General features: G+C 65.6%; 55 protein-coding genes, 1 tRNA gene and 1 rRNA gene (1 of these 57 running past the window's edge). 33 read left to right on the plus strand and 24 right to left on the minus strand.

What is annotated here, in order from left to right; genetic code table 11:
• Positions 1–95, minus strand: a 23S ribosomal RNA gene (locus NZ849_RS06745); the annotation flags it as partial.
• A 371-nt stretch (positions 96–466) separates the two neighbouring features.
• Here NZ849_RS06745 and NZ849_RS06750 point away from each other — a divergent pair.
• From NZ849_RS06750 to hisD, 3 genes are read left to right on the plus strand one after another with little or no spacing between them, the layout of a single operon-like run.
• Positions 467–2,614 (plus strand): EAL domain-containing protein, encoded by a 2,148-nt coding sequence (locus tag NZ849_RS06750; RefSeq protein ID WP_295405568.1) that lies wholly within the window; start codon positions 467–469, stop codon positions 2,612–2,614.
• A gap of 43 nt (positions 2,615–2,657) precedes the next feature.
• Complete coding sequence (locus NZ849_RS06755; RefSeq protein WP_295405569.1) at positions 2,658–3,347, plus strand: DUF3108 domain-containing protein; 690 nt, start codon at positions 2,658–2,660, stop codon at positions 3,345–3,347.
• 26 nt (positions 3,348–3,373) lie between these two features.
• A complete protein-coding gene (hisD, locus tag NZ849_RS06760; protein WP_295405571.1) occupies positions 3,374–4,621 on the plus strand; it encodes a histidinol dehydrogenase in 1,248 nt (415 codons plus the stop codon).
• A gap of 11 nt (positions 4,622–4,632) precedes the next feature.
• Here hisD and NZ849_RS06765 read toward each other — a convergent pair whose 3' ends face one another.
• Both NZ849_RS06765 and NZ849_RS06770 read right to left on the minus strand, forming a co-directional pair.
• On the minus strand, positions 4,633–5,118 hold the full coding sequence (locus tag NZ849_RS06765) for a DUF4384 domain-containing protein (RefSeq protein ID WP_295405573.1): 486 nt from the start codon (positions 5,116–5,118) through the stop codon (positions 4,633–4,635).
• A 45-nt stretch (positions 5,119–5,163) separates the two neighbouring features.
• Positions 5,164–5,772 carry a ribonuclease HII gene (locus NZ849_RS06770; protein ID WP_295405575.1) on the minus strand — a complete coding sequence of 203 codons (609 nt, stop codon included), beginning with the start codon at positions 5,770–5,772 and terminating at the stop codon, positions 5,164–5,166.
• A 107-nt stretch (positions 5,773–5,879) separates the two neighbouring features.
• On the opposite strand from NZ849_RS06770, the gene NZ849_RS06775 reads away from it, so the two are divergent.
• The 3 genes from NZ849_RS06775 to NZ849_RS06785 are packed head-to-tail and all read left to right on the plus strand — an operon-like array spanning position 5,880 to position 9,507.
• The gene (locus NZ849_RS06775; RefSeq protein WP_295405577.1) at positions 5,880–6,989 is read left to right on the plus strand and encodes a GGDEF domain-containing protein; all 1,110 of its coding nucleotides are present in this window, start codon (positions 5,880–5,882) and stop codon (positions 6,987–6,989) included.
• Positions 6,990–6,998: 9 nt separating this feature from the next.
• The gene (locus tag NZ849_RS06780; protein ID WP_295405580.1) at positions 6,999–8,150 is read left to right on the plus strand and encodes a MalY/PatB family protein; all 1,152 of its coding nucleotides are present in this window, start codon (positions 6,999–7,001) and stop codon (positions 8,148–8,150) included.
• 16 nt (positions 8,151–8,166) lie between these two features.
• Entirely contained in the window at positions 8,167–9,507 is a 1,341-nt protein-coding gene (locus NZ849_RS06785; RefSeq protein WP_295405582.1) for a glycogen synthase, read from the plus strand.
• Here the strand turns inward: NZ849_RS06785 and NZ849_RS06790 are convergent.
• Positions 9,504–10,472: a D-alanine--D-alanine ligase family protein gene (locus tag NZ849_RS06790; protein WP_295405616.1), complete on the minus strand. Its 969-nt coding sequence runs from the start codon at positions 10,470–10,472 to the stop codon at positions 9,504–9,506. The genes NZ849_RS06785 and NZ849_RS06790 overlap by 4 nt on opposite strands.
• Before the next feature lie 55 nt (positions 10,473–10,527).
• On the opposite strand from NZ849_RS06790, the gene NZ849_RS06795 reads away from it, so the two are divergent.
• Positions 10,528–10,845, plus strand: a complete 318-nt coding sequence (locus tag NZ849_RS06795; RefSeq protein WP_295405584.1) for a hypothetical protein — start codon at positions 10,528–10,530, stop codon at positions 10,843–10,845.
• Here NZ849_RS06795 and NZ849_RS06800 read toward each other — a convergent pair.
• From NZ849_RS06800 to NZ849_RS06820, 5 genes are all read right to left on the minus strand, one after another.
• Positions 10,828–11,646 carry a DNA-formamidopyrimidine glycosylase gene (locus tag NZ849_RS06800; RefSeq protein WP_295405586.1) on the minus strand — a complete coding sequence of 273 codons (819 nt, stop codon included), beginning with the start codon at positions 11,644–11,646 and terminating at the stop codon, positions 10,828–10,830. The genes NZ849_RS06795 and NZ849_RS06800 overlap by 18 nt on opposite strands.
• A gap of 32 nt (positions 11,647–11,678) precedes the next feature.
• The gene (locus NZ849_RS06805; RefSeq protein ID WP_295387609.1) at positions 11,679–11,948 is read right to left on the minus strand and encodes a hypothetical protein; all 270 of its coding nucleotides are present in this window, start codon (positions 11,946–11,948) and stop codon (positions 11,679–11,681) included.
• Positions 11,949–11,994: 46 nt separating this feature from the next.
• Positions 11,995–12,894 carry a complex I NDUFA9 subunit family protein gene (locus NZ849_RS06810; RefSeq protein ID WP_295387611.1) on the minus strand — a complete coding sequence of 300 codons (900 nt, stop codon included), beginning with the start codon at positions 12,892–12,894 and terminating at the stop codon, positions 11,995–11,997.
• A 142-nt stretch (positions 12,895–13,036) separates the two neighbouring features.
• Positions 13,037–13,627 (minus strand): cyclic nucleotide-binding domain-containing protein, encoded by a 591-nt coding sequence (locus NZ849_RS06815; RefSeq protein ID WP_295387614.1) that lies wholly within the window; start codon positions 13,625–13,627, stop codon positions 13,037–13,039.
• Positions 13,628–13,651: 24 nt separating this feature from the next.
• Entirely contained in the window at positions 13,652–14,533 is an 882-nt protein-coding gene (locus NZ849_RS06820; protein WP_295387617.1) for a MerR family transcriptional regulator, read from the minus strand.
• Between the two features lie 104 nt (positions 14,534–14,637).
• Between NZ849_RS06820 and NZ849_RS06825 the strand changes: the two genes are divergently transcribed.
• The 4 genes from NZ849_RS06825 to NZ849_RS06840 all read left to right on the plus strand — a co-directional run bounded on the left by NZ849_RS06825 (position 14,638) and on the right by NZ849_RS06840 (position 20,853).
• Positions 14,638–15,309, plus strand: coding sequence for a class I SAM-dependent methyltransferase (locus NZ849_RS06825; RefSeq protein ID WP_295387619.1), 672 nt, complete (start codon positions 14,638–14,640; stop codon positions 15,307–15,309).
• A 21-nt stretch (positions 15,310–15,330) separates the two neighbouring features.
• Complete coding sequence (locus NZ849_RS06830; protein ID WP_295387620.1) at positions 15,331–16,155, plus strand: phytoene/squalene synthase family protein; 825 nt, start codon at positions 15,331–15,333, stop codon at positions 16,153–16,155.
• A gap of 21 nt (positions 16,156–16,176) precedes the next feature.
• A complete protein-coding gene (locus NZ849_RS06835) occupies positions 16,177–17,709 on the plus strand; it encodes an NAD(P)/FAD-dependent oxidoreductase (RefSeq protein ID WP_295387623.1) in 1,533 nt (510 codons plus the stop codon).
• A 135-nt stretch (positions 17,710–17,844) separates the two neighbouring features.
• Positions 17,845–20,853 carry an EAL domain-containing protein gene (locus NZ849_RS06840; RefSeq protein WP_295405588.1) on the plus strand — a complete coding sequence of 1,003 codons (3,009 nt, stop codon included), beginning with the start codon at positions 17,845–17,847 and terminating at the stop codon, positions 20,851–20,853.
• Positions 20,854–20,858: 5 nt separating this feature from the next.
• On the opposite strand, the gene NZ849_RS06845 is transcribed toward NZ849_RS06840, so the two are convergent.
• The 5 genes from NZ849_RS06845 to NZ849_RS06865 all read right to left on the minus strand — a co-directional run bounded on the left by NZ849_RS06845 (position 20,859) and on the right by NZ849_RS06865 (position 26,715).
• Positions 20,859–21,959 carry a DegT/DnrJ/EryC1/StrS aminotransferase family protein gene (locus tag NZ849_RS06845; RefSeq protein WP_295387628.1) on the minus strand — a complete coding sequence of 367 codons (1,101 nt, stop codon included), beginning with the start codon at positions 21,957–21,959 and terminating at the stop codon, positions 20,859–20,861.
• A 42-nt stretch (positions 21,960–22,001) separates the two neighbouring features.
• On the minus strand, positions 22,002–23,135 hold the full coding sequence (locus NZ849_RS06850; protein ID WP_295405591.1) for an LptF/LptG family permease: 1,134 nt from the start codon (positions 23,133–23,135) through the stop codon (positions 22,002–22,004).
• A complete protein-coding gene (locus NZ849_RS06855) occupies positions 23,132–24,715 on the minus strand; it encodes a hypothetical protein (RefSeq protein WP_295405593.1) in 1,584 nt (527 codons plus the stop codon). Before NZ849_RS06855 ends, NZ849_RS06850 begins: the two co-directional genes overlap by 4 nt.
• 3 nt (positions 24,716–24,718) lie before the next feature.
• A complete protein-coding gene (locus NZ849_RS06860; protein WP_295405595.1) occupies positions 24,719–25,342 on the minus strand; it encodes a hypothetical protein in 624 nt (207 codons plus the stop codon).
• Positions 25,343–25,596: 254 nt separating this feature from the next.
• Entirely contained in the window at positions 25,597–26,715 is a 1,119-nt protein-coding gene (locus NZ849_RS06865; protein WP_295387639.1) for a M20 family metallopeptidase, read from the minus strand.
• A gap of 112 nt (positions 26,716–26,827) precedes the next feature.
• Between NZ849_RS06865 and deoD the strand changes: the two genes are divergently transcribed.
• A complete protein-coding gene (gene deoD / locus NZ849_RS06870) occupies positions 26,828–27,541 on the plus strand; it encodes a purine-nucleoside phosphorylase (protein ID WP_295387642.1) in 714 nt (237 codons plus the stop codon).
• A gap of 1 nt (position 27,542) precedes the next feature.
• Here deoD and NZ849_RS06875 read toward each other — a convergent pair whose 3' ends face one another.
• The gene (locus NZ849_RS06875) at positions 27,543–29,060 is read right to left on the minus strand and encodes a CoA-acylating methylmalonate-semialdehyde dehydrogenase (protein ID WP_295387646.1); all 1,518 of its coding nucleotides are present in this window, start codon (positions 29,058–29,060) and stop codon (positions 27,543–27,545) included.
• A gap of 146 nt (positions 29,061–29,206) precedes the next feature.
• On the opposite strand from NZ849_RS06875, the gene NZ849_RS06880 reads away from it, so the two are divergent.
• Complete coding sequence (locus NZ849_RS06880) at positions 29,207–30,151, plus strand: nitroreductase family protein (protein WP_295405597.1); 945 nt, start codon at positions 29,207–29,209, stop codon at positions 30,149–30,151.
• Here NZ849_RS06880 and NZ849_RS06885 read toward each other — a convergent pair.
• A complete protein-coding gene (locus tag NZ849_RS06885) occupies positions 30,148–30,429 on the minus strand; it encodes a hypothetical protein (RefSeq protein WP_295387651.1) in 282 nt (93 codons plus the stop codon). The genes NZ849_RS06880 and NZ849_RS06885 overlap by 4 nt on opposite strands.
• 108 nt (positions 30,430–30,537) lie before the next feature.
• On the opposite strand from NZ849_RS06885, the gene NZ849_RS06890 reads away from it, so the two are divergent.
• The 6 genes from NZ849_RS06890 (at position 30,538) to folE2 (ending at position 34,497) form a co-directional block, all read left to right on the plus strand.
• Entirely contained in the window at positions 30,538–30,930 is a 393-nt protein-coding gene (locus NZ849_RS06890) for a helix-turn-helix domain-containing protein (RefSeq protein WP_295387654.1), read from the plus strand.
• An 18-nt stretch (positions 30,931–30,948) separates the two neighbouring features.
• Complete coding sequence (locus NZ849_RS06895) at positions 30,949–31,416, plus strand: GyrI-like domain-containing protein (RefSeq protein ID WP_295387657.1); 468 nt, start codon at positions 30,949–30,951, stop codon at positions 31,414–31,416.
• A gap of 7 nt (positions 31,417–31,423) precedes the next feature.
• Entirely contained in the window at positions 31,424–32,155 is a 732-nt protein-coding gene (locus NZ849_RS06900) for an ImmA/IrrE family metallo-endopeptidase (protein ID WP_295387661.1), read from the plus strand.
• On the plus strand, positions 32,152–32,559 hold the full coding sequence (locus NZ849_RS06905) for an NUDIX domain-containing protein (protein ID WP_295405599.1): 408 nt from the start codon (positions 32,152–32,154) through the stop codon (positions 32,557–32,559). Before NZ849_RS06900 ends, NZ849_RS06905 begins: the two co-directional genes overlap by 4 nt.
• Positions 32,556–33,269 carry a bifunctional dihydropteridine reductase/dihydrofolate reductase TmpR gene (gene tmpR, locus NZ849_RS06910; RefSeq protein WP_295387667.1) on the plus strand — a complete coding sequence of 238 codons (714 nt, stop codon included), beginning with the start codon at positions 32,556–32,558 and terminating at the stop codon, positions 33,267–33,269. The genes NZ849_RS06905 and tmpR overlap by 4 nt, the downstream gene beginning before the upstream one ends.
• Before the next feature lie 199 nt (positions 33,270–33,468).
• Positions 33,469–34,497, plus strand: a complete 1,029-nt coding sequence (gene folE2 / locus NZ849_RS06915; protein ID WP_295387670.1) for a GTP cyclohydrolase FolE2 — start codon at positions 33,469–33,471, stop codon at positions 34,495–34,497.
• Between the two features lies 1 nt (position 34,498).
• Here folE2 and NZ849_RS06920 read toward each other — a convergent pair whose 3' ends face one another.
• Complete coding sequence (locus tag NZ849_RS06920; protein ID WP_295387673.1) at positions 34,499–36,358, minus strand: phosphoenolpyruvate carboxykinase (GTP); 1,860 nt, start codon at positions 36,356–36,358, stop codon at positions 34,499–34,501.
• 88 nt (positions 36,359–36,446) lie between these two features.
• On the opposite strand from NZ849_RS06920, the gene NZ849_RS06925 reads away from it, so the two are divergent.
• From NZ849_RS06925 to prmC, 7 genes are all read left to right on the plus strand, one after another.
• Positions 36,447–37,451 (plus strand): tagatose 1,6-diphosphate aldolase, encoded by a 1,005-nt coding sequence (locus NZ849_RS06925; RefSeq protein WP_295387676.1) that lies wholly within the window; start codon positions 36,447–36,449, stop codon positions 37,449–37,451.
• Between the two features lie 83 nt (positions 37,452–37,534).
• A complete protein-coding gene (rpmH, locus tag NZ849_RS06930; RefSeq protein ID WP_119358897.1) occupies positions 37,535–37,693 on the plus strand; it encodes a 50S ribosomal protein L34 in 159 nt (52 codons plus the stop codon).
• A gap of 46 nt (positions 37,694–37,739) precedes the next feature.
• Positions 37,740–38,072, plus strand: a complete 333-nt coding sequence (gene rnpA, locus NZ849_RS06935) for a ribonuclease P protein component (protein ID WP_295387682.1) — start codon at positions 37,740–37,742, stop codon at positions 38,070–38,072.
• A gap of 37 nt (positions 38,073–38,109) precedes the next feature.
• Positions 38,110–38,379, plus strand: a complete 270-nt coding sequence (gene yidD / locus NZ849_RS06940) for a membrane protein insertion efficiency factor YidD (RefSeq protein WP_295387813.1) — start codon at positions 38,110–38,112, stop codon at positions 38,377–38,379.
• On the plus strand, positions 38,376–39,752 hold the full coding sequence (locus NZ849_RS06945) for a YidC/Oxa1 family membrane protein insertase (RefSeq protein WP_295405601.1): 1,377 nt from the start codon (positions 38,376–38,378) through the stop codon (positions 39,750–39,752). The genes yidD and NZ849_RS06945 overlap by 4 nt, the downstream gene beginning before the upstream one ends.
• 74 nt (positions 39,753–39,826) lie before the next feature.
• Positions 39,827–40,429, plus strand: a complete 603-nt coding sequence (locus NZ849_RS06950; RefSeq protein ID WP_295387688.1) for a R3H domain-containing nucleic acid-binding protein — start codon at positions 39,827–39,829, stop codon at positions 40,427–40,429.
• Between the two features lie 7 nt (positions 40,430–40,436).
• Positions 40,437–41,273 carry a peptide chain release factor N(5)-glutamine methyltransferase gene (gene prmC / locus NZ849_RS06955; protein WP_295405603.1) on the plus strand — a complete coding sequence of 279 codons (837 nt, stop codon included), beginning with the start codon at positions 40,437–40,439 and terminating at the stop codon, positions 41,271–41,273.
• A 102-nt stretch (positions 41,274–41,375) separates the two neighbouring features.
• Here the strand turns inward: prmC and NZ849_RS06960 are convergent, their stop codons facing one another.
• Together NZ849_RS06960 and NZ849_RS06965 are read right to left on the minus strand one after the other, a co-directional pair.
• A complete protein-coding gene (locus tag NZ849_RS06960) occupies positions 41,376–42,512 on the minus strand; it encodes an acetoin utilization protein AcuC (protein ID WP_295387695.1) in 1,137 nt (378 codons plus the stop codon).
• Positions 42,509–43,144, minus strand: coding sequence for a CBS and ACT domain-containing protein (locus tag NZ849_RS06965; RefSeq protein ID WP_295387698.1), 636 nt, complete (start codon positions 43,142–43,144; stop codon positions 42,509–42,511). The genes NZ849_RS06960 and NZ849_RS06965 overlap by 4 nt, the downstream gene beginning before the upstream one ends.
• A gap of 59 nt (positions 43,145–43,203) precedes the next feature.
• On the opposite strand from NZ849_RS06965, the gene NZ849_RS06970 reads away from it, so the two are divergent.
• Positions 43,204–44,862: a hypothetical protein gene (locus NZ849_RS06970; protein WP_295387700.1), complete on the plus strand. Its 1,659-nt coding sequence runs from the start codon at positions 43,204–43,206 to the stop codon at positions 44,860–44,862.
• Between the two features lie 30 nt (positions 44,863–44,892).
• Positions 44,893–46,416, plus strand: a complete 1,524-nt coding sequence (locus NZ849_RS06975) for an NFACT family protein (RefSeq protein WP_295387703.1) — start codon at positions 44,893–44,895, stop codon at positions 46,414–46,416.
• Positions 46,417–46,441: 25 nt separating this feature from the next.
• Here NZ849_RS06975 and NZ849_RS06980 read toward each other — a convergent pair whose 3' ends face one another.
• On the minus strand, positions 46,442–47,665 hold the full coding sequence (locus NZ849_RS06980) for a potassium/proton antiporter (RefSeq protein ID WP_295387707.1): 1,224 nt from the start codon (positions 47,663–47,665) through the stop codon (positions 46,442–46,444).
• A gap of 117 nt (positions 47,666–47,782) precedes the next feature.
• Between NZ849_RS06980 and NZ849_RS06985 the strand changes: the two genes are divergently transcribed.
• Together NZ849_RS06985 and NZ849_RS06990 are read left to right on the plus strand one after the other, a co-directional pair.
• The gene (locus NZ849_RS06985) at positions 47,783–48,973 is read left to right on the plus strand and encodes an anion transporter (RefSeq protein WP_295387712.1); all 1,191 of its coding nucleotides are present in this window, start codon (positions 47,783–47,785) and stop codon (positions 48,971–48,973) included.
• Positions 48,954–49,628: a class I SAM-dependent methyltransferase gene (locus tag NZ849_RS06990; RefSeq protein ID WP_295387714.1), complete on the plus strand. Its 675-nt coding sequence runs from the start codon at positions 48,954–48,956 to the stop codon at positions 49,626–49,628. The genes NZ849_RS06985 and NZ849_RS06990 overlap by 20 nt, the downstream gene beginning before the upstream one ends.
• Here the strand turns inward: NZ849_RS06990 and NZ849_RS06995 are convergent.
• From NZ849_RS06995 to NZ849_RS07010, 4 genes are all read right to left on the minus strand, one after another.
• Positions 49,625–50,074 (minus strand): DUF6691 family protein, encoded by a 450-nt coding sequence (locus tag NZ849_RS06995; protein ID WP_295405605.1) that lies wholly within the window; start codon positions 50,072–50,074, stop codon positions 49,625–49,627. The genes NZ849_RS06990 and NZ849_RS06995 overlap by 4 nt on opposite strands.
• A gap of 3 nt (positions 50,075–50,077) precedes the next feature.
• Positions 50,078–50,641: a YeeE/YedE thiosulfate transporter family protein gene (locus NZ849_RS07000; protein WP_295387720.1), complete on the minus strand. Its 564-nt coding sequence runs from the start codon at positions 50,639–50,641 to the stop codon at positions 50,078–50,080.
• Positions 50,642–50,739: 98 nt separating this feature from the next.
• A complete protein-coding gene (ndk, locus tag NZ849_RS07005; RefSeq protein ID WP_295387723.1) occupies positions 50,740–51,156 on the minus strand; it encodes a nucleoside-diphosphate kinase in 417 nt (138 codons plus the stop codon).
• 61 nt (positions 51,157–51,217) lie between these two features.
• Positions 51,218–53,041, minus strand: coding sequence for a peptidylprolyl isomerase (locus tag NZ849_RS07010; RefSeq protein WP_295405607.1), 1,824 nt, complete (start codon positions 53,039–53,041; stop codon positions 51,218–51,220).
• A gap of 63 nt (positions 53,042–53,104) precedes the next feature.
• Between NZ849_RS07010 and NZ849_RS07015 the strand changes: the two genes are divergently transcribed.
• The 3 genes from NZ849_RS07015 to NZ849_RS07025 form a co-directional block, all read left to right on the plus strand.
• Positions 53,105–53,180: transfer RNA gene (locus tag NZ849_RS07015), tRNA-Arg, on the plus strand.
• A 113-nt stretch (positions 53,181–53,293) separates the two neighbouring features.
• Positions 53,294–53,977, plus strand: a complete 684-nt coding sequence (locus NZ849_RS07020; protein ID WP_295387728.1) for an endonuclease V — start codon at positions 53,294–53,296, stop codon at positions 53,975–53,977.
• A gap of 143 nt (positions 53,978–54,120) precedes the next feature.
• Positions 54,121–54,569: the 5' portion of an MBL fold metallo-hydrolase gene (locus NZ849_RS07025; protein ID WP_295405609.1), read on the plus strand. The gene runs 403 nt beyond the window's last position; the window shows 449 of its 852 coding nt (coding positions 1–449); the start codon lies at positions 54,121–54,123; its stop codon lies off the right edge, out of view.

Consider the following 54,569-nt stretch of genomic DNA (forward strand, 5'->3'; position numbering starts at 1 on the left):
CTCGCTACCAGCTCCCCCAGGCTTTTCGCAGGTAACCACGTCCTTCATCGGCTCAGGTGCCAGGGCATCCACCGTGTGCCCGTTCTATCTTGACCCCATTCAATCAAGAGCTCGCCTACAAAGGCATCGCTCCCTACCGCCCAGCTTTCATGATCCCCGCGCCATCCTCGCGAAGGCGCAACGAGAAGGATAACAGAGGGAGTAAAAGCTGTCAATACGTGGCCCCGAAAAGGCCCTACGGCTGCCCATTGTGGGCTCACGGGCCTAGCCCCACTGCTAGACCTGCCCGGGGCCAGGCGACCCTCTGCAGCCGCTCTTCAGGGGCTTTCTTCAGGCTTGCGCGTGCCCTCCTGGGCCAGCCGATGAGCGGAGTGCGGGCACAAACGCCTGCGCAAGGCTGGCGGTCAAATGCCAGCTTTTTGGGGGCCGGCAGGGTCTATCCTGGGGCTGGGGTAAGGGTGGCGGTATGGAGAAGAGCGGGCCTGGTTTCAATCCCCTGGAGGCCACCTGTGGCTTGATGGTGGTCTGCACCGACCTGGAAGGCCGCTATACCTACGCCAACCAGGCCTACCTGGCCCATACTGGGTTGAAAGCACCCCCTATAGGCGCCTTGGTACTGGAGCACGTGGCGGCAGAGGACCTTCCCCGGGTGATGGATACCGTGAGGCGGGCCCTGGAGCACCCGGGACAGGCTTTTTGGGTGGAGTTTGGCAGGCCCCTGCGGCGGGCTTGGAACCGCAGCCGCTGGGAGTTGGTGGCGGTCTGTGACGGGTCAGGTAACCCGGTGGGCCTGCAGTGGATGGGCTACGACATCAGCGATGTCTACCGCCGGGAGCGTTTTCAGGAGGCCTCGCTTGGGCTTCTGTCTGCTGGTCTAAGGGAGAGCCTTTGCGCCAAGGAGGTGCTTAGGCGGGCCCTGGACGCTGCGCTGGAGGTGGTGCCGGTAGCCCAGGCTGGCAGCGCCACCCTGCTGTACCCCGACGGGCAATTTCACTTTGTGGCGGCACGAGGCTATGACCTGGCCGCGCTCGAGCGGGTGCACTTACACCCTGGAGAGCCGCTTTCCCTCAGCCGGCACATCCAGGCTAGGGTCTTTACCCAGGCGGATATAGCCGCTTTCAATGCCCGGCTTGACCCCGAGCGGCGGGCGCTGCTTGAGGGGCCGGGCCGTTCCAGGGAGATCCAGGCCATGCTGGCCACCCCGGTGGTGGTGGGAGGGCAGCCGCGGGCCTACCTCTACCTCGACCACTTCCAGCGCCCTGATGCCTTTGACGAACTGGACCTGCGCCACCTAGAGGGGCTGGCTTACCACGTGGCCTGGCTGCTCTACGGAGAGGAGCTGCGTTTTGGCCACTACCACCACCCTGAGACGGGGCTGGCCAACCTGCGCAGCCTGAGGGAGTGGCTCCTGCGGCTACCGCCTGCCCACCGGGCCTTGGTGGCGTTGCGCTGCCGATCGCTGGAGCGGCTGCGGCGGTTGGAAGGGGAGAGGGCCCACCTTGCTGCGCTGCAGGAGGTGGCCCGGACCATCCAGGCCAACCTGCGGTCTTCCGACCGGCTGGCCTGGGAGGAGGGTACCTTTTGGCTGTTGCTGGAAGGGGTGACGGGGGCTGGGGAGGTCTATGCGGTGCTGGGGCGGTTGCGGACCGAGGTGGAGGCTGCGTTGGCTAAGCGCTGGCCTCAGCTTGACTTCAACACGCGGGCTGGGGCGGCCCTGGCTGGGCCCGGCGTGCTCCCCCTCGAGCTGCTCTGTGCCGCCGAGCTAGCCCTGGAGCAGAACCCCCGGCCTGGCCGGGTGTACTTTTTTGACCCCGACCTGGCCCGCCAGACCCGCGAAACCGATGCCCTGCGCGGCGCCCTGGTCCGGTCCCTGCGCCACCTGCCGGACCCACCGGAGGGCTTCACCCTGCACTACCAGCCCGTTTTCCATCTGGTCGAGCGTCGGCTGCGCCACCTCGAGGCCCTGTTGCGCTGGAACCACCCTGGGTTGGGGCAGGTCTCCCCGGGAAGGTTTCTGCCGCTGGTCGAGGAGGAGGGGTGGATGTCCGAGCTGGGCGACTGGGTTCTTGGGGTGGCGGTGGAGCAGGCGGCCCGCTGGGGGGTTGCGGTGGCGGTGAACCTGGCTGGGGGCCAGCTAGAACCAGGTTTCCCCGACCGGGTGGCGGGCCACCTGGCTCGCCACCAGCTCCCCCCAGGGCGGCTGATCTTTGAGGTCACCGAGGGCGTGGCCCTGGAAGAGATGGGTCTGGAGGTGCTTCGGACCCTGGCTGAGCGGGGGCATCCGCTGCACCTGGACGACTTCGGCTCGGGCTTGTCTTCCCTCGAGCGAATCGTGCGCCTGCCCTTTGCGGCAATCAAACTGGGCCAGGGCTTTATGGCCAGCCTGGGCTCCCTTCCCGAACCTCACTCCCCCCAGGCCCGTTTGCTCCACGCGCTGCGGGGTTTGGCCGAGGGCTTGGGTCTGGAGATCATCGTGGAGGGTATTGAGACCCAGGGCCAGCTGGAGTTTCTCCTGGCCGAGGGCTTTGTTCTGGGCCAAGGCTATCTGCTGGGGCGGCCTCGAGCCCACTATGCCGAAGCCGAACTTCGGTGGCTTTGCCGAGGGAGTCCCTAGGGTTGCTACTTGAAGAGCCCCCCGGGGGCTTAGGATGTGAGGTATGAAGTGGGTGCCCCTGCAACTGCGCTACAACCTCAAGTACGCCGGGCGGCCAGCGGGCGAGCAGCGGATTGTGCTTGAGCCCCGACGGGAGGGTATTAAGCTCGTGCTCGAGGCCACCGTGGAACTCCCTCCTCCAAAAACCCGGCAGCGCTGGGAGAGCGAGCTGGATGCCCGTGGTTTGCCTCGGCGTTACCGGGAGCGGGTAGAGGGGAACGGGGCTAGGGTGATGGAGGTGGAGTTTTCCCGTGAGGACGGCCTGGTCACGGTAAGCCAGGGCAAAGAAGACCTGGCCATTCCCTACCTTACCGATATGCACGATCCGCTTTCCCTCATCCTGGCGCTGGGTAGGCTGAGGCTTCAGGTGGGGGAGGTGAAGCGGTTTGACCTGGTGGGGGGGCGGGTGTACGCTGAGCGGCTCCCCGACCAGCGGACGGAAGGGCAGGTTTTGTGGGTCTACCGGCTCCGCCCGGGGTTGAGCTTGCTCTACTTTGATGAGCAGGGCTATCCGGTGAGGCTGACCCAGAAGGTGGGGGAGCACGTGTTTGAGGTTGAGCGGGTGGCGGTGGAGGCCCAGGCTGGACTTCCCAGCCCCCAGCAGGAAACCCCTTCCCGGGTGGTGGCAGGGGAGCCGCCGAAAGAGCGCAGGGCGGCCTTCCGGCACCGTCGCCGCCGCAGGCGTTATGCATAGGGTATCCTGGATGAGGGTTGCTTTGGATGATTAAGAGCCCTGAGCAGGTACGCGAACACTTCAAAAACCGCCGGCTGACCGTGGAGTATGGCGATGCCCTGGAGACGGTTCGGCGCATCCTGCACCAGGTAGAGCGCGAGGGTGATGCTGCGCTCCACCGGATTAGCCAGGAGATTGACGGCTATCCGGTGGAGGAGATTCCCAAACGCGTCTGGCGTGAGGCTTACGAGGCCCTGGATGCCGGGCTTCGGGATGCTCTGGAGACGGCCAAGGAGCGCATAGAGGCCTTTTATCGCCGTGAACCCATGGGTGGTTTTCTGGAGGCCGGGCCAGACGGGGTATTGGGTCAGCTTGTGCGCCCTTTAGACCGGGTGGGGATATATGTGCCCGGAGGGTCGGCCCCGCTGCTCTCCACGGTGCTGATGACCGCAGTGCCAGCCAAGGTGGCGGGGGTGGGGGAGGTGGTGCTTGCCTCACCGCCCAAGGTCCATACGGGCATCCTGGCTGCGGCTTGGGTTGCGGGGGCCGATCGCCTTTTCGCCATGGGTGGGGCCCAGGCCATTGCCGCGCTGGCCTATGGCACCGAGACGGTGCCCCGGGTGGATAAGATAATGGGCCCTGGCAACCGCTATGTGGTGCTGGCCAAGCGCGAGGTCTATGGCCTGGTGGGCGTGGAGGGTCTGCCAGGGCCCACCGAGACCCTGATTATCGCCGATGCCTCTGCCGATCCCAAGCTGCTGGCTGCGGATATCCTGGCCCAGGCCGAGCACGGCCCCGACTCGGAGGCCTGGCTGCTTTCGGCCTACCGCGAGCTTTTGGAACGGGTGGCTGAGGAGCTGGAGCGCCAGCTCTCCGACCTGCCTCGCGCACCCATTGCCCGCGAGGCTTTGGCCCGAAGTGGGCTGGTGCTGGTGAGGGATATGGAGGAGGCGCTCGAGCTGGCCAATCTCTATGCCCCCGAGCACCTTTGCCTCTCCTTGCACGATCCTATGGCGGTGCTGGGCCAGGTGCGGAACGCGGGGGGGGTCTTCCTGGGCGAGCACTCCTGCGAGGCGCTGGGCGACTACATCGCCGGTCCCAGCCACGTGATGCCCACCTCCGGTACCGCTCGCTTCGGCGGGGGGCTTGCCCTGCGGGACTTCCTTAAGGTGATTCCGGTGGTGGGGCTTAGCCAGAAGGCGGTCCAGCACCTCGCTGCTTTGGGGGCCCGTATGGCCCGTGAGGAGGGGTTGGAGGCCCATGCGCGGGCCCTTGACCGTCGGTTGGAAGGCTGAGGCTGCACCGCCTAGCGAATGTAGAAGAAGGTTTCGGCCACGTCGCGCACCCTAGAACCGCTTTGCTCTATGTACAAAACCGTCTGGCGGTCCCAACCCTGGGCGGTGTAGCGACCCCGGAGGACCAGGCTTGGGGGATGGGGGGTATCCGTGTAGATGGCCCGTACCCGCTGGAGGCCCAAGGGAGGGCGCAGCTCATAGCGGTATCCGGGGGGGCCGGAGAGGAGATGGGTGCCCGCGCCTAGGAAAACCCGGTCAAACTCGTAGGCTACCCCGTCGGCGTCCAGGGCGGCCAGGGTTACGTACCCGGCGCGGCTTAGGCTTATGAGGAAGCGCACGCTTTCGCCCACCCGGTAACTGCCGCCTTCCCCCCGGTCGGGCTCGAATCGGGTGATGATGGGGCTAAGCTCGACCCCAAAGCGCAGCCCCACCGTGACCGAGCGGGGCACACAGGCGGTCAGGAGGCCAAGAAGGAGCACCAAGGCTATGGTCCGCATGGCCCCATTTTAGCCTTTGCTAATCCCTATCTGTTTTAGGGGAGCCTAAGCCCGCCTTAGGGGAGCGAAGCTCCGGCGGTGCTCGGGGCAGGGGCCCAGCCTCCGCAACGCGGCCCGGTGCTCGGGGGTGCCGTAGCCCTTATTCCGGTCAAAGCCGTATCCGGGGTAGCGCAGCTCGAGGGCTTGCATGTAGCGGTCGCGGGCCACTTTAGCCAGGATGCTGGCTGCAGCCACGCTGGGACTCCTTTGGTCAGCCTTGGGAGGGCTGCGGAAGTAGGAGGGGGCTTCGGCGTAGTCCCGCCATGCCTTCAGGTGCAGGTAGTCGGTCAGAAGGGCATGGGGCTTGGGATGGAGCTGCGCCAGGGCCCGCAAGGCGGCCCGGTGGGTGGCCTCGAGGATGCCTAGCTGGTCTACCTCGGCGGCTTCCGCCCAGCCTATTCCAAAGGCCAAGGCGGTTCGCCGGGCGAGGACCTCCAGAGCCTCCCGCTGGGCTGGAGAGAGGGCCTTGGAGTCGGCGAAGGGGTAGGGGCCGGGCCCCGGCAGGATGACCGCGGCCGCCACCACCGGTCCGGCCCAGGCGCCTCGCCCGGCCTCGTCTACGCCGGCCACCCGTAGGCCCATTGCCCACCATTCGGCTTCCAGGGGGGGTTCCATGGCACGCCCGTTATTTTTGGGCAAATGGGGTTGTTGAGGGAAGGGGCTCTTTTGGGTTTCCAGAATGCTTTGGGGTGTTAGATTGTTCTGAGGCGATGCTCCGCGGTATGAACCCCTACGCCACGATGGAGGTGGATGACCCCCTCGAGGGCTTGCGCCTTCGCGTTACCCTGTGGCTTCTGCCCATGGGGGCGGTGGCTGCCCTGGCAGCCTGGGGTTTTTCCGTGGTCGCAGGGGTGCTCAACCCCTTGGACCGGGTTTTGCTGTGGCCAATGGCGCTGGGGTTCGTGGCGCTTGAGGTCTACCTGTGGCGCAATCCCCAGCGCATTCGCCAGGTTTGGAAGGCTGCCTTGGCCCTCCTTGCGGTCTATGAGTTGAGCGTGGTGTACTACGAGGCGGCCTTTTTCCTCTACAGGCGCGATGGGATATCCCCGGCCTTGCTCTGGTTCCCCATGGTCTACCTCACGGCCTTTGTGCTCCTGAACCGACGGCAGGCCTTTCGCTTCTCCCTCTCTTACCTGGCCCTGGGGCTTCTGCTGGGGGGGGCAGGGCTTCTGTCCAGCCCGGTGATCAACCCCACCGCCCTCAACACCGCGCTGCAGTTCGTTCTCTCCAACCTGGCCTATCTGATGTTGCTCTATGTCTTCGCCTCCTTGCGCCGCCACTACGCCCAGATGCACCAGATGGCCCACACCGACCCGCTGACCAACCTGACCAACCGGCGGGCCATGCAGGGGCGCCTTGAGGCGGAGTTGGAGCGGGCTCAGCGTTACCGGCGCCCTTTTGCACTGCTCTTGGCCGACATAGATCACTTCAAGCAGATCAACGACACCTACGGCCACCCGGTGGGCGACCAGGTGTTGCGGGAGGTGGCAGCCCGTATGCAGCAGCACCTGCGGGAGAGCGACGCCCTGGCCAGGTGGGGTGGGGAGGAGTTCCTGATCCTAGCCCCGGAGACCGAGCTGGGGCCAGCCCAGGGGCTTGCCCAGCGGCTTCTGGAGGCGGTGCGGCAGGCTCCCCTGGCTGGGGTTCCGGTGAGCCTGAGCATCGGCGTGGCCGCCTACCGCTTAGGGGATACCGTCGCGGCCCTGCTGAGCCGGGTAGACGAGGCCATGTACCGGGCCAAGGCTTTGGGGCGCAACCGGGTGGTCGCAGAGGATGCGCCTGAGGACATAATTCCTGCGCACTGGCCTGGTGAGGGAGGGGCAGGGGGGTAAGCTATGTCCATGTGGCTCGAGCCCGACCCCTCCGAACTGCGCGACCCCCACGGCTACAGCCTCAAGTGGCATTTCCACCCGCCTGATGTCCTGCCCCTTTGGGTAGCCGATATGGACTTTCCCATCGCTGAGGCGATCGCTGAGGCAGTCAGGGAGAGGTTGCGCTGGCGGGTAGGCTACCCCCCGGCTTCTGGGGATAGGGCCTTGTTGGAGCGGATTGTGGAGCACCAGGCCAGCCACGGCCTGCTGGGGCTCAGCCCGGAGAACCTTCTGCTGACCAGCTCGGTGGTACCGGGCATCTACGCCAGCGTGCTGGCCCTGACCAGCCCGGGCGATGAGGTGATTACCCAGGTGCCGGTCTACCCCCCTTTTTTGAACGCCCTGGAGGAGCACCGTCGGCTGGCCCAGTTCAGCCCCCTGGAGCCCACCCCAAAGAGCTGGGCGATAGACTTTGACCACCTGGAGCGCCTGGTAACCCCCCGCACCCGGCTGCTCATGCTGTGCAACCCGCAAAACCCCACCGGCCGGGTATTCCGTCGGGAGGAGCTGGAACGGCTGGCCGAGTTTGCCCTGCGGCACCGGCTTTGGGTGATGTCCGATGAGCTTTGGGCAGATCTGGTCTTTGAGGGAAAGCACATTCCCATTGCCTCCATAGACCGCGAGATTGCCATGCGCACCGTGACCCTGAGCGGTCCCTGCAAGACCTACAACACCGCTGGGCTGGGCGGAGGGGTGGCCATCAGCCACAACCGCCAACTCCTCTCGGCCCTTTCCCAAGCCCTGAGGGGTTTGGGTGGGCACCCCAATGTGCTGGCCATGGCGGCTTGGCGGGCAGCTTTGGAGCGGGCCCAGGACTGGCTCAGGGAGGTGCGGAGCTACTTGGAGGGCAATCGCGACTACCTGACGACCTTTTTGCGCTCCAGGCTGCCTCAGGTGGGCTACCGCCCGCCTGAGGGCACCTACCTGGCCTGGCTGGACTTTCGGGCTGTGCTGGGCGAGCGGGCGCATGCGGTGATGCTCGAGCAGGCCCGCCTGGGCCTGAGCGACGGCAGGGCTTTTGGGGGGTACGCGGGCTGGCTCAGGCTTAACTTCGCTACCGGGCGTACCCTGCTCAAGGAGGCGCTGGAGCGGATGGAGCGGCTGGTTGGCGCCTTGCGCTAGGGGGTGGGGTAGACCTATGCGGGTGGCCTTTGTCGCGTCTGAGGCTTTTCCCTTCGCCAAAGTGGGCGGTCTGGCCGACGTGGTCGGTAGTCTTCCACAGGCCCTGAAGAGGCTGGGGCTCGAGGTCACCATCTTTCTGCCCTGGTACTGGGGCATTGAGGGCTACTACGTGGGGGAGGTCTGGTTCAGCTTTGCGGGCCAACGGGAGAAGGCGGGCCTCGGCCACGTGGAGCACCGGGGAGTGCGGTATGTCCTGGTTGGGCTGGGCGATTTTGCTCGTGAACGGCCCTACGGCTACCCCGACGATTTCCGCCGCTTTGTGCGCTTTGCCCTGGCCACCGCCGAGCTGGTGCGGGGGTTTGAAATCGTCCACGCCCACGACTGGCAGGCTGCCCTCCTGCCCCTCCTGCGCAACCTGGGCTGGTTCCAGGGCCGCACCGTCTACACCATCCACAACCTGGCCTACCAAGGGGTCTGGAATTCTCACGAGTTCTACGCCTGGACGGGCCTGCCGGGTGAGACCTACTACGGGGCTGGCCTCGAGCACCACGGCTCGATCAACCTGATGAAGGCGGGGATTGTGAACGCCGATGCGGTGACCACCGTCTCGCCCCGCTATGCCTGGGAGATCACCACCCCCGAGGGGGGCGAGGGACTGGATGGGGTGCTTCGGGCCCACCAGGGGAAGCTCCGGGGCATCCTCAACGGGCTTGATACGGAATACTGGAACCCTGCCGCTGACCCCTACCTGAAGCACCCCTACGATGCGGATAATTTTGCCGGAAAGGCCCTCAACCGCAAGGAGCTGCTGGCCGAGCTGGGCCTGGAGGACCGGCCGACCCTGGGGCTGGTCTCGCGCTTCGCCTACCAGAAGGGCATTGACCTGGTGGTCGAGGCCGTGGACGGGCTGATGGACCTCGGGGTCAACCTGGCTGTGCTGGGCAGCGGGGACGCGGGCCTCGAGCGCACCTTTAGCTGGCTGGCAGAACGCCTGAAGGGGCGGCTGGCCTACGTTCAGGGCTACCACGAGGCGCTGGCCCACCGCATCTATGCCGGCTCGGATGGCTTTCTGATGCCCTCCCGCTTTGAGCCCTGTGGCCTGGCCCAGCTCATCGCCATGCGCTACGGGACCCCTCCCATCGTGCGGGCGGTGGGGGGGCTTTTGGATACGGTGCAGCATTGGGAGACGGGCTTTATGTTTGATACCCCGGATGTCGGTGGGGTTTTGCACGGGGTGCGGGAGTTCCTGAAGCACCCCGACCGCGAGAGTGTGGCGAAAAAGGCGATGAGAAAGGACTTTTCCTGGGATGGCCCGGCTCGCGCGTACCTGGCGCTCTATCGGGAGCTGGCCGGTTAGGTCTGCAGAGCGAGCCTCACCAGCCGCTCGAGCAACGCGGGGTAGGCCAGGCCTGAGGCTTGCCAGAGCCTGGGGTACATGCTGGTGGGGGTAAAACCGGGTAGGGTGTTGAGCTCGTTGAGGTAGAGCTTCCCTTCGGGGGATAGGAAGAAGTCCACCCGCGCCATACCCCGCACCCCCAGCAGGCGGTAGGCCGCCACAGCGAGGGCCTGGATCTCCTGGGCAGTCTCGGGGGGGATGGGGGCGGGCAGGTGAAGCTGGGCCCGGCCTGGGGTGTACTTGGTCTCGTAGTCGTAGAACGCCGATGCGTAGCTGACCTCGCCCACCACGCTGGTTTGGACTTCCCGGTTGCCCAGGAGGGCCACCTCGAGCTCTCGTACCCCCTCTACCCCCTGCTCCACCAAGGCCTTGCAGTCCCAGGTGAAGGCCTCGGCCAGCGCCCGGGGTAGTCCGCTGGGGTCCCAGACCTTGGATATGCCCACCGAGGAACCGGTGTTGGCTGGTTTGACAAAGTAAGGGGGAGGGAAGGGAGGAGAGGGCAAGGGGTCGCCCTTGTGGCAGGTAATCCAGGGCACCACCGGGATTCCAGCCTGCTGCAGGACCCGCTTGGTCAGGTCCTTGTCCATGCAGATTCCCGAGCTGACCACCCCAGCTCCCACATAGGGTTTGCCCAAAAGCTCCAAAAACCCCTGTAGGGTTCCATCCTCACCCCACCGCCCATGGATGAGCGGGAAGACCACGTCGTAGCGCTCCCAGGGGATGGGTGGGGGAAAGGGGTGGAGGCCCCGTTCAGCCGCGCCCTTGGTTAGGGCCTCTTGGGCCTCTTCCCCGAGCAGCCATCGCCCGTCCTTGGCCATCACCGCGAGGCCAGTGGGGTGGGGCATGGCCGCCCGTACCCCCCGGGCCGAGGAGAGGGAGACCTCATGCTCCCCCGGAGGACCCCCGGCGATGAGCAAAATGCGCAATTGACTCACGATGTGTATTGTATCAGCCCGGCGAGCCCTGGGTTACACTGGGCCTATGAGCTGGTTTGCGGTATTCCTGGCTTTGCTGGTGCTGATCGGGCTTTTTGGCCTGGTCAACTACTGGGGCTACCGGCGGGTGGAACGGGCCCAGCAGGCCTGGTTCCGCCAGGTGCTAGGGGAGGGGGTGGAGCTAGAGGATTTTTTGGCCCGGTCCCCCTACGAGTATCGGCCCCTCAAAGGCAGCAAGGCCTACGGGATTTTGGACAAGCGCACCGGCCAGGAGGTCCACCAGGCCAAGACCCCCGAAGAAGCCGAGGCCTGGATCGTGCTCCAGACCCTGGCCGAAGAGGGAAGGCTACCCGTCCGAAGCTAAGAAGGGTTGGCAACGAGGGCAGAAGTGGGTGCCCCGCCCACCCAGGGCTATCCGGGTGATCTGGCCACCGCAGCCTCGCCGGGGGCAAGGCTGGCCAGCTCGGTTGTAGGCCTTGTGCTGAAGCTGGAAGTAGCCGGGTTTTCCGTCGGGCTGGCGGTAGCTCTGATCGGAAAGGGTGGAGCCTCCAGCAGCCACGGCCTCCTCCAGCACCAGGCGGATGGCACGGTAAAGCCGCCTGACCTCGGCAGGGCCTAGGGTGTGGGCCGGTTGGGCTGGGTGGATGCGGCTTTGCCAAAGGGCCTCGTCGGCATAGATGTTGCCCAGCCCTGCCACCACCTCCTGGGCCAGCAGCACCTCCTTTATCCTTCGGCGGGTTTGCCTGAGGGCTTGCTGGAAGCCCCTTAGGGTGAAGTCCGAAGAGAGGGGTTCGGGGCCCATCCGCCCCAGCAGGCCAATCTCCCGGTACTCGCCGGTCCGCACCACCCACCATCTCCCGAAGCGGCGGGGGTCGGTGTAGTAGAGGGTCTGTCCGGAAAGGCTTAGGGTGAGGCGGGTGTGGGGGTCGGGGGTGAAGCGGAAGCCGCCGCTCATTCCCAAATGGACGACGGCCTCTCTCCCTTCCTCGAGCCCCAAAATCAGAAACTTCCCCCGCCGCGCCAGGTACTCCACCCTGCGGCCCTCAGCCCAGTGGGTCCGGCGGTAGCGGGTAGGGTCTTGGTGCAGAATGCGCAGGACCTTCTGGCCCAGCAGGAGCGGTTCTAGGATGCGGCGGGTGGTCTCCACCTCGGGGAGCTCAGGCATGGCCCCAGTTTTCCAGAAGCGGCATGGAAACTCTACTCTGCCCGCCGTTGGGCTTGGGGCCTCTCCAGGGCGCGGCGGCACTCCCGGAAGACGTACAGCGCAAGCACCGAAAAGGGAACCTCCTGTGCTAGGGCCTCCTGCACTGCGAAGTAGCGCGCGGGGTCTGCGGCCCGCACGCTGGGGGCCAGCTCCTGCCACAGCTTGAGCAGGGCTTCCCGGCTGTTGGGGGGGGCTTGCTCAAATCGGCGCAGTGGGTTGGCGGTAGGTTTCAAAGACAGCAGGACGGGTTGAGCGGCCTTCATTATGTTCTAAGATAGGGCCACCTGGTTTTTCCAATCGTGGGCTGGACTAAGCACCTACCCGGTGCCGCACCCCCAGCAGGCTGGGCAGCTCCACCTCCAAGGGGCGTTCTTCCAGGGAGAAGGCCTGGCGCATGTGGATGGGGTCGGCGGTGTTGCCCCGCTTAAGCTGACGGTACTGGTCAAGGGTGATGGGGCTGAAGGGCAGGGGCGAGATCAGCGGTACCAGCCTGTCCATGAGGGCCAGGGGGATGGAGAGGAGGGGTTTTTTGGAGCCCAGCGTGTCCCGCACCAGCAGCAGGAGTTCGCGTAGGGTATACTCCTTGGGGCCTACCAGGTTGTAGCTTCGGTATGCGGTAGAGGAACGCTCCAGCGCTTGGGCAAAGGCTGCGGCCACATCCCCCACCCAGATGGGGCGGAAGACAAAGCTCCCATCGCCAATCAGGGGGATGAAGGGCAGGGGTGCAGCCACCAAACCCCGGAGAATCTTGCCGAAAAACTCGTCCCCTTGGCCAAAGATGAGGCTTGGCCGCAGGATGGTCCAGTCGAGGCCGGAGGACTGCACCAGCTCCTCCCCTTCGGCTTTGGTCTCAAAGTAGCGAATTCCGGTGCCCCGGGAGGCCCCCAGGGCCGACATGTGCACAAAGCGGCGCAGGCCTGCCCTCTGGGCGGCCCGCAGGCTGTGGCGCACCCCCTCCACGTGAGCTTGGCGGAAGGTCTGGTCGCCCCGCTCACGGATGATGCCCACCAGGTAGATGAGGGCCTCCTGGCCCGCTGCCGCCTCGTCCAGCCCCTCCCCTCGAGCCGCATCGGCCACCACGTAGCGTACCCCGGCCACCGGTCCCTCGCCCCGGCGCGAAGCCACCGTGACCTGGTGGCCCTGGGCGATGAGGAAGCGGGCCAGGTGGCTGCCCACGTAGCCGCTGCCGCCCACCAAAAGCACCTTCATGCACTTCCCTCCTGTGGAGGCCTCTTTGGGTCAGCGGTGGTTCTCGGGGCCCGGCGGCCAAACCCCCTGAGTTTTTGGGTCTGCGGGGTTTGGGTTTCCCTTGGGGGGTCGTGCGGGGTGGGCGCCGGGCTGGCCGGCTCCCCTAGACCGCCTGCAGCATCCGGCTTTCGGCCTCCAGCTCCAGCCGCCTGCGGTCCACCAGGTAGATGCGCCGGTAGCCGGTGTCCAGGATGCCCTCGTGGCGCAGGTCGGAGAGCAGCTTGCTCACCGACTCGCGGGTAGAGGCGGTGGCGTCGGCAATCTCCTCATGGCTGGCGGTGACGTAGGCACCCCGCTCGTCCTGGCCTTTGGCCGCAGTGGAGGCCAGGTAGAGCAGGTAGCGGCAGATTCGGCTGCGAAGCTCACCCCACTGCAGGTGGGTCTCGTAGGCCTGGACCTGCACCATCTGGCTGGCCAGGTTGGCGGCCAGCGCCCGGAGCTCCTCGCTGGAGAGGGTCCTGGGGTCTACCGCGTAAGCAGCGGCCTCGGTGAGGGCCTCGGCGGTGTAGCGGTACTGCCGCTCGGAGAGGGCTTCCTCACCGAAGTAGTCTCCCGGCAGCACGTGCCGCAGGGTGAGCTGCCGTCCGTCCGGGAGGATCTCCACGATCCGCACCAAGCCCCGCTCGAGCTGGTAGATGGCCTCGGCGCGGTCGCCGGCCCGGTAGATGACCTCTTTCCTACGTACCTTCTTCATACGGCCTCCTTTGGCTTCCTGTGCTCACCAGAGTCCCTCCTGCTTGAGCGCTTGCGAAAGGGCTTCAACCAGCTTCCGAGGATCGTTGCCCAGGTACTGGGCCCCGAGGCGTTCCACCAGCCTGGGCTGGCTGGCCGCGGCCCGCCCCCCCACCACCACCAGCGGGGCCAGATGGGCCAGGGCCCCCGAGGGCAGCGCCTCTAGGGCCGCAGGCTGGGCGGCCGAGAGGACGATGGCCTTGGCCCCGGTGCGTTCGGCGAAGGAGCGCAGGTCAGAGAGGGGGGTGTTGGGCCCCAGGTAGTGCACGGTGTACCCCGCCCGTCTCAGAAAAAGAGCGGTGATCAGGCTGCCCAGCTCGTGCTGTTCGCCCGGAAGGGTGGAGACCACTACCCCAGGTCCCAGCGAGCCCCCCATCAGGTTGAAAAGCCCCTGCAGAAACCCCCGCAAGAAGGTGCTGGCGAAGTGTTCTTGGGCCGTGCTGACCCGGCCGGTGTGCCAGCCGTCCCCGATTCGCTGCAGGCAGGGAGAGATGACCTCCAGGACCACGGCCTCCAGCGGGTGCAGGCGGTAGGCCTCTGAAAGCACCCGCTCGGCGCTCTCGGCATCGGCTCGCAGCAAGGCCTCCTCCAGCTCCCGGGAAAGCTGCTCGGGCGGACGGGGGCCCTCTTGGGTCAGGCCCTCCAGGTAGCGGCGCACAGCCTGGGCTGGGGTGATTCCCTGGGCGATCCAACGTTTGATCTGCTGCAGGGCCTCGAGGTCGGTCTCGCTGTAGAGGCGGTGCCCACCGGGCGAACGCTCCGGGCGGGGAAAGCCGTAGCGGCGCTCCCACTGCCGCAACAGCGCGGCGGAGAGCCCGGTCCGCTCCTCCACTTCCGCGATGGTGTACACCCCCAGCTCCTTGCGCATAAAGGCCCTCTTGTTGAAAAACAGGGTAGCAGGTTGTATAACTTACGTCAAGGTTTTCCGGGCGTTCCGTATATGGATTGTAAAAGTTTAGGAATGGTTCCAGCATGTGTCCCTCGCCCCCTCCACCCTCCCTGGCTTCGTGGGTCAACCGCTGCCCCCTGACGGCCTGGGGGTACGAGCTCTGGCGGGCTCGAGCGCTCAGCCTGCTTTCGGGGCGGAGCTTCCCCCTAGAAGAGGAGCTCGCCCTGATGTGTCGGGCCTTGGCCCCGGTTGAGGGTGGGGTTTTCCTGGACCTAGGGGCCTCCACCGGGCTTTACGCCCGGGCCTTGCTGCGGGCGGGAGCGGCCCGGGTTTACGCCCTGGACTATGCTCCGACCATGCTCCGGATGGCGGTCCGCAAGGCCCGAAGGCACCCTGGGCTGGTACCCCTGCTGGCCTACGCCGAGGCCATACCCCTACCCGACGCCGTTTTGGATGGGGTGGCGGTAGGGGGGACCTGGAACGAGTTTTCCCATCCGGAGAGGGTCGTCCAGGAGCTGTACCGGGTGCTGCGGCCGGGAGGGCGGCTTTGGGTGATGTTCGCCCACCGCACGGAAAGCCCATTGCAGGGCCTGCTGGAGCGCGCTGGGCTGCGCTTTCCCACCCTTTGGGGGCTCCGGGCGTTGCTGGAGGGGGAGGGGTTTGGGGTGGAGGGCTGGCGCGAGGCCTCGGTGGGATTTGTGGTGGGGACAAAGGTTGCCCGTAGGGAGGGGCAACATGCTGACGATAAATCCTAGGGGATAGGGGAGGATGTGGCCATGGAACCCAACTGGCAGGCGGTATCGGGGATTATTCGTCGTCACTCGGCCACCTTCTACTACGGCAGTCTGCTCTTTCGCGGGGAGGCCCGCAAGGGGGCCTGGGCGGTCTACGCGGCCTGCCGTGTAGGTGACAACGCCGTGGACGAGTCGGAAAACCCCGCTGAAGACCTCGAGGCCTGGTGGGCTGGGGTGGAGCGGGCCTATGGGGGAGCCCCGCAGGGGAATTGGGAGGTGGCTTTGGCCTGGGCGCTGGAGCGCTGGGACATACCCAAGGAGGCCTTTGCCGATATGCGGGAGGGCTTTCGCACCGACCTCCACCCGGTGCGCATGGCCACCCTGGAGGAGCTCTACACCTACTGCTACCGCGTGGCCGGGACTGTGGGGCTGATGATCGCCCCCATCGGCGGGGCTGGTCCGGAGGGGCGCGTGGCCGCTGTTCGGCTTGGTCAGGCCATGCAGCTTACCAACTGCCTGCGCGATGTGGGGGAGGACCTGGCCTTGGGACGGGTCTATCTGCCCGCCGACTGGATGGCCCGCTACGGGGTTGGTCTGGAGGAGCTCTGCCAGGGCAGGGTGAGTCCCCGGTATGTGCGGCTTATGCGGGCGCTGGCTGCGGAGGCCCGCCGGCTTTACCGGGAGGGGCTTTCGGGCCTGAAGTACCTCAAGACCGGGCGGGCGGCGGTGGCGCTGGCGGCTTTGCAGTACCAGGGGATTTTGGACAAGCTCGAGCTCATCGGCTGGGACAACCTTTCCCGGCGGGCCACCCTCTCAGCTTACGAGAGGGTGCGGCTCCTGCCGCGGGCCCTGTGGCTCAGGGTCTGAGCCCCGGTATGATGCTGGGGTATGCCGGACCTGGATGTGGCGGTGGTGGGCGCGGGGCACAACGCCCTGGTCGCAGCGGCCTACCTAGCCCGGGCGGGCTACCGGGTGGGGGTCTTTGAACGGCGGGGGGTGCCCGGGGGGGCGGTTTCCACCCTGGATTACCAGGGTTTTCGCTTCGACCTGGGGGGCAGCGCCCACATCCTGATCCGCCTTACCCCGATTCCCGAGGAGCTCGAGCTGGGTCGGTATGGGCTCGAGTATATCGAGCTTGACCCCCTCTTCCACTGCTCCGATGGCCAGGAAAGCTGGTTTATCTGGCGCAGTGTGGAGCAGACCGTTGCCGAGCTGGAGGCCCGCTACCCCGGGCAGGGCGAGGCCTACTCGCGCTTCGTGAGGGACTGGCTCCCCTTTGCCCAGGCGGTGAAGGAGGCCTTCATGGCTTCGCCGAGCCCCCTCAACCTGGGGCGCAAGCTGCTGCTGGGGGCGGGGTTTGGTCGGGAGTGGCGGCGGCGGCTGCCTTGGATTTTGCGGCCCTACGGGGAGTTGGCGCGGGCCTACTTCAGCGAGGAGCGGGTGCGGGCGCCTTTGGTCTGGATGGCCGCCCAGTCGGGCCCGCCGCCCACCGAGCCGCTCTCCGGGCCTTTTCTCCTCTGGCACCCCCTTTACCACCTGAGCGGGGTGGCCCGGCCTCGGGGGGGGTCAGGGGGGCTGTCGCAGGCCCTGGTGCGGGCCATAGAGGCCCATGGGGGGCGGATATACCTGGAGAGCCCGGTGCGCGCGGTGTTGCTTGAGGGGAGTAGGGCTGTGGGGCTGCGGCTGGGGGATGGCCAGACCGTTTCCGCGCGGGCGGTGCTGGCTGGGGCCCATATCCAGAAAACCCTCGAGCTGCTGCCCCCTGAGCGGGTGCCGGAGGAGGCTCGGGGTTTGCGGGTGGGCAACGGCTTTGGCATGGTGTTGCGGCTGGGCCTTTCCCAGAAGCTGCGCTACCGGACCTGCCCAGAGGACAAGGCGAGGGTGGGGCTGGGCCTTTTGATTACGGGCGAACCGCAGCTGGACCGGGCCTATGGCGACTACCTGGCCGGGGAACCTACCCGCGACCCTCCCCTGGTGGCCATGAGCTTCAGCGCGGTGGACGATACCCTGGCCCCCGCCGGAGGTGAGACGCTTTGGCTCTGGGCCCAGTACTACCCCTACCGCCTGGCCCGGGGGAGCTGGGAGGAGCGGGCGGGGGAGGCTCGGGAGGCCATCCTGCGGAGCTTTGAGCGCCACGACCCGGAGGTGCGCCACAAGATTGTGGCTGAGCTGGTGCAGACCCCGCTTTGGCTCGAGCGGGAGTTCGCCATGCCCAGCGCCAACGTGATGCACCTGGAGATGGGCCCCGACCAGATGTTCATGCTTCGCCCGTGGCTGGGGGCCTCCGGCTACCGCTTCCCGGGCGTCAGGGGGCTTTACCTCACCGGGGCCAGCACCCACCCGGGCGGGGGAATCATGGGGGCCAGTGGCCGGAACGCGGCCCGGGTGCTCTTGACCGACCTGAGCCGGCGGCGGCTTTGACCCTTGTGTGCAGGCCTGGGAAGCTGCCATTGGCTTCGGACGGACCTTAGGGCCCGCTGGTCAAAGCGCACAGCCAGCCCGGACCGCTTCTGATACCCTCAGAAGGGCGCAGCCAGGCTGCGAGAGGGTGGAGGTTTGTTGGAAGCCAGGGATAAATCCGCTCGGCAAACCGGTTTTGAGCCCCGGGAAGACGCTCAAAACCCCGGGCTCCTCGCCGCTTTGGGGGAAGCGGCCCGCGCTCTCCTGGAGAACCAGGAATCTACCGGGGCCCTTAGGGCCGCCCTGAGGGCGCTGGCCCGGGGTCTGGGGGTGCCCTGGGCCTATGCCCGGGGGCCGGCCCTCCTCGGGCCGGTCTGGGTATCGCTGGAGGGGGACCTTCCCCCAGACCTGGGCGGTTTGGTGGAAAACCTCTCCTCCCCTCTGGCGCTGGAGCAGGGTCCGGATGGTCTGGGGGGCTTGCTGGTCCTGCCGCTGGCCGGAGGGGGCCTGCTGGCCTTTGCGGACCGGCGGCCTCGGCGCTGGAGCTCGGAGGAACAGGGCTACATAAGGACAGCGGGGGCGCTGCTTTGGGGGTTCATGAGAGCAGAGGAGCTCCGGCAGTACCTCGAGCTCCTCTTCAGACTGGGCCAGGGTCTTTCGGCGGAGCTGGATGGACCTGGGGTTTTCCGCTACTGCGTGGAGGTTGTTGCGGAAACCTTCGGCTACAACCTGGTCTCCATATACCTGAGGGAAGGCGACGAGCTGGTTCTGCAGCACCAGGTGGGCTATACCCAGTGGCTCGAGCGGCTGCCCATCGGAAACGGGGTGATGGCCCGCTGCGTGCGCTCAGGGCGGCCGGTGTTGGTGGAGGACGCTGCGCAGGACCCGGATTTCATTTACCCCATGCCGGGTATTCTCTCCGATGTGGCGGTTCCCCTCAAAGTAGATGGGGAGGCCGTAGGGGTGCTCAACGTGGAGAGCACCACCCGCAGGCTGGGCCCCGGTGACCTGGAGCTCCTGAAGCTGGTGGGCCGGGCTTTGAGTCTGTTCCTCGAGCGGGACCTGGCGCTGCGCCGTCTGGTCTCCACCCAGGCCGAAAACACCTGGCTTTCCCAGGAGACCCGTGCCCAGGCCCGCCGTTTGGGGCTCTTGTACGCCCTCTCGCGCCGGCTGCTTTCGGTGCAGGGCGCGGACGAGGCCACCCGGCTTTTCGTGGAGGAGCTTCACAGCAGCTTTGGCTACGGCCTGGTGGCGGTCTACTACCAAGAGGGCAGGGTCCTGGTGGCCCGCCACCACCGGGGCTACTACCTGAACCACCCCCGCATCCCGCTGGGCCAGGGGGTGACCAGCCGATGCTACCTTTCAGGGCATTCCATCTTGCTGCAAAACCCCACCCAGGACCCCGACTTCCTGGTGGTGAACGAGCGGGTCTGCTCGGCGCTGTTCGTTCCCCTTCGCGTGAGGGGAGAGGTGGTGGGTACGGTGAATGTGGAGGAGGAGAAGCGGCCTTTAGACAGGGCCGACCTGGAGCTGGTAGAGGCCGCCGCCGCCCTGTTGCAGGCCACCTTAGAGCGCCTTCAGACCCTAAACTCCCTGGCCCAGAGCGAGCAGCGCTTCCGCACCCTGGTTGAGCACCTGCCCCTGGGGCTCCTGCTCTTTGACCCGGGCTCCTTGGAGATACACTACGCCAACCCCAAGATGCACGAGCTTTTGGGGGTAAAGGACCTTCGGGGGGTGTCCATGGCCCAGCTTTGGACCGGCGAGAACACCCACCGCGCCTTGGCCCGGGTGGAGCGGCTGCGCCGGGGAGAACCGGAGCTTCCCTGGGTGGAGCAGCCCCTGCACAGGGCGGGCGGGGGCTTGCTGGAGGCCGAGACCACCGGCCTCGCCCTGCCCCAGGAGGGCCTGATTCTCAGCATTGTGCGGGATATCTCTGAGCGGAAGGCTGCGGAACGGCGCATGGAGTTCCTGGCTTTCCACGACCCGCTCACCGGCCTGCTCAACCGGGCGGGGTTGGTGCGCCAGGCCGAGGCCCTGCTGCGGCCTGGGGGGGCGGCCACGCTCCTGTACATAGACCTGAACGAGACCAAGATGATCAACGATGCCTACGGCCATCTGGCTGGCGACGAGCTCATACGGCAGGTGGCCGAGAGGCTGCAGAGGTTGCCGCTCGCGCTGGTGGCCCGGGTGGGCGGGGACGAGTTTGTCCTCCTGCTGGAGGGCCAGCCACCCGTGGAGGAGCTGGGTCGGATGCTCCGGGTGGTTCTGGAGGCTCCTATCTGGGTGGCCGACCGGGAGTTGCACGTTACCCTGAGCGCGGGTGCGGCCCGCTACCCCGAGCACGGCACAGACCTGTCAGAGCTGATGCGGGCCGCGGATGTGGCCATGTACCAGGCCAAGCGCAGCGGCCGCCTCTGGTTGGGGTACACCCCTGAGCTGGACCAGGGCCTCAGGTCGCGCCTGGAGGCCCTGCAGAGGCTCAGGGGGGCCCTGAAGAAAAGGCAGATTCGGCCCTACTTTCAGCCCATCGTGGACCTGAGGAGCGGCCGCCCCTGGGGCCTGGAGGCGCTGGCCCGCTGGGTAGGGGAGGGACTGCTGCCAGAGCTTTTCATCCCGCTGGCCGAGGAGTCCGGGCTGATTCACCGGCTCGACCGGCTGGTCCTGTACCAGGCGGTTCGCCTCACCGCCTCACGGGAGGAGCAGCTGAGCCTGAACCTCTCGCCCCGCAGCTTGCTGGAAGATAGCCTGCTCCGCTGGTTGGAGCGGGTACTGGCCAAGTGGGGGTTTCCCGTCCGCCGGTTGTGGCTCGAGGTCACCGAAAACGTCCTGATGGACAGCCCCCTGCGGGAGCGGCTTGGGGCCCTCAAGGAGATGGGCCTGAACGTCGCCCTGGACGACTTCGGAAGCGGCTACTCCTCGCTGTCCTACCTGAGCGAGCTGCCCATTGACCTCATCAAAATCGACCGCCGCTTTACCGCGGGCATTGGGAGGAGCTCAAGGAGCGAGGCGGTTTTGCGCAGCGTGGTAGCCCTGGCTCAAAACCTGGGGCTGCTCTGCTTGGCGGAGGGTGTTGAGCTCCCAGAGCAGAGGGAGTGGCTCCAGGAGGCGGGCTGCACCCTGGGCCAGGGGTACCTGTTCGGCCCGCCCCAGGCTTTGGAGGGGTGAGCCTTTCAGAAACTGAGCACCGCTTCAATGACCGCTTCCACTTGAGCCTCCTCTAAAAAGGGGTGCATGGGTAAGCTCAGCACCTCCCGGGCCGCGGCTTCGGCGACGGGAAGGCTGCCCTCCTTGGCCAGGTGCCGGTAGGCTGGCTGCAGGTGAGCGGGGAGGGGGTAGTGCACGCTACTGCCGATGCCCCGGGCCCGCAGATGCTCCGCCAGCCGGTCCCGCTCGGGGTGGCGCACGGTGTACTGGTGGTAGACGTGGTGGGCGTAGGGCATCTCGCAGGGGGTGAGGAGGTGGTGTTTCAGGGCCTCGGTGTAGCGGTTTGCGATGGCCCGGCGGCGGGCGTTCCAGCCCTCTAGGTAGGGTAGCTTGACCCGCAGGATGGCGGCTTGAAGGGCGTCGAGCCTCGAGGTGTACCCCAGGGCCCGCACGTGCTGGTAGCGCAGCTTGGAGCCGTGGGCAGTGAGCAGCCGGGCTTCCTCAGCCAGGTTGGGGTCGTTGGTGGCGATGAAGCCTCCGTCGCCGTAGGCCCCCAGGTTCTTGCTGGGGTAGAGGCTGAAGGCCCCGGCCCGGCCCAGGGTGCCGGCCATTCGGGCCTGGCCCTCTTCCAGGTAGCGGGCCCCAACGGCCTGGGCGGCGTCCTCCAGGACCAAAAGCCCGTGCTTTTGGGCAAAGGCCAGAATCTCTCCCATGGGGGCTACCTGCCCGTAGAGGTGCACCGGCAGGATGGCCTTGGTTCGGGGTGAGAGGGCTTCCTCTAGAAGGGCGGGGTTCAGGTTGTACGTCTGGGGCTCAATATCCACCAGCACCGGCCGGGCCCCCACGTGCAGGATGGCCTCGAGGGTGGCGATGAAGGTGAAGGGGGTGGTGATGACCTCGTCCCCGGGCCCTACCCCTGCGGCCCGCAGGGCCAGGATGAGGGCGTCGGTTCCGGAAGCGCAGCTCACCACCTGGGTTACCCCCAGGTAGGCCGCCAGCTCGCCCTCCAGCGCGGCCACCTCGGGGCCACCCACGAAGCCTCCGGAGAGGAGGACCCGCTCTATGGCCGCATCGATCTCGTCTTTGAGTTCTTGATATTCGCGCTTTAGGTCAAGGATGGGTACCATTCAGTGCACCTCTAGGTTGCTGAGCGCTGTGTTGAGGGGCAGCTACCGGTAAACTCCCCGCCCCAGCCAGAGCCCCACCCCTGCCCCCAGCAGGTTGGCCCCCCAGGCCGCCAGGGCCGGGTGGAGGGGCCCGGTCAGGGCCACCACCTTGCCGACGCTGAAGGCCACGTAGTAGGCGATGGTGAGAACCAGGGCCAGGGCCAGGGCGGTGCCGGGGCTGCTGGCCCGGTGCACGGCTACCGGCAGCGCCAACACCAGCACCAGCAGGTTGGCCAGGGCCAGGGCCACTCCGGCGTGCCACTGGGCCAGGGCCTCGCGCCGCTCGGCTGGAGGGGTGGTGGGGTCCTGCAGCTTGCGCCACCAGCTCGAGAGAGCCACTGGCGTCTCAAAGCCGCCGCCCGCGTACTGGGCCTCCAGGTCCTCGCGGCTTTGGGATAGGCGTACGGTAAGCTCGGCTCCTGGGGCCCCGATGTTCTGGGCCCGGAAGACCTCACGCAGGTAGGCCTCAGCCTCGGGCAGGGTGGTGAAGTCGGGGATGGGCAGGCGGGCGAAGTCCAGGGTGAAGACCCGGTAGTCGCGGAAGACCAGGCTCTGGCCGGTGAGGCGGGCGCTTTGGGCCAGGATAACGGTCTGGGTCTGGCCCTGCCAACGCTCCAGCCGAACCTGCTGCAGTTCGTCCTTCTCTGGGTCGAAGCCCTCGAAGCGAAGCACGTACGCTCCCACCGCCAGTTCCCGCCCGACCAGGCGGAATTGCGCGGTGCGCTCGGGAACTAGCTCATTCCAGTAGACCAGGATGGTGGCCCGGTTGGCCCAGGGCACCACCCATTCCGAAAGGGCCAGCGAGGCCCCGCTCAGGGCCAGCCCCCCCAGGAGAAAGACCCGGGCCGCCCGCAGGAGCGGGACACCTCCGGCCTGCATCACCATAAGCTCGTTTTCTCTGGCCAACCGACCAAAGGCCAGCATAACCGAGAGCAGCGCGGCGATCGGCAGAGCCTGGACTGTAGCGTAGGGCACCTGTAGGGCCAGCCACTTGAGGACACCCAGGGCTTCGGCGGTGCCCAGCCACTGGGCCCGGGGCAGCAGGTTGCTCAGGAGGCCGAAGCCCACATAGAGCAGCAACCCAAACAGGAAGACGGGAAAGGCTTCGCGCAGGATGTAGCGGTCGAGGAGGGTCATCGGATTTCCAAACCTAGGGTGAACTTTCCGCTCGAGACCTCGTCGGGGTGCTGGGCGATGCGGACCTCCTGGTAGCCTAGCCGCCAGACGAAGCAGCAGTCAGCGTAGCGCAATTCGAGGCCGAAGCGGCTCACGCCTTGCCGCAGGAAATCATACCCAAGAAGGGGGCTCAGGCTCAGCTCGTGGGTGCAGGTGAGGGGGGATGGGGTAAACCCCAGGACCAGCTCCCGCCGCTCCCAGTCGCTTCGGCCGTTGCTGGTGGTCTTTCCCACGCACTCAACACAGAAGTTGTAGCGCATCCACAGCTCGCCGTAGTCCTGCTGGTAGCCAAGCCGCAGACTGCCCTGGGTTTGGGCTTTGAGGAAGTCGCGCTCGGCTTGGAGCTCGAGCCCGGGGAACTCCAGCCTGCCGAAGAGCCGGTGGACAGCCCCGCGCCGCTCGAGCCAGAAGCGGCCCAGGCCCAACTCGGCGCTCCAGCTGTAGCCTAGGTGCAGGGTGAATGCCCCTTCGTAGCGCCCCTCCACCTGCCCTCCGTAGGCCAGGTACCTGGGGGCCTGGTCGTACAGGGTGAAGACCCCGAAGGGTTCTAGGCTCAGGCGGAAAGGGCCCTCCTTCAAGCCTAGGGTGTAGCGCAGCTCGGTCCCTGCGGCCAGGCCCTGCACCTGGGTGGCGGGGGTGCCGTCCTGCCAGTCTTGGGCTACCCAGCCGAAGGGGGTAAAGGCCAGGCCCCCCCAGCTGTAACCCTGCCGCAGCCCAAAGGCATAGCGGCCTGCTGCGCTGTCGTGCACAAAGAATAGAGGGCCGTCCACCACCTCCCCCAGGCTGGTGAAGCCGCTGGCCTTGACGTCAAGCTGGAGGCTGGCTCGACGTTGCTTTTCCCGTGCGGATAGGCCCAGGCGCAGCACCGGGTCGGGGCTGCCTAGGCGTAGGGCCAGCAGGGTGAGCCGGCTAGAGAACCGCCGGGGGCCGGGGAGGGGGAACCCGTTCAGCCCCAGGTTGAGCCCCTGGTCAAAGTCGAAGCGGAAGGGCGCGGATAGGGCCTCCCCGGCCTCGGTAAGGCCCAGGCTCTCCCCCAGGGACTGGCTGGGGTTGATGGTGAGCGCCTCAAAGCGGGCTAGGCCAAGGCGGTAGACCTCGAGCCGGCTTTCCTCCAGCACCGCCTCGCCGGTCTGGGTGTTGAACACCAGGCTTTGGGAGAGCAGCCGCAGGTCTTCCCCGCAGCGGCAGGTGGTGGCCCGCACCCCCGAGGCCCGCAGGGTCTGGCCCCTAACCCAGGCCTCCTCTGCCCAGAAGCGGTAGCGGGGGGTTTCCACCTCTACATCCTGCGCGGTGAGTTCCCCGCTAGCCTGGTCGTAGCGCAGGCTGGGGGCCCGCAGGGTCAGGCCCCGGGTCTCCAGGCAAGCCCCGTCGGTGAAGAGGGCCACCTCGCCGTCAAACTCGAGGTTTCCCCCGCCCGCTAAGCCCTCTGCGGTTTCAAGGGTATAGGGCTGCTCGCGGCAGGGAACAGCCCAGCCCAGGCCGAACAAGGGTATTGCGAGGGGCATGAGGGCCCACAGATTTCTCTTTTTGAGCCTCCACACGCCCTACAGTCTATCGGCATAGGGGCGCAGCCGGTTCAGGATTTCCACGGGAACCCGCGTACTGGCCCGCACCCGGCCCTCGGCGAAGCTCAGCAACAGCGTGCTGTCGGGCCGGTTACCGCGCAGGGTGGTGGCCCCGTCGCGGAAGCTGAAGTTGCCCAGCACCAGGGCCAGGTTTTGGGAGGTGTCCACGACCACGACGCTGGCCTCTAGGTAGGGCTCGCTCGAGCGCACCTCCCCCTTGAGCACCAGCACATCCTCCTTCAGAAGAAGCCCCTGCTGGGCGCTCAGACCCCGGATTTCCTTGGAGCTGAAGCGCACCCCGTTTAGCCGCAGGGTATCGGGTTTTTGCAGGTACTCTAGGCTCGAGGCGCTGAAGTCGCCCTCCCTTGACCTCAGGGTAGCCCCCTGGGCCCTAATGAACTCCCCTTCCTTGTACTGGATGTAGCGGGCCTCCAGCACCAGGCCACTCCTGTTGTCGGTGATGGTGCCACCGCTGGGCAGGGTGTAGACCCCGGTGCTCACGTCCAGCTCGGAGCTGCCCCGGGGCCTTACCTCAAAGCCCGCGAACCTCGAGGCCAGACCAAAGAGCGCTAGGGGAACCAGCAGGAGCAACGCACGTCGCATGGGACCATGCTAGGGGCCCTTGGCATGAACGGCATGAGGGATGGCTCAACACAGGTCCACCGGTCAGGGCTAGCATGAGGGGTGAGGCCAAAGAGGGTGGAAGGGGCGCTCCCTGCGGCGTGGGGCATCGAGCCCCCTGGAAGACCACCCACTTCACGCTCCGGCCCACCGTTTGGGCGGTGCGGGTTGGGCCATGCCCTCGCGAGCCCCGCTCTCGGAGGGCGTCTTGGAGCTTTTGGGCGCTTGCGGGAGGTTCACCGGGCCATCTCCTCCAGAACCCCACACAAAAGGGCAGTGCGGAGGGGAATTTGGGGAATGTGGACGTTCTCCGTGGGCTGGTGTGCGGCCTCGCCAAAGAGGCCCAGCCCGTCCAGGGTGGGAATCCCCAGGGCGGCGGTGAAGTTGCCGTCGGAGCCCCCACCCACCCGGCCGGGGCCCAGGTGGAGCCCTAGCGCCTCCCCGATTCGGCGGGCCATCTCAAAGAGGCTCATGGATGCCTCGGTGGGCTCCATTGGGGGGCGGTTGAGCCCTCCTTCCAGGCGCAAGGAGGCCCCAGGCAGGGCCGGCCTCAGCGCCCTGAGTGCTGCCTCCACTCGCTCGGCCTCAGCCCTGGTCCAGACCCTCAGGTCAACCTCCACCCAGGCCTCTGCGGCCACCACGTTGGAGGCGGTACCGCCTCGCACCACGTTGGGGCCTAGGGTGGTGCCCCTCTCCGGGTCCTCAAGGGCCACGACCCGCGGAATCTGGTGGGCCAGCTCCACAATGGCGTTGATGCCCTTCTCCGGCTCCACCCCCTGGTGGGCAGCCTTGCCCTGGGCGGTGAGCCGGTACTGGCCTACCCCCTTGCGGGCCACCTTCAGGTCGCCGTTGCCTGTGGGAGGCTCTAGCACCAGCACCGCATCGCTGCGCAAGGCGGCCTCCTCAATGGCTGCCCTGGAGGCGTGGGAGCCTACCTCCTCGTCTGGCGTGAAGAGGAGCTCGAGCTGCGGCCAACCCAAGCCGAGCTCCCGACTGGCCCGCAGGGCCCACAGGAGCTGCACGATACCCCCTTTCATATCGTAGACGCCCGGCCCGTAGGCCCGCTCCCCTTCTACCCTCCAAAGGGGCTGGAAGCTGCCGATGGGGTGGACCGTGTCGTAATGGCAGAGCACCAGCACCCGCTTTCCCCTGCCGGCCACCTCTACCCGCAGCAGGGGGCCGTTGGGAGTTTGGGTCTGCGTTACAGCCCCAAAGGGGCGGAACTGCTGGTCAATCCAGTGGGCGACCTCCTCTAGGCCCGCTTGGTGGTGGGAGGGGGATTCACGGACGACGATGGCCTCCAAGTCGGCTAGAATTGCCGAAAGCCGGCTTTGCAAGTAGTCCAGGGGTCTCACGGGCCTATCCTAACGCTAAGGGTCCGGCTCGAGCAGGGGGTGAACCTGTGGGTTGGAGGAGACAGGCCTCGTCCGGAAAGGGCGGGGTTTCCCGTGGGGTAGTATGAACACCATGACGCCGCACATTTCTGCTCCCAAGGAGGCCGTTGCTGAAACTGTGCTGCTGCCGGGAGACCCCCTTCGGGCCAAGCACATTGCCGAGAACTTCCTGGAAAACCCCGTGCTCTACAACCAGGTGCGGGGTATGCTCGGTTACACCGGTACCTACCGAGGCCGCCGGGTAAGCGTCCAGGGCACCGGCATGGGCATTCCTTCGGCCAACATCTACATTCACGAACTCATTCGGTTCTACGGCTGCAAAACCCTCATCCGGGTGGGCACCGCTGGAGCCATCCAGCCCCACCTGCGCCTGCGGGACCTGGTCATCGCCCAGGCGGCCTGCACCGACTCTTCCCTCAACAACCTGCGCTTTGGCGGGCAGAACTACGCCCCTATAGCCAGCTTTTCCCTACTGCATCGGGCTTTTGAGGAGGCCCAGCGCCGGGGGATGCCGGTGTACGTGGGCAACGTCCTCTCCACCGACACCTTTTACCCCGAAGACCCCGAGGCCTACCGGCTTTGGGCCCAGTACGGCGTGCTGGCGGTGGAGATGGAGGCCGCCGGGCTTTACACCCTGTCGGCCCGCTTTGGCGTGGAAGCCCTCTGCATCCTGACCGTGAGCGACCACCTGACCACTGGGGAGCGCTCAACCCCCCAGGAGCGCCAGGAAACCTTCAACCAGATGGTTGAACTGGCCCTGGAGACGGCGGTGGCCTCTCCGGGCTGACTCAGCGCACCTGGGGGAAACCCAGGTCCACCCTAGAGGTGCTGGGATCGGGCCAGCGGCTGGTAACCACCTTGGCCCGGGTGTAAAACTGCACCCCTTCGGGGCCGTACATGTGCAGGTCGCCAAAGAGGCTGGCCTTCCAACCGCCGAAGCTGTAGTAAGCCACAGGCACCGGGATGGGCACGTTGATCCCCACCATGCCCGCCTCCACGTCAAACTGGAACTGCCGGGCCGCCCCGCCGTCGCGGGTGAAGATAGCGGTGCCGTTGCCGTAGGGGTGCTCGTTGATGAGCCGAACCGCCTCCTCGTAGGTCTTGACCCTTACCACCGAGAGCACCGGGCCGAAGATTTCCTCGTCGTAGCACCTCATGCCGGGCTTCACATGGTCCAGCAGGCTTACCCCCAGGAAGAAGCCCTCCCGCTTGGTAATGGGGTCCTGACGGCCGTCCACCACCACCGTGGCCCCTTCTTTTGGGGCGTTTTCGATGTAGGAGGCCACCTTGTCGCGGTGCTCCCGGGTGACCAGGGGGCCCATCTCCACCCCTTCTTCCAGGCCCGGTCCCACCTTAATCTTGGGCAGGCGCTCCTTGATGGCGGCGATGAGGGCCTCAGCGGTGTTGTCGCCCACCGCCACCACCACCGAGATGGCCATGCAGCGCTCCCCTGCAGAGCCATAAGCGGCGCTGACCGCAGCGTCGGCGGCCATTCCGATGTCGGCGTCGGGCAGCACCACCATGTGGTTCTTGGCTCCGCCCAGCGCCTGGACCCGTTTGCCGTTTTTGGTTCCGGTCTCGTAGATGTACTTGGCGGTGGGGGTGGAGCCCACAAAGCTGATGGCCTTGATGTCGGGATGCTCCAGCAGCCGGTCCACAGCCACCTTATCGCCTTGCACCACGTTGAAAACCCCGTCGGGAAGCCCTGCTTCTTTGAGCAACTCGGCTAAGAAGAGGCTGGGAGAGGGGTCTTTTTCCGAGGGCTTGAGGACAAAGGTGTTACCGCAAGCGATGGCGTTGGCGAACATCCACATCGGTACCATGGCCGGGAAGTTGAAGGGGGTAATTCCGGCCACCACGCCCAAGGGCTGGCGAATCTGGTAGACGTCCACCCCCCGGCTTACCTGCTCGGAGAAGCTGCCCTTGAGGAGGTGGGGGATTCCAGCGGCGAACTCCACGTTCTCCAACCCCCGGGCGACCTCCCCCAGGGCGTCGGCCAAGGTCTTGCCGTGCTCGAGCACGATCAGCTCGGCCAGGCGGCGGCGGTTTTGGTCCAGAAGTTCCCGGAACCTGAACATGATTTCGGCCCGCCGCGAGAGCGGGGTCTGCCGCCAGCTTTTGAAGGCCTCTTTGGCCACCGCCACCGCCTGGTCCACCTCTTCCACCGAGGCAAAGTCCACCACTGCCTGTTGCTCGCCGGTGGCCGGGTTCCAGACCGGTCCACTGCGCCCCGACCGGCCCTCCACCACCCGGCCGCCAATCCAGTGGGAGACGCGCTTTAGGGTTACCTGGGGTTCCTTGACCATACCTGCCTCCTTTGGGCTTTGCATTGGGTAGACGCTGGTGCCCAGACAGACTCATGGTAGGCGCAGGTGTCTGGCGGTGCAATGGACAGGGTGTCCAAAGAGCGGCTCACATTTTTTCTGGCCACCTTCCCATTAGTCTGGCCGCCATGAGCGAGCTGTATGCCCTCTACCAGCGCCGTGCCAGCGTGCGGAAGTTCAAGCCCGAACCCTTGCGGGAGGGCGATCTGGAGAAGATCCTCTTCGCCGCCCAGCGCGCCCCTACCGACGCCACCGCGCAGATGTACAGCCTGCTTCGGGTCAGCGACCCCCTGCTCCGGCGCCAGATATCCAGCCACTCCGGGCGGAACCCCCACATAGAAACCTGCGCGGAGTTCTTCCTGATTCTGGCCGATGTCCACCGCCTGCAGAGGCTGCTCGAGCATCGCGGGGAAACCCTTGGCCGCTGGCCCCGGACCGCCCTGCACTTCGCCATTGTGGACGCGGTGCTGGCTGGCAGCGCTCTGGCTACCATGGCCGAGGGGCTGGGTTATGGCATCGTTTGGATTGGGGGAGTTCTAAACGGAATTCGGGAAATTTCGCGTCTGTGTGGGCTGCCGCGGGGGGTGGTTCCGGTGGCGGGGCTTTGCGTGGGGGTGCCCGACGAAGCACCTCCGCCCCGGCCGCGGTTGCCCCGGAGCATGGTGGTGCACGAGAACCGCTACCGGACCTACGAGCCCGAGGAGCTCGAGCAGGCCTACGCCCAGATGGCCCCCATCGCTCAGGGAGGGGACTGGCATCGGCTGCTCAGCCGCTACTTCGCCAAGGGCGGCGCTATGGAGGCCCGCGAGCCGGCCTACCGGGTCTTCACCGCCCAGCAGGGTTTCGAGCCCGACCTGCCGGCGGAGCTGTTGGGGCAGTTGCAGGAGCGGGGGCTGGAGGCAGGCAGCCTGGGAGAGCTGATTGAGCAGGCCCATGCCCACGGGTTTCGCAGCCTCCAGTTCCACAGTCGGGGCCACGTCTGGGTAGAGAAGGAACTCGCCGCCCACCGCGGCGAGGGGCCTCCGGGGGAGGCCCTGAGCCAGGCCCTGTTGCAGGCCCTAGGGGAGGACTAGGTCGTCCGGCGGGATGGGTTGAGCAGCTGGAAGAGTCTGGATAGGCGGCTTTCGGGATAGTAGGTTTCGCGGTAGAGAACGGTGGCCTCCAGCCAGGCCTGGGCCAGGGGTTGGGCGGTGGGCCGCAGGTAGGGAATTTTCCTCCGAAGCTCCTGCTCCAGGGCGTAAAGCCCTACCGGTCCTTTGCGGTTGTCCAGCTCGGTTAGAGCGTTCAGGACCTCGCTGGGGCGAACCTTGCCCCGCCCAATGCTCTGCCAGATTCTTTCTTCACAACTCATAAAACACCTCTCTTTTCTGATTATAACAGAAAAAGTCTGCATAACGCAACACTGAGTCCGGGAGATTACGCCTTGACCATAGGGGGCTTTTATGCTAGCGTCAGAACCATGACCCTAGCCGAACGTTTGCGCGAGCTGCGCACCCAAAGGGGCTGGCGCTTGAAGGATTTATCTGAGAAAAGCGGGCTTTCCGTGCCCTACCTCTCCGACCTCGAGCGGGGCCGCACCAACCCCTCTTTGGACACCCTGCAAACCCTGGCCACCTCCTACGGGCTCAGCGTCAACGACCTCTTGGCCCCGGTGGACTTCTACGGTGAGCGCACCCCTGCTTCACTTCCTAAAGGGCTGGCTGAGCTGGTTGCCGACCCGCAGCTGGGGGCGGAGATCACCCCAGAGTGGCAGCAGACCCTCTCACGCATTGAGTTGCGGGGTAAGCGCCCGGAGTCCAAGCGCGATTGGTACGAGATATACCTGCACCTCAAGCGGGTCTTGGAGGGCTGAGGCCCCCTGTCCAGCCGCATGGAGCGTCCGATTCTGACCCGGGAGTGGGGCTTTCTGGTGGCGGGCTACGTGGTGCACACCTCCCACAGCGCCGAGACCGACCCCAGCAGGGCCCGCCTCCCTGAGCTCTGGGCCCGGGTGGAGGGGGGGGTGCTCGAGCGGGCTCTGCCTAGGCGGATGGCGGGGGGCAAGCCCTTTGTGGTCTACCACAGCTACGATGCAGACCAGGACCGCTGTGCAATGCTGGTGGGTTATCAGGTGCGTGGGCTGGAGGACGTGCCCGATGGGATTGCTGCGCTCAACGTTCCTCCGGGGCGCTACCTGATGTTCACTGCCCAGGGGCCCCAGCCCCAGTCGGCGCGCCGGGCTTGGGGGGAGATTCAGGCCTATTTCCGCCAGCCCCGGGCACCACGACGGGCGTACAGCTTTGACTTTGAGGTCTACGAGCACCCTCTGCGGGCCTCAATTTTCGTGGCGATTCGCTAGAAGACCGGTGAACCTGCGGCAACGTGTGCTGGAACTGGCCCGGACCTACCGCCGGGCGCAGGCCCCCCTCACCCCAGCGCGGCTGGTGGATGGGGTAGGGGTCCGCCTTGCCTATGGCCGGCTACCGGAGGGGCGTTTTGGCGCTTGGATGCCCGAGCAAAACCTCATTCTGCTGGACCCCCAGGCCCCACCGCGGCGGCAGCGCTTCACCCTGGCCCACGAGGTCATGCACCTTCTCATCCAGCAGGACCACGACCTCCTCTCCGAGCTGCACGAGGCTTATGCAGGGGGCGAGCTGGAACGGGAGTTGGAGGCCCTTTGCAACCTGGGGGCGGCCGAGATGCTCCTCCCGGGCGAGGTGGTTGATGCGGCCATCGCCCGAAGGGGGCAGAGCCCAAGGCTGGTTTTGGAGCTAGCCGAGCAGCACAAGGTTTCGGAGGAGGTGGCCATCATCGCCATGGCCGAACGAGGGCCGGTTCCGTCCCTTGTGCTGGTAGCAGGAGGACGGCCCCTTCGGGTCTACTTCAGCGCCCGGCACCCCCGCATCCCGGATCGGCTGCCCCGGGGGCTGGGCTTTCGCCGCGATGACCCTTTGGTGGTGGCCGTGGAAACCGGTCTTCCCCAAAAGGCCGCGTCCCGCCTACCCAACCATTCCCAACCCTACTGGCTCGAGGCTTATCCTAAAGGGGGGCGGGTTTACGGGGTCTACAAGGCCCAGCTGGGCGGAGGCGGCTTATGAAGTACCCTATTCCCACCGTGGGTGCCCTGGCGCGAGGGCCCCAAGGCCGCGTGCTGCTCGTGAGGACGGGGAAGTGGGGCGGGCTTTGGGGGGTGCCGGGGGGTAAGGTGAACTGGGGGGAGTCGCTGGAGGAGGCTTTGAGACGGGAGTTTTTGGAGGAAGTGGGGCTCGAGCCTACCCGGCTCCGCTTCGCCCTTTTGCAAGAGGGGGTTTTTGACCCGGAGTTTTACCAGCCCCAGCACTTTCTGTTCGTCAACTACTTCGCCGAAGTGGCGAGTGAAGCTGTTCGGCCAGGTGAGGAGATTTTGGAATGGGCTTGGTTGGAGCCGGAGGCGGCTTTGGGCTGTCCCCTCAACCGGATTACCCGCAGCCTGCTCGAGGTCTACCTGCGGGAGGAGGGATGAGGCGGGTAGCCCTGGTGACCGGCTCTGCTAGGGGCATCGGGCGGGCTATTCTGCTGGCCCTGGCCGGGGCTGGCTTTGACGTGGCGGTGCACTACCGCACGAGCGAGGCGGAGGCCGAGGAGACCCGCCGAGCGGCCGAGGGGCTGGGGGTTCGGGCTGTGAAGCTTAGGGCAGACGTGACCCGGCTCGAGGAGGCGCAGGGGCTCGTCCGCGCCGTGGTGGAGGCCCTGGGGGGGCTTCACGTCCTGGTCAATAACGTTGGGGACTACCTCAAAAAACCGGTGGAGCGCCTAAGCCCCGAGGAGTGGCACAGGATACTTGACTCCAACCTCAACGCCCCTTTCTACCTGACCCAAGCTGCCCTCCCTTACCTGTGCGCGAGCGGCTATGGCCGGGTGGTGAACCTGGGCTTTGCGGGGGTCCAGCAACTGCGGGCCTGGCCCCATATCACCCCTTACGCGGTGGCCAAGACCGGCCTCATCCTCTACACCAAGGCCCTGGCCCAGCGCCTGGCGGCCCAGGGGGTTACGGTGAATGTGGTGGCCCCTGGCGTGGCCGAGAACTCCGTCTCCAAACCGGTGGGCGAGATTCCCATGGGCCGCTTGGCGGCTTTGTCGGAGGTGGCCCGGGCGGTGCTCTTCTTTGTGGAGGAGGGGAGCAGCTACCTGACCGGTCAGGTGCTCGAGGTGGCTGGGGGCTGGAACCTTTGAGTGTTCTGAGGGATTTAGACCATCGTTCAGGTTACGTTTAGCCTCCGTATAAGGTGGCATATTGGGCGGGTGTGGCCCAAGGGGGCCACACGGGCCCTTGGGCTGGGCGGAAGGGGGACGGCTCAGGGGTCCAGGCTGGGCTCCCTTCGATTCCGGCCACCAGACTCTCGAGGTTGCTGGTGGAGATAAGGAGACTCCCTTGCTTCGCTACGGAGATAAGCAAACCCTCGAGCCCCTCCCTCCCAGTGGGCAGAACGGCGGTAGAAAGGCCTACCTGTTTCGCAACACCGATGGCGCTGAGCCGGTGATAATGCGGGCCTACGATGCCCATTTTCGCCCCGACGAGGCTTACCGGGCCAGCCTGCCCGACATGACTGAAACCGTGGACGCTGTGGAGGGGGCCAACGTGCCCATTCCGCAGGTGGGCATTGCGGGTTTCCGCCTGCCCCTTCGCTTTGCCGTGCCCTCGGGGGAGCCTTTGCTCCTGGAGGCTCGGGTAACCGGCACGGTCTCTCTCGAGGCCGATCTCAAGGGAATCAACATGAGCCGGATTATCCGTACCTTCTACGCCCGAAAGGAGGTGGTCTTCGACCTGGATACCCTGGCCCAGGTGGTGCGCGACTATCAAAGGGAGCTGGGCAGCCTCAGCGCGCGGGTTAGGGTGGCCTTCAGCTACCCCATGCTGGTGCCCTCTCTGCGTTCAGGTTTGGAGGGCTACCAATACTACGACGGCCGTTACGAGGCGGCGGTGGAGGGGGGTGGGCCAGTGCGCCGCTACGTTGAGCTGGACTTTGTCTACTCCTCGGCCTGCCCTTGTTCAGCAGAGCTGGCCGAGCACGCCCGTGACGTGCGGGGGGTCTACGCCATCCCTCACAGCCAGCGTTCCGTGGCCCGCCTCAGGGTAGAGGTGGCGGAAGGAGCCCAGTTGCACCTGGAAGACCTGGTGCACCACGCCCGCGAGGCTCTCAAAACCGAGGTTCAGGTGATGGTCAAGCGGGAAGATGAGCAGGCGTTTGCCGAGCTGAACGGGGTCTACGTGAAGTTTGTGGAGGATGCGGTGCGCCTGCTTTACGCCAGGCTAGTGGCTGATCCCCGTATCCACGACTTCCAGGTGGCCTGCGCCCACCTAGAGAGCCTGCACGCCCACGATGCGATTGCGGTGATGGCCAAAGGGGTGCCGGGGGGGTTTCGGCCCGACTTCGCCGACTTTTCCAGTCTGGTGCGCTGACCTAGGGGTTGTTCCCCTCACCCCCCACGTCCCAGTGCTCGGGGGAGCGCCATAGGTTGGAGATGAGAATCTCCCGCATGGCCAGGAACTCTTTTGGCATCCGGGTGTAGAGCTTGATGAAGAGTTCCTCGTGGGAGAGTATTTCCCTGAGCCACAGATCGCGGTCTATGGTCATCAGCTCCTGGAACTGCTCCTTGCTGAAATCAAGCCCCCGCCAGTCCAGGTCCTCGTAGCGCGGCACATAGCCCAAGGGGCTCTCCGTGGCGTAGCCCCGACCGTTGGCCCGCTCCACAATCCACTTCAGCACCCGCATGTTTTCGCCGTAGCCGGGCCACAAGTAGTTTCCGTCCTTGTCCTTGCGGAACCAGTTCACGCTGAAGATGCGCGGGGGGTCTACCACCCGCCGGCCTATGTCCAGCCAGTGGTTGAAGTAGCTGGCCATGTGGTAGCCGATGAAGGGCAGCATGGCAAAGGGGTCGCGCCTCACCTCGCCAATCTGCCCGAAAGCTGCCGCCGTCATCTCGGAGCCCATGGTGGCCCCCAGGTACACCCCGAACGACCAGTTGAAGCTTTGGTAGACGAGAGGGACCACTGTGGCCCGCCGACCACCAAAGATAAAGGCTTTTATGGGCACGCCCCTGGGGTTGTCCCACTCGGGGTCAATCGCTGGGTTTTGGTGGGCCGGAGCGGTGAAGCGCCCGTTGGGGTGGGCGGCTTTTCGGCCACAGTCGGGTGTCCACTCGTTGCCCTGCCAGTCGATGGCCCTGGCCGGCGGGGGTCCGTCCATGCCCTCCCACCACACGTCCCCCTCGGGGGTGAGGGCCACGTTGGTAAAGATGGTGTTGGCCCGGATGGTTTCCATGGCGTTGGGGTTGGTGGCGTAGGAGGTCCCGGGGGCCACCCCAAAGTAACCCGCCTCGGGATTGATAGCGTAAAGACGTCCGTCGGGACCGGGCTTAATCCAGGCGATGTCGTCGCCCACCGTGGTGACCCGCCAGCCCTCCTCCTGGAAGGGCTTGGGCGGGACCAGCATGGCGAAGTTGGTCTTGCCGCAGGCCGAAGGGAAGGCCGCCGCCACGTAGGTTTTGTGGCCCTTGGGGTCCTGCACCCCTAGGATGAGCATATGCTCGGCCAGCCAGCCCTCGTCGCGCCCAATAACGCTGGCAATGCGCAAAGCGAGGGCCTTTTTACCCAGGAGGGCGTTGCCCCCGTATCCGGAGCCGTAGCTCCAGATGCTGCGTTCCTCCGGGAAGTGCACGATGTACTTGACCTTGGGGTTGCAGGGCCAGGGAACGTCCTTTTGGCCCGGCGCCAAGGGCATTCCCACACTGTGCATGCAGGGCACAAAATCGCCGTCCTCCCCCAGCACATCGTAGACCGCCTTGCCCATCCGGGTCATGATCTTCATGTTGACCACGACGTAGGCCGAGTCGGTGATTTCTATGCCGATATAACTGATGGGCGAGCCCAGCGGCCCCATGCTAAAGGGCACCACGTACATGGTGCGGCCTCGCATGCAGCCATCAAAGAGCTCCAGAAGGGTGGCCTTCATCTCCTTGGGGCTGACCCAGTTGTTGGTGGGGCCGGCGTCCTCCTTATTTAGGGAGCAGATGAAGGTGCGGTCCTCTACCCGGGCCACATCGCTGGGGTCGGTGCGGGCTAGGAAGCTGCCTGGGCGCAGCTTGGGGTTTAGGCGGATAAAGGTGCCCGCCGCTACGAGCTGCTCGCATAGCGCGTCGTACTCCTCCTGCGAGCCATCGCAGAAGTGTACCGCGTCGGGTTTGCACAGGGCCACCGCCTCGGCGATCCACCGCCTGGCCCGCTCGTTTCGGATGTAGGGGGGGAACTCGAGGTTCTGCATGCCTCATTAACTCTAAAGGCTGGGGGTGGTTCTTGCACAAGCGCTCTGTTGAGCCCCGTTGAGGTAGACTTAGGGGCGGAGGACCGCTATGAAGCTAAGCCAGGGCAAGTACCAGCGGATACAGGCTTGTGCGGATGAAAGAGGGGTAATCGCTGCCGCCGCCATGGATCAGCGGGGCTCGCTGCGCAAGGCCATTGCCAAGGCTAAGGGGGCCGAGGTCAGCGATGCTGAGCTGACCGAGTTCAAGACCGCGGTGGTCAAAATCCTAACCCCCTATGCCTCGGCGATCCTGATCGACACCGAATACGGCCTGCCGGCCCTCAAGCACAAAGCCCCCCGCACCGGGGTTTTGCTGGCCTACGAGAAGTCGGGGTACGACACCAGCGTGCCCGGGAGGCTGCCTGACCTTCTCCCCGACCTGAGCGTGCGGCGCATTCGGGAGCTGGGTGGGGATGCCGTCAAAATTCTTCTGTACTACAACCCCGAGGACGATCCGAAGATCAACGCCATAAAGCACGCTTTTGTTGAGCGGGTGGGAGCAGAGTGCGCCGCGCTGGAGATGCCTTTTTTCCTCGAGCCCATCGCTTACGACGACCGGTTGGGCGAGGGGCTGGAGATGGCCAAGGCCAAGCCTCGCTATGTGGCCAAGTACATGGAGGAATTCTCCAAGGACCGCTACGGGGTGGATGTGCTCAAGGTGGAGTTTCCCTTCAACATCGCCTACACCAGCGGTACCCTGGGCTTCAAGGGGGAGGCCGCGTACACCCGCACCCAAGCCTTGCAGTTCCTGAAGGACACCGCAAGCGCCGCGGGCAAGCCCTTCATCTACCTCTCCGCTGGGGTGAGCGATGCGGTCTTCCGGGAGTCGCTGGAGATGGCCGCCGAAGCCGGAGTGCCCTACAGCGGGGTACTTTGCGGGCGGGCCACCTGGCAGGATGGTATCCCTGTCTACGCCCAGAAGGGCCTGGCAGCCCTGGAGGACTGGCTGTCCGACCAGGGGGTGAAGAACATCCAGATGCTCAACGCTGTGCTGGCCAAGGGGGCCAAGCCCTGGTGGACGGTTTACGGCAGCCCGGAGGCGGCTTTGGCCTGAGGCTTTTCGCCTTTGGGGGTTTGTGCTAGACTGCGGGGGTTGCCCGGCTCGGCCCGGCAGGACCATACGCCTGGAGGAATCCGATGAAGCGCACTTGGCAGCCCAACAAGCGTAAGCGGGCCAAGACCCATGGTTTTCGTGCCCGAATGAAGACCGCCGGTGGCCGCAAGGTGCTGGCTCGCCGCCGCGCCAAAGGCCGCCACAAGCTCACCGTGAGCAGCGAGCCCCAGCTTCGGCGCTAGGCCTGGGGCAACGCGGAGGCTCCCCAGTTTTGGGGAGTTTTTTACCATGCCCTTCTCTTCGCTCAAGGGGGAAAAGGCCTTCCAACGCCTGCGCGGGGGGCGGGTGGGGCGCGGGAAGTACCTGGTGCTCCGCTGGCTGCCCTTGCGGCCTACCGCCCACAACCCGGTGCGGGTGGGTATTGTGGTCTCGAGCAAGGTTTCCAAGAAGGCCACGGTGCGGAACAGGATCCGCCGCCGTTTGCGGGAGATTCTCCGGAAGATGCACCTTCCGCCTTCAGAGATGGTCGTCTGGGTGCAGCCAGAAGCGGTGGAGGCTTCCTACTGGGATTTGCTGCGCGACCTGGGCCATGCTCTGAAGAAGAGCGGACTGGTACAATAGCACGGGTATGGGGGTAGGGGCTCGGGTGGCGGTAGCCTTGAGGCGGTTTTTGGTGGGGGGGGTGCGCTTCTACCAGCGCTACCTCTCCCCCCTGAAGCCCCCTACCTGTCGCTTCTACCCTACCTGCAGCCACTACGCCCTGGAGGCCCTTGAGCGCCACGGCCCATTCTGGGGTCTCTATTTGAGCGTGAGGCGCATCCTCAAATGCCATCCGCTGCACCCGGGGGGAATAGACCGCGTGCCCGAGGAGCCCCCTAGGGTTCGCTGGAGCCTCCTTGGGGTGCGAAAAAAAGGAGCATCTGGATGAGACCTTGGTTTTGGATGAGTTTGGTCTTTTTTGCCCTGGCCCCGGTTCTGGCCCTCACCCCCGAGTGGCGGGAAGTGGACGTGGATAAAGACGGCAGGCCCGAGAAGGTGGCGGTTACCAACCTGGCTGATGTGGCTTTCAACCTGCGGGGTCAGATTGTGGGCTGGTATGTCAAGACCGCCCGCGCCACCGACTTCAGGGGCAACTACGAGCGGGCCCACAACCTGGTCCGTCCGGGGCAGACCCTTCCGGGCACCCTCGAGGGCTTTGTGCCCACCGCCTTCGAATTTACCCGGCGTGAGGCGAGCAACCCTGATGCCGATTTCATCGCCACGTTTACCGATGGCTCTACCCGCCTCACCTACATCATCCACCCCCGCTTCCTAACCCTGGACGTGGAGGTGGAAAGCCCCACCCCCCGCAAGCTCATCTGGACCGGCATTGGGGGCACCGATACCCCCATCACCAAGTGGCTTGGTCAGGGCAACGCCCAGCCCATCAACGCAGGGCAAGGGCCTGCGGTCTATGTGGGCTGGCAGACCCAAAAGAGCTCTGGTTTTGCGATGTTCCTCAGACCCCAGGAGCCCACCCCCATCAGCATGACCCAGCTCAACGGGGCGGGCATCGCCGAGGTGAGCCTCCCGCCGGGCAGGTTCAGCCTGAAGGTATACGGTGGTCTGAACGAGCTGGTTCGCCTGCACGTGGAGGGGTTTTACCAGCTCCCTGGGGTTTTCCAGCCCAACATCTGGGGCCAGGTCTCGCTGGGGCTCATCTGGGCCCTGGAGCAGGCCCATCGGCTGGCCGGGGGGAGCTGGATTCTGGCCATTCTGATTGTGACCGTGGCCATCCGCCTTCTGATGTGGCCTCTGATGCACCAGCAGTTCAAGAGCATCGCCGAGATGCAGAAGATCCAGCCCCTCATAAAGAAAATCCAGGAGAAGTACAAGGACAACAGGGAGAAGCAGCAGGAGGAGATGATGAAGCTCTACCAGGAGCACAGGATCAATCCCCTAGGGGGCTGCTTCCCCATCCTCCTGCAGATGCCCATCCTCTTCCTCATGTACAAGGTGATGGTGGGGTACGAGTTTGGCCAGGGGTTTTTGTGGATTCGCGACCTAGCCCTGCCCGATCCCCTCTACATCCTGCCCTTCTTGTACATCCTCGTGCTTTTGGCTTCTACCTGGCTTTCGGCGGCTGGGAACAAGGACGCCCTGCGCCAGGGAATTCTCATCAACCTGGTCTTTGCCTTCATCCTCTTCAGCTTCCCGGCTGGGGTTACCCTGTACTGGCTCGTCTCCACGCTGATAGGGGTGGGGCAGCAGTGGCTCATCAACAAACAGCTGGGCCTGCCCCTGGCCCCGGCCAAAGGGTAGGGTGGGGCTAAAGCCTTTTCGCCCCCGGCCCCCGGGGGCTTGTTTTTCCCTGGTAAGCTATAAGGCGATTGCGTATGGATGACAAGAAGCGTGGACTTGACGACTTGCTGTCCGACCTGGGGATTGAGGAGGACGAAGCCGCCCCCGAGGTCGTGCCAAGGGAGGAGGAGGGCCCCATTGTGGCCCCGGCCCTTTCCCAGGAGGACCCCAAGGGCGTCCTGGAGAACTTCCTGGTGGGATTGCTGTTGCGCTTAGACCCCGCCTACTCGGTGGATGTCCAGCGGCAGGAGAACCTCTTTAGGGTGGAGATCTTGGGGGGTGATTCGGGGCGGGTGATTGGCCGTGAGGGAAGAACGCTGCAGAGCCTGGAGTTTCTCACCAACGTGGTCATGGTCAAGCACTTTGGCTCGGCCTACCGGGTGGTGCTGGACGCCGCGGGCTACCGCCGCCGCAACGAGGAGCGCATCCGTCGGCTGGCCACAGACGCCGCGCTGCGGGTGGAGATGAGCGGGCAGCCGGTGGAGCTGCCCCCTATGCGCCCAAGCGAGCGGCGCATTGTCCACGTCCTGCTCAAGCAGCACCCCAAGGTGACCACCACCTCGGTTGGGGAAGGGGAAGCCCGGCACGTGGTGGTGATGCCCCGGGTTGGGGCCGGCGGCTCATCGGAGGAGCCCTAAGCACCCCGTGGAGAGCTACCTGACGCTTTTGAGGGCCCTTCAAAGGCAGCTGGAGGTCCACGGGAAGCCCCCCGCGGAGGCCCGCTGGATGCTGGAGCGGGCTTCGGGGCTGGAGGCCAGCGAGCTGATCCGGAACCTCCAGCAGCCGGTGCCTGGTGGGGTGGCCGAGGTGGTCTGGGGTATGCTGGAGCGGCGCCTGCAGGGGGTACCCCTGCAGCTTTTGCTGGGAGAGACGGAGTTCTTTGGGCTTAGGCTCGAGGTGGCCCCCGGGGTGTTCATCCCCCGTCCAGAAACCGAGGGCCTGGTGGAGCTGGCCCTGGGCTACCTTCCGGAGAGGGCAGCCTCCCGGGTGCTGGATGTGGGCACCGGCAGCGGGGCGATCGCCCTGGCCCTCAAGGCCAGGCGTCCTGAAGCCTTCGTGTGGGCCACCGATCTGAACCCCAAGGCCCTGGCGCTGGCCCGAAGGAACGCCCGGCGGCTGGGGCTCGAGGTCGCCCTTCTGGAAGCCCCCTTTACCGGCGGCTTGAACAACCTGGACCTGCTGGTCTCCAACCCTCCCTACCTGCCCGAGGCCTACCGGGAGGAGGCCCCGGCTGAGCTGACCTACGAGGACGGGGCCGCGCTCTATGCAGGCCCGGACGGGCTGGGGGTAGCCCGACCCTTGCTTCGGGAGGCGGAGGTGGCCCTGCGCCGGGGGGGGTGGCTCTTGCTCGAGCTGGCCCCAGAGAACGTGGGCGTTTTGGCGGAGGAGGCGGCGGCCCGGGGTTGGCGGGCAGTGCGGGTGGAACGCGACCTGGCCGGAAGGCCCCGTTACCTGGTGGCGCGGTGGGGGGATGGGCCATGAGTCTTGCAGGCCTGGTGGTGGAAGCGGGGTCGCCCGCCACTCCTTGGTCTCGCTGTGGGCCCGGAACCCAGGGGAACTGCCCCTTTGGTGCATCTGTGTCCCTCACTTCCAGTAGGGGCGGACCGCTTCTAAAAGCCGTTCAGCCACCTGGCGATTCCGCTGCTCGATCTCGGCCCGGCGGGGGATTTCTGGGTAGGGGCTGGGCGGGTCGTGGAGCGTGGGGGTGAGCTCCCGCCCAAGCTGGAGGCCCCAGCGGCGCAGCCAGGTCTCCGGTAGGCGTTCGGGCAGGGGCAGGCCCTGCAGCAGGAGGTACAGCAGCGCCCAGACCCGGGTGGTGGCGTCCAGGCTGTACCCTCCGCCTAGGGTGTAAATAGCCCGCCCTTGGGCGAACTCGGCCACGTACTGGCGGAGTAGGTGGAAGATTTTGGCGTAGGCCCGGGTAGAGAGCAGGATTTCCGCCAGAGGGTCTTGATAGTGAGCGTCGGCGCCACACTGGATCACCATCACATCGGGGCGGAACCAGCGCAGGGCGGGCTCGAGGCTCATCTGAAGCACCTCTAGGTAGGAGCCGTCCTCGGTGAAGGGCTCCAGGGGGAGGTTGAGCTTGCGGCCGGTGCCTTGGGCCTTCCCTATCTCGTGGATATGGCCGGTGCCGGGGTAGAGGTAGCGCCCCGACTCGTGGATGGAGAAGGTGAGCACCTCGGCTTCATCGTAGTGAATCCACTGAACCCCATCGCCATGGTGGACGTCGATATCCACGTAGGCTACCCGCAGGCCCTGGTGGGTAAGGTATCGGATGGCCACCGAGAGGTCGTTGTACACGCAAAAGCCCGCTGCCAGGTCCCTTTGCGCGTGGTGGAGCCCACCCCCAAGCTGCAGGACCTCCCTAGCCTGCCCCTGGGCAACCATCCGGGCGGCGCTCAGGGTGCCCCCCACCAGCCAGCGGGCCGCCTCGTCCATGCCGGGGAAGATGGGGGTGTCGGCGGTGCCCAGGCCGTAGTGCTCAAAGCCAGGGGAGACCTCCCCCCGGCTGGCCGCCTCCACTCGCCGCACGAAGGACTCCAGGTGAACCGTGCGCACTTCCTCCCGTGTGGCCGGGCTGGGCTCGGTAGGCCTGGGAGGATGCCCCAGGTGCTCCAGCAGCTCGAGCAGCATCACCAGGCGCAGCGGGCTGAAGGGGTGCTGGGGCCCGAAGTTGTAGTCCAGGTAATGAGGGGTGTAGACCACCGGCACGCTCATAAGCCCTTGCCCGGCATCTCGGGAGGCCACCGGACTGAGAACCCCTGGTGGCGCAACTCCTGGGCGAGCTTGCGCACCTCCAGCGTGCTCACCCGCACCACGCTGTTGACCTGGGTTGCGTCCAAGGGGTAGCTGAGCAGGGAGTGGATGTTGATGTTCCTGCGGGCCAACTCGGCGCAGAGCTGGGCCAGTTCCCCAGGTTTGTCGGGCAGGGTGACCTCGAGCCGCCCGCTGGGCTTGCTCACCCCGGTCAGGCGCAGCAAGGCGTCCAGGAGGTCGATTCCGGTTACGATGCCCACAATGCGTTCTCCCTCCAGAATAGGCAGGGCGCCAATTTTGCGCTCCCGCATAGTCCGGGCGGCCTCCTCCACAGGGTCGAGGGGATGGCCGGTGATCACCGGCTGGCTCATTGCCTCGCCCACCGGGGTCTGGGTGGACCGGGCCCCCTTGGCCGAGAGGGGGCTGGTGGCCAGCCGAATGTCCCGATCGGTGATCATCCCCACCAGCCGGCCCTCTGCGGTAACCGGAATGTGCCGGATGTTGTGCTCTAGCATGATCCGGTAGGCTTCCTCCAGGCTTGCCCCAGCCTCTACCGTTAGGACCGGGCTATTCATCACGTCTTTGACCAGCATTTGCCCTAGTCTAAACCACCCGTTGGAAGGGTGCTGGGGGGCTGCTTAGACTAAGGCCGATGCTTGCCCTACGCCTGCGCCTTCTGTGGAACGGTTTTCGCCAAAATCCCCCCGTGGCCCTTCTGGGCTTTTTCTTGGGGGTGGGGCTGGCCTTTGGGGTGGGCTGGGGTACGAGCTGGTTTTTGAATTTTCTCAGCAACGAGATTTTTGGCAGTAGCGCGTTTTTGAACCGCCTGGCGGCGGCTTTTGCCCGCGATGTGCTGGTAGACCGGCTTTTGGGAAGCCTGCTCCTGGTGCTCTCCAGTGCGGTTGTCCTCTCCGCTTTGCCCAACGCGGTTTCGGTTCTCTATGCGTCGGAGGACCTACCCCTGCACCTGGCTCTGCCGCAGAGTGCGCTCCGGGTTTTTTTGTTCAAGGTGGGCGAGGTTTTTGCGGTTACCGCGTTGTGGCCCACCCTACTCCTGCTGCCGGTGCTCTTTGCCTACGGCCTGCACTACGGCGCCCCACCGGTCTTTTTTGTAGGGGCGGTGGGGGTTGCGCTCGCCCTCTTCGCCTTTCCGGTGGCTTTGGGGGTAGGGCTGGCTCTGCCCTTGGTGCGCTACGCTCCAGCTGGCCGGGCCCGGGAGTGGGCGGCCGCGGTGGGGGCGGTGCTGGGTGGGGCCTTGATTTTTCTGCTGCGCGCCCTGAGGCCTGAGCTGCTCTTCAAAACCGATTTCTCCAACCCTGAGGAGCTGGACCGCTTTTTGGAAACCTTCCGCGACCCTACAGCACCCCTTTTGCCCTCCTCCCTAGCCCAGCAGGCCCTAAAGGGGTTGGGCCGGGGGGAGGTGGTGGAGGCTTTTGGGTTGCTCCTCGTGCTTTCAGGGGGGCTTTTGGTCCTGGTGGGCCTGCTAGCTGGCTACGCCTACCAGCAGGGCTGGGTTCGGGCCCTGGAGGGGTCGGTGCGGGAGCGGGGCATGCAGCGGCCGGGGCTCCTTGACCGCTGGGCCATGTCGGGGGTGGTGGGTGCGTTGTGGGCCCGCGACCTGCGCCTTTTCTTCCGCGACGCCAACCAGGCCGCTCAACTCGTCTTGGTGGGGGTTTTGGTGCTCCTCTACACCACCAGTCTGCAGTACCTGCCCCTGGGGGAGGTGCGTTTCCAACTTGTGGCGGGGTTTATGCACCTGGCCTTTCAGGGGTTTGTGATTGGGGGGGTTGGGGTGCGGCTGGCCTACCCTCTTTTGAGCCTCGAGGGGCCCAGCTACTGGCTACTCCAGACCGGACCGCTCTCCAAGCAAACCCTGCTCCTCACCCGCTTTGCCCTGGCCCTTTTTTTCCTGCTGCCCCTGGGGCTGGCCCTGGGCTACCTATCGCCCAGGGTCTTGGGGCTGGACGCCAACCTGACCCAGCTTTCCCTGCTTTTGGCCCTGGCCTCGGCCCTGGCTACGGCCGGTCTAGGGGTAGGTTTGGGCGCAGCCTACCCCAAGTTTGACGCCCCCAGTCCTGCGGAAGTTCCCCTAAGCACCGGCGGGTTTTTGTACATGGCCCTGAGCCTTCTGCATGCAGGGGCGCTGGTGCTTTTGGCCAGCCGCCCGGTCTATCTGGCCTTGGTAGAGCGCCAGAACAGCTACCTGACCAGCCCAGAAGGGCCCCTTTGGCTCCTGATGCTGGCGCTGGTGACCTTGGTGCCAGCTGGTCTGGCGCTGGGTTTTGGTTACCTGCGGATGGGGGAGAGGTAGGGGAGTCAAGCCCAATATACTTGCCGTGGTATGGAGGGCCTTTTCATCCACGCGGTATTGCGCGGCCTGGTAGGGCGGTTGCCCCTGCGCACTTTGGGTTGGGCCTTCCCCAACGAGGGAACCGCGGCCTTGCTCCTGGAGGGGGTGGGCAACCTGGTGCTGCGCTACCGTCCGCCCCACCCTCTCCTCGCTGTGGAACCCGGCCGGTTAGAAGGCGAGGCCAAGACGCCCTTTCAGCGCCTTTTGGAGGTTCGCTGCAAGGGACGTCTCTTGGCCTTAGAACAGCTCAAGTTGGACCGGGTGGTGTTCTTGGAGTTTGAGGGCGAAAGGGGCTTCGTGGACACAGCCCCCACCCGGTTGGTTTTTGAGCCCACCGGGCGAAACGCCAACTTGATTCTCTGCGACCTCGAGGGCTGCATTCTCGGACTGGACCGGGCCGTATCCCGCGCGGTCAACCGCTACCGCGAGCTGAGGCCTGGCCTAAGCTACACCCCGCCCCCTCCCTACCAGAAGCTAGACCCCCGCACCCTGGAGGAGAAGGACCTGGTCCCCCTTTTGGGCCAGCCGCTGGCCCAGCTCATCAAGAACCTGGATGGGGTGGGCAAGGAGCTTGCGGCTGAGCTGCTGCGCCGGGTTCAGCTTCCTCCCCAGACCCCGCTGGCCCCCGAACACCTGCCGGTGGTTCTTGAGGGGATTCGAAGCCTGGTGGCGCAACCTGCCGGCCAGACCGGACCTTCCGGGTTGCAGCAGATCTGGGAGGAGGAGGCCGAGGCCCTGCGCAAGCCCCTTCGGGAGGCTTTGCAGCGCGAGCGCAAGACCCTTCAGGCCCGCCTTCTGGACTACCAGCAGGCACTGGAGCGCCTGGAAGAGGCGGAGCGGCTGCGGGGGTGGGGGGACCTCCTGATGGCCTACGCTTCCCAGATTCCTCCGGGCCCCCTGGCGCGGGTGGAGGATTTTTCCGGCAAGGAGGTAGAGATACCGCTTGTGCCCGGGCTTTCCCCAATTCAGAGCGCAGCCAAATTCTACCAGCGGGCCAAGCGGCTAGAGGCCAGTGCTGAGAAGGCCCTGGAGATGCTCCCCCAGACCGAGGCGCAGATAGCTGCGCTGGAGGCTGAGCTAGCACGCCTAGAGGCTTTGTCGCGAGAGGAGCTGCGCAAAGAGAGCCGAAGGCTGCGCGAAAGGGGGCCGCAGGTGGGTTTGCGCCTGAGGAGCCCGGGGGGCTTCGAGGTCTGGGTGGGCCGCAACAGCAAGGAGAACGATCTCCTAACCCGCATGGCCCACTCGGAGGACCTGTGGTTCCACGTTCAGGGCCTCCCTGGTTCGCACGTAATTCTGCGCACCCAGGGTCGTCCGGCCGACCTGCCCGACCTGCTTTTTGCCGCCCAGCTCGCAGCTTACCATTCCAGGGCCAGGGGAGACAAAAACGTTCCGGTGGACTATACCCCCAAAAAACACGTCTGGCGGCCCCGCAAGGCGGCAGCCGGCCAGGTGCTTTACACCCAGGCCCGGACGCTATTCGTGGATGCCCTGCTGCCGGAGGGTGGCCAAGGCTAGAGGATGGCCGGATGGCTGGGAGCGCTTAGGCCTCGAGCCTAGCCACCGCCCGAGCGGCTTCGTCCTCCCCCACCTGAAAGAGCCGGGCCGCCCAGGGGAGCGTGGTGCCCTGTACCAGCAGGGATACCAGCACCACAAAAAAGCTCACGTTGAAAATCTTTTGCGCTGCATCAACCCCAGCCAGCAGAGGGAAGGTGGCTAAGACGATGGGGATAGCCCCTCTCAGCCCCACCCAGGCGATAAAGGCCTTCTCACCCCAGGCGAGGCGGGCTGTGGGAAGGCTCAGGAAGACCGCAATTGGGCGGGCCACCAGCATAAGAAAAGCTGAGAGGAGCAGGGCCGGAACAGCCACCGCGGGGAGCTGGGAAGGGAAGACCAGAAGCCCTAGGATGAGGAAAAGCCCAATCTCCATGAGCCAGCTCATGCCCTCGTGAAAGCTGAGGAGGGCCTTCTTCCGGGGAAAGTCCTGGTTTCCTATCACTATCCCAGCTACATAGGCGGCCAGGAAGCCGCTGCCCCCGAGCGCCGCGGGGATTGCGAAAACCAGCAGCATCAGGGCGATGGACAGCACGGCGTACAGCCCGTCAAAGCCCAGCCGCAATCGCCGCAGCAGGATCACCGAACCCCAACCCAGCCCGTAGCCCAGGATTAGCCCCAGGGACATCTGTTGGACGAAGAGGGGGAGAATCTGCCAGCCGCTCATCTGCGGCTGGGTGAGGAGCAGGGTCAGGCCCACGGTCAGGAAGATGGCCATGGGGTCGTTGCTGCCGGACTCGAACTCCAGCAAGGGCTTGATGTGTTTCTTCAGGCGTATGGCCCGTTGCCGCAGGACACTGAAAACAGCGCTGGCGTCGGTGCTGGAAACGATTGCACCCAGCAGCAGGGCCTCGAGCCAGGAGAGCTCCAGGACGTAGTGGGCAAAAACCCCGGTAAGCAGGGCGGTGAGCAGGACCCCCAGGGTGGCCAGCGAGAGCCCGGCCCCGAGGATGGGCCGCACCGCTGTCCAGCGGGTAAAGAGGCCACCCGAGTAAAGGATGAAAACCAGGGCCACGGTGCCCACAAACTGAGCCAGAGGGTAGTTGTCAAACCAAATCCTACCGGGCCCGTCGCTGCCTGCCAGCATGCCAATGGCCAGGAAGAGCAACAGGCCCGGTATCCCGAGCCGCCCGCCCAGTTTGGAAGCCAGCACGCTCAGGAGCAGGAGTACCCCGGCAACCAGGAGAATCAGTTCAACTTTGGGCAAAAACACCTCCTCTCAGATGGCCAGTGAACCCCAGCCCTAGCTCCAGTGTGGCCTTTGGATTGGTTCACAAAAGTGCCTTTGCCTAGGTTTCGGGGGCCGCTTTTGGCCCTGTAAGATGAGCGGGTGGAGTATCTGGCCTACGGGGTGCTGTTCCTGACCTACCTGGGCCTGGGGCTGGGGTACTGGCCTGGTTACCGCATGAACCGGGCCGCTATCGCCATCACAGGGGCGGCTTTGCTCATCGTGCTAGGGGTGCTTGACTTTGAAGGTGCATGGCGGGCATTGGAACCCCATACCCTGGGCTTTTTGTTTGGGGTGATGGTGCTCAACGCCCACCTGGGCTATGCGGGATTTTTCCAGCTGTTCCTTTACCGGATGGTCCGCTTGGCCCGCAGCCCGCTGGGTTTGCTGATCTGGCTCACCTTCGGAACCGGTATCCTTTCAGCCTTGTTCCTGAACGACACCATCGCCATCCTCTTCACCCCTCTGGTTCTCACCCTGACCCGTGCCCTGGGGTTACCTCCGGTGCCCTACCTGCTGGCCTTGGCCGGGGCCACCAACGTGGGCAGCGTGGCTACCCTGACCGGCAACCCCCAGAACATCGTGGTCGGAAGCCTCTCCGGGATAGGCTACCTGGACTTTGCTCTGGCCCTGGGCCCGGTGGCCCTTCTGGGTTTGCTGGTGCAGGTGGGTCTTCTTTACACGCTTTATCCGGCGGTGCGCTCGAGGACCCCTTTGGCTCCGCCGCCCCCTTTTCGCTTCCGCTACAGCCGCCCTCTTTTGCTCAAGGGCGTTGTGGTGACTCTGGCCCTTTTGGCGGCCTTCCTACTGGGCTATCCCCTGGCTCAGGCGGCCTTGGTGGCCGCCGGGCTTTTGCTTTGGAGCCGTCGCCTGCGCTCTGAACGCTTCTTCAGCCGGGTGGACTGGGAGCTTTTGGTGCTCTTCGCCGGGCTTTTCATGGTGACTGCGGCGGTGCGGGAACTGGGGTTGCTGGAAAGGGTGGCCCCGCTGGTCTCCTCGCCTCCGAGCTTGATGCTGGTCACGGTGGGTCTTTCCAATCTAATCTCGAACGTGCCCGCGGTGCTTCTGCTCCACCCCCTAATACCCCCAGGGGATACGCAGGGCTGGCTGCTGTTGGCTGCGGCCTCTACCCTGGCCGGCAACCTCACCCTTTTGGGTTCGGTAGCCAATCTGATCGTGGCCGAGGCGGCAAGGCGCGAGGGGCACAGGCTGGGCTTCCTGGAACACCTGCGCTTTGGCCTACCCCTGACCATTCTGACGGTGCTTATGGCCTATGCCTGGCTTTACCGCTGACCTCCCCCTCCTGGAGCCCCGCCTGCTGGCTGTGGCGGAGGAGGTGGTGGGGCCGGTTCTCGCCGACATAGGGACCGACCATGCCCAGCTGCCCCTCTACCTTCTGCGAAGCGGCCGGGTGGAGCGGGTGATTGCGGTGGAGAAGAACCGAGGCCCCTTTGAGAACGCCAGGCGGGCGCTTTCGGGTCTGAACGCGGAGGTGCGCTTTGGCGACGGTTTTGCGGTGCTGCAGCCGGGCGAAGCAGACTCGGTGAGCCTGTGTGGGATGGGGGCAAGGCGCATGGTGGGTATCCTTTCCCGTTACCCTGGGCGGCTGCCCCAGCGGTTGGTGCTGCAGCCCAACGATGGGGCTGAGCCCCTGCGCCGTTGGGCTCTTTCGGCGGGGTACGCGCTGGTACGCGAGCAAATGGTCCAGGGCTTCCGTCGCTACACTGTCTTAACCCTGGAACCAGGGGTCTGCACAGCGTACGCTGGGCTGCCCCTCGAGCTGGCCCTCCGCTTTGGCCCCTGGTTGCTCCGGCAAAAGCACCCCCTGCTTAGGGCCGAGCTTTTGGCGCAGCGGAAGCGGCTAGGCCGCCTTCCGCTGGTGGAGCGGGTTTGGCTCGAGCAGCGCTGGGTGGAGGAAGCCCTGGCCCTGCTGGGGGAAGGCGCCTAGTGGGGCAGCCTTCGCTGTAGCCAGCCGTAGGCGTAGGTGCCCAGCAGAGCGCCCAGGAAGACCACCCCTGCCCCAGCTACCCCACTGCCGAGCAAGGCGTAGATGGGGCCCGGGCAGGCCCCCACCAGCCCCCAGCCCAGACCAAAGACCAGCCCTCCAAGCAGGTAGCGGTAGCGTCCGGGCTCGCTGGGGCGCATCTCCAGCCCCCATCGCCGCAACAGCCTTAGGCAAAGGGCTCCGGTGAGCACTGCGCTGCCGATGATGCCGTACATGTGGAACGACTCAAAACGGAACATCTCGTAGATGCGGTACCAGGAGGCTATCTCGGAGCGGATGGCCAAAAAGCCAAAAAATCCTCCGGCCACGAAGTAGGGGATCAGGCTCAGCGCCGAAGGCGTGGGCTGGCTATCCTCAAGGGGGAACTCGTCTGGAATGGGAAGCGCCATAGCTCACCTCAACGCCTGTAGGGCCCAGGGCAGGATCAGGTGGGCGGCCAGCAGCCCTCCCGCGAAGAAGCCCAGCGTAGCCAGAAGGGAGGGGGGCTGAAGGGCCGAAAGACCACTGATGGCGTGTCCGGAAGTGCAACCCCCTGCCCAGCGGGCCCCAAAGCCCACCATGAAACCCCCCAGCAGGAGGAACACGAACCCCTTCCAGTTCAGCAACGCCTGCCAGGAGAAAAGCTCCCGAGGCACCAACCCGTCTTCGGGTGAGAGGCCCATCTGCCGCAGGGCGGCGGCGGTCTGGGGGTTGAGCTCGAGGGGGGCTGGGTGGGGTAGGAGCACCCCTGCCACAAAGCCCCCACCGACAATCCCCAGCACAAAGGCCAGGTTCCATCCCTCTGCGCGCCAGTTGTAGCGGAAAAGGGGCAGCCGACTGCCCATGGCCGCACACAGGTGCCGCAGCGAGGAGGAGATGCCAAAGCGTCGGTTGCCAAGGACCAGGAGCAGCGGTACGAAAAGCCCGATGAGCGGGCCGGCCACGTACCAGGGCCAGGGTTGCCCAAACACCTCCATAGCTCTCCATGATGGCGGATAAGATTACATAAAATGTAAACTGCTTCGCAAAAAGGGACCCCCTGGACTGGCAGGGCGGTTGGTCCCAGGGAGGCAGCTTAGCTCAGGATTTCCTCGGGCCTGAAGAAGATGCCAATCTCACGGGCCGCGCTTTCCGGTCCGTCGGAGCCGTGAATTACGTTCTCGTCCACGGTGGTGGCGAAATCGGCCCGGATGGTGCCAGGGGCTGCCTCCCAGGGGCGTGTGGCCCCCATCAGGCGGCGCATCTCGGCGATGGCCCCAGGGCCCTCCACCACCATAGCCACCACCGGTCCGCTGGTGATGAAGCGGACCAGCCCTTCGTAGAAGGGCTTGCCCTGGTGCTCAGCGTAGTGGGCCTCGGCTACCTCGCGGGAGACCCGCATCTTCTTCATGGCCACAATCTGGAAGCCTTTGCGCTCGATTCGCTGGATGATTTCGCCGGTAAGCCCGCGGCGTACGCCGTCGGGCTTCACCATGATGAAGGTGCGCTCCATACCGCAGAAGAGTTTAGCACTACCCTACGTAAAAAGCCCTCCCCACAGGGAGGGCCAGGCCTTAGCGGTTGGAAGGGCCCTGGTTGGGCTGCCCCTGCGGCGCGCTCGAGCCCGAGCCGCTCTCTTCCCTCTTGGGCTCCTCCTTTGGGGTAAGGGTGGCCAGCACCTTTTGCAGGTTGTTCTCCACCTTGGCCGCCTTGAGGCGCTCTTCCACCCACTTCTGGGCGGCCTCAGCTCGGCGCGTGGCCAGCAACATCTGCCGGGCTTCCTCCTTGACTTCCTCGAAGGGACGTAGAACCTCGGCCTTGCGGTCGTTTACGATGAGCACCTGAAAGCTGCCATCTTCTAGCTTGACCACCTCGCTCACCTCGCCCAAGGGGCCCTTGGGGAAGCTACCCCGGGTTAGGAAGACCAGCCGGTTTGGGACCGGGGGCAGGGTGTTGGGGTTGGCCGTTCCGTAGTCTTGCAGGGTGCCCCCGTTGGCTTTGACCAGGTCCTCGAGCTTGCCGCCCTTGAGGGCCGCAGCCCGGAAGGCTTCGGCCTTGGCCCGATCCTCCTTCTTGAAGCTCACCGCTTGCACCCGGGCCGAGGCGGGTATGGTGAATCTGGCTGGGTTGGAGTCGTAGTATTTGCGCACCTCAGCGTCGGTGACAGCAATCTCTCGGGTTTTCCACTGCTGGGCCTGGGTGGCGATGTCCGTTTTGGCACCGAAGAAGGGCTGGCCCAGTTCCTTGGCTGCCTGCACGATGACCTCGCGTTGGATGAGCTGTTCTAGGCTTTGGGCCAGGAAGAAGCCAACGACGATCTCGCCTAGCCCCTGCTGGAGAAGTTGGAGGGTTTGAGGGTTGGCGAAAGCTTGCTGGGTCACATCGGCAAGGTGGATCTCGGCCTCGTTTACCTTGGCCACCACCGGGTTTTCGTAGCGGAATTCGGTCCCCTCAGCCACCTTCACGTTGGCCTTGGCCCGCAGCTGCTCCAGGTAGGCCTCCAGTGCCCCCCTCGCCTTGACCTGCTTGGCGTCTTCCCGGACGCGGTCCTTGACCTCTTCAAAGGTTGCGTCGCTGGCGGGCAGGTACTTCTCTACCTTCACGATGTAGAAGCGTCCCCCGGCCTCAATAGGCTTGGTGACCTGGCCGTCGCGAAGCTTGAAAACCGCCTCAGCCACTGCGTTGGGAAAGACCACCCGGGTTACCGGACCCGGCTCGCTCTTGCCAGCCTCAGCCCCCAGCGCCCCGCCCTGCTCGGCGTTGAGCTTGGAGTGGGCCTTGGCGAGGGCTGCAAAGTCGGCCCCTGGGGCTGTGGCTTGGGCATAGACCTTTTCCGCGGTGGCCTTGTCGTCCAGCACAATCTGGCGGGCCAGCACCCGCTCCTCGTTCCTGTACCGCTCCCGGTTCAACTCGAAGTAGAGCCGCATCTCCTCTTCGGTGGGCTCAGCTTTCTTCTGGATTTCCTCTACCCGCTTGTTGATGCGAATCTGGTCGCGCAGTTCGCCTCTGAGCTGGGAGTCCGTGTAGCCTACCTGGGTTAGGAAGCGGTCGTAGTCCTCCTTCCTCTGGAGCCCGAAGCGCTCCCTGATGCTGTCCAGCTCTTTTTTGAGCTCCCCGCCGGAGACCCGGATGCGGGCGGTGTCTTGCAGGAGCGCGGTGGTGGTAACGAAGCGGTTGGCGAAGTCTATCTCCAGCAGGTTCTTCAGCAGCCCCTGGGGATTGGTGCTCAGAAAAGGATCGCTTTGCCGGGCCCGGGCCAGCTCGAGCTCGCTGACCGCGCGCCCGTTTACGGTCAGCACAGTTTTCCCTTGGGGGTTGCGCTGGCCTTGGGGAGTGAAGAGCAGGATCGAACCCACCACGAAGGCCAGGGCTAGAACGCCAAAGACAACCCCAACCACCCTCTTGCTGATTCCAAACACTTGACTGCCTCCTCTTTCGGTGCTACCCTTCTTGGTGCTGATGCACCCGTAGCTCAGTGGATAGAGCGTTCGCCTCCGGAGCGAAAGGCCACAGGTTCGAGTCCTGTCGGGTGCGCCATCTTTTTCCTTCTAGCCCCTCCGGCGAACCTTCCTAAGCCCTTTGTACCCCAAGGTGCTAAGACCAAGGTTAAGGGAGTTCGCACCAAGTGGCGATTGTAGCATAAGGGCTGGATGCGGACCTCCTTCAACCTGCGGGAAGCCGCGGCGCTGCAAAAAGCCCTGGCCCAACGGGTGGTCCTTTGGGGGGGGCTGCAGGGGGTGCGCTACCTGGCCGCGCTGGATGCCTCCCATCCACCCCGATTCTCGGGGAGGGGTCCCTCGGTGGCCGCAGCGGTGCTCTGGGACCTAGAGGCGGCGCGGGTCGTGGAGGTGGCCACGGTCCAGGTCCAAGGGGCAGCGCTCTTCCCCTATGTGCCCGGCTTTCTGTCCTTCCGCGAGGCCCCGCTCTACCTGGCGGCCTTGGCCCGGCTGTCGCGTTTTCCCCAGGCCCTCCTTGTGGACGGGCAGGGGGTGGCCCATCCACGTGGCCTGGGCATAGCGGCCCATCTGGGGGTGCAGCTGGACCTTCCAGCCATCGGGGTAGCCAAGGGTCTTCTGTGCGGCCATCCAGAGGGTGAACTGCCCATGGAGGCCGGTGCAAGCGTGCGGCTTATGATGGGCGGGGTTCAGGTGGGCTGGGTTTACCGCAGCCGCAAGGGGGTACGGCCCCTCTACATCTCTCCCGGCCATCGGGTGGGAATGGAGGAGGCCTTAGCCTTTGTCCGTGCCCTCCCCGGAAAGACCCGGCTCCCCGAGCCCTTGCGCAGGGCCCACCTCGAGGCGGGCGCAGCCCGGCGGCGGCTCGAGCCAGTGTGAGGTAGGCCAGCCTCTGTGGGGGTTCCTCCTGCTATGGTCTTCCCAGCAAGCCGCTGTTCGGGGAAGCCAAACGAGGAGGCCGTATGAGAGGGTTTTCAAGACGCGAAGCGCTAAGGTTTGTAGGGGCTACCGGGTTAGCTGCAATGGCCACAATACCCGGTGCAGCCCAGGGGAGCCCTTCTTTGCCCAACGGGGCGGGATTTTACCGCTTTAGGCTGGGAGACTACACCCTCATCGTGCTGAGCGATGGTCAAAGTGCACCGGGAAATGCCTTTCCCAACTGGGGGGCCAACCCGGGCCGCCAGGCGGAGTTTTCCGCTGCCCTGCGGGAGCACTTCTTGGACCCCGGCCAGTTCATCAACAATTTCAACCCCATGGTAATCGATACCGGGCGGGTCAAGGTGCTGGTGGATACCGGTCGGGGCCAGGCTGGGCAGCTTCTGGCCAACATGGCCAATGCCGGGCTCCGGCCCGCCGACATTAACATCGTCTTCATCACCCACGGCCACGGCGACCACATTGGCGGCCTGGTGCGGGACGGCCAGCCGGTCTTTGCAAACGCCCAGCACATTATCGGGGAGACGGAGCTCCA

The organism is Meiothermus sp. (assembly GCF_025060375.1).
Lineage (GTDB): Bacteria > Deinococcota > Deinococci > Deinococcales > Thermaceae > Meiothermus.

Coding starts and splice junctions, on each gene's coding strand:
- NZ849_RS06835 (WP_295387623.1), top strand. CDS start 16,177: ATGCCGGACCTGGATGTGGCGGTGGTGGGCGCGGGGCACAACGCCCTG.
- NZ849_RS06820 (WP_295387617.1), bottom strand. CDS start 14,533: ATGCGCAAGGAGCTGGGGGTGTACACCATCGCGGAAGTGGAGGAGCGG.
- NZ849_RS06920 (WP_295387673.1), bottom strand. CDS start 36,358: ATGCAGAACCTCGAGTTCCCCCCCTACATCCGAAACGAGCGGGCCAGG.
- NZ849_RS06805 (WP_295387609.1), bottom strand. CDS start 11,948: ATGAAGGCCGCTCAACCCGTCCTGCTGTCTTTGAAACCTACCGCCAAC.
- NZ849_RS06795 (WP_295405584.1), top strand. CDS start 10,528: ATGAGCTGGTTTGCGGTATTCCTGGCTTTGCTGGTGCTGATCGGGCTT.
- NZ849_RS06770 (WP_295405575.1), bottom strand. CDS start 5,772: ATGGAACCCCCCCTGGAAGCCGAATGGTGGGCAATGGGCCTACGGGTG.
- NZ849_RS06975 (WP_295387703.1), top strand. CDS start 44,893: ATGGAGGGCCTTTTCATCCACGCGGTATTGCGCGGCCTGGTAGGGCGG.
- NZ849_RS06895 (WP_295387657.1), top strand. CDS start 30,949: ATGGAGCGTCCGATTCTGACCCGGGAGTGGGGCTTTCTGGTGGCGGGC.
- NZ849_RS06860 (WP_295405595.1), bottom strand. CDS start 25,342: ATGCGACGTGCGTTGCTCCTGCTGGTTCCCCTAGCGCTCTTTGGTCTG.
- ndk (WP_295387723.1), bottom strand. CDS start 51,156: ATGGAGCGCACCTTCATCATGGTGAAGCCCGACGGCGTACGCCGCGGG.
- NZ849_RS06800 (WP_295405586.1), bottom strand. CDS start 11,646: ATGCCTGAGCTCCCCGAGGTGGAGACCACCCGCCGCATCCTAGAACCG.
- NZ849_RS06785 (WP_295405582.1), top strand. CDS start 8,167: ATGCGGGTGGCCTTTGTCGCGTCTGAGGCTTTTCCCTTCGCCAAAGTG.
- NZ849_RS06775 (WP_295405577.1), top strand. CDS start 5,880: ATGAACCCCTACGCCACGATGGAGGTGGATGACCCCCTCGAGGGCTTG.
- NZ849_RS06890 (WP_295387654.1), top strand. CDS start 30,538: ATGACCCTAGCCGAACGTTTGCGCGAGCTGCGCACCCAAAGGGGCTGG.
- NZ849_RS06875 (WP_295387646.1), bottom strand. CDS start 29,060: ATGGTCAAGGAACCCCAGGTAACCCTAAAGCGCGTCTCCCACTGGATT.
- NZ849_RS06995 (WP_295405605.1), bottom strand. CDS start 50,074: ATGGCGCTTCCCATTCCAGACGAGTTCCCCCTTGAGGATAGCCAGCCC.
- NZ849_RS06950 (WP_295387688.1), top strand. CDS start 39,827: ATGGATGACAAGAAGCGTGGACTTGACGACTTGCTGTCCGACCTGGGG.
- rnpA (WP_295387682.1), top strand. CDS start 37,740: ATGCCCTTCTCTTCGCTCAAGGGGGAAAAGGCCTTCCAACGCCTGCGC.
- NZ849_RS06810 (WP_295387611.1), bottom strand. CDS start 12,894: ATGAAGGTGCTTTTGGTGGGCGGCAGCGGCTACGTGGGCAGCCACCTG.
- NZ849_RS07020 (WP_295387728.1), top strand. CDS start 53,294: ATGCGGACCTCCTTCAACCTGCGGGAAGCCGCGGCGCTGCAAAAAGCC.
- NZ849_RS06925 (WP_295387676.1), top strand. CDS start 36,447: ATGAAGCTAAGCCAGGGCAAGTACCAGCGGATACAGGCTTGTGCGGAT.
- NZ849_RS06780 (WP_295405580.1), top strand. CDS start 6,999: ATGTGGCTCGAGCCCGACCCCTCCGAACTGCGCGACCCCCACGGCTAC.
- tmpR (WP_295387667.1), top strand. CDS start 32,556: ATGAGGCGGGTAGCCCTGGTGACCGGCTCTGCTAGGGGCATCGGGCGG.
- NZ849_RS06905 (WP_295405599.1), top strand. CDS start 32,152: ATGAAGTACCCTATTCCCACCGTGGGTGCCCTGGCGCGAGGGCCCCAA.
- deoD (WP_295387642.1), top strand. CDS start 26,828: ATGACGCCGCACATTTCTGCTCCCAAGGAGGCCGTTGCTGAAACTGTG.
- NZ849_RS06850 (WP_295405591.1), bottom strand. CDS start 23,135: ATGACCCTCCTCGACCGCTACATCCTGCGCGAAGCCTTTCCCGTCTTC.
- NZ849_RS06845 (WP_295387628.1), bottom strand. CDS start 21,959: ATGGTACCCATCCTTGACCTAAAGCGCGAATATCAAGAACTCAAAGAC.
- NZ849_RS06945 (WP_295405601.1), top strand. CDS start 38,376: ATGAGACCTTGGTTTTGGATGAGTTTGGTCTTTTTTGCCCTGGCCCCG.
- rpmH (WP_119358897.1), top strand. CDS start 37,535: ATGAAGCGCACTTGGCAGCCCAACAAGCGTAAGCGGGCCAAGACCCAT.
- NZ849_RS07000 (WP_295387720.1), bottom strand. CDS start 50,641: ATGGAGGTGTTTGGGCAACCCTGGCCCTGGTACGTGGCCGGCCCGCTC.
- NZ849_RS06815 (WP_295387614.1), bottom strand. CDS start 13,627: ATGAAGAAGGTACGTAGGAAAGAGGTCATCTACCGGGCCGGCGACCGC.
- NZ849_RS06750 (WP_295405568.1), top strand. CDS start 467: ATGGAGAAGAGCGGGCCTGGTTTCAATCCCCTGGAGGCCACCTGTGGC.
- NZ849_RS06830 (WP_295387620.1), top strand. CDS start 15,331: ATGGAACCCAACTGGCAGGCGGTATCGGGGATTATTCGTCGTCACTCG.
- NZ849_RS06880 (WP_295405597.1), top strand. CDS start 29,207: ATGAGCGAGCTGTATGCCCTCTACCAGCGCCGTGCCAGCGTGCGGAAG.
- NZ849_RS06885 (WP_295387651.1), bottom strand. CDS start 30,429: ATGAGTTGTGAAGAAAGAATCTGGCAGAGCATTGGGCGGGGCAAGGTT.
- NZ849_RS06755 (WP_295405569.1), top strand. CDS start 2,658: ATGAAGTGGGTGCCCCTGCAACTGCGCTACAACCTCAAGTACGCCGGG.
- NZ849_RS06970 (WP_295387700.1), top strand. CDS start 43,204: ATGCTTGCCCTACGCCTGCGCCTTCTGTGGAACGGTTTTCGCCAAAAT.
- NZ849_RS06990 (WP_295387714.1), top strand. CDS start 48,954: ATGCCTGGCTTTACCGCTGACCTCCCCCTCCTGGAGCCCCGCCTGCTG.
- NZ849_RS06960 (WP_295387695.1), bottom strand. CDS start 42,512: ATGAGCGTGCCGGTGGTCTACACCCCTCATTACCTGGACTACAACTTC.
- NZ849_RS06965 (WP_295387698.1), bottom strand. CDS start 43,144: ATGCTGGTCAAAGACGTGATGAATAGCCCGGTCCTAACGGTAGAGGCT.
- NZ849_RS06825 (WP_295387619.1), top strand. CDS start 14,638: ATGTGTCCCTCGCCCCCTCCACCCTCCCTGGCTTCGTGGGTCAACCGC.
- hisD (WP_295405571.1), top strand. CDS start 3,374: ATGATTAAGAGCCCTGAGCAGGTACGCGAACACTTCAAAAACCGCCGG.
- NZ849_RS06765 (WP_295405573.1), bottom strand. CDS start 5,118: ATGCGGACCATAGCCTTGGTGCTCCTTCTTGGCCTCCTGACCGCCTGT.